Origin of the sequence: Micromonospora zingiberis (genome assembly GCF_004331455.1) — a bacterium.
Classification (GTDB): Bacteria; Actinomycetota; Actinomycetes; order Mycobacteriales; family Micromonosporaceae; genus Micromonospora; species Micromonospora zingiberis.
This window is the reverse complement of the sequence record NZ_SJJR01000001.1, coordinates 631,777-672,548: the sequence shown is the minus strand read 5'-3', so window position 1 is coordinate 672,548 and position 40,772 is coordinate 631,777. Positions and strand designations below refer to the sequence as shown.

37 protein-coding genes and 1 pseudogene (1 of these 38 running past the window's edge) are annotated in these 40,772 nt (G+C 71.7%); 22 read left to right on the top strand and 16 right to left on the bottom strand.

From position 1 onward, the window contains the following. The first annotated feature begins 481 nt into the window (after nucleotides 1-481). The 4 genes from E0H26_RS02985 to mshC all read left to right on the top strand — a co-directional run bounded on the left by E0H26_RS02985 (nucleotide 482) and on the right by mshC (nucleotide 4,091). Nucleotides 482-1,192, top strand: a complete 711-nt coding sequence (locus E0H26_RS02985) for a histidine phosphatase family protein (protein WP_131300425.1) — start codon at nucleotides 482-484, stop codon at nucleotides 1,190-1,192. Between the two features lie 133 nt (nucleotides 1,193-1,325). Beyond that, nucleotides 1,326-1,901 (top strand): DUF3090 domain-containing protein, encoded by a 576-nt coding sequence (locus tag E0H26_RS02980; RefSeq protein WP_131300422.1) that lies wholly within the window; start codon nucleotides 1,326-1,328, stop codon nucleotides 1,899-1,901. After that, nucleotides 1,898-2,716: an SCO1664 family protein gene (locus E0H26_RS02975; RefSeq protein WP_131300421.1), complete on the top strand. Its 819-nt coding sequence runs from the start codon at nucleotides 1,898-1,900 to the stop codon at nucleotides 2,714-2,716. Before E0H26_RS02980 ends, E0H26_RS02975 begins: the two co-directional genes overlap by 4 nt. 64 nt (nucleotides 2,717-2,780) lie before the next feature. Next, the gene (mshC, locus tag E0H26_RS02970) at nucleotides 2,781-4,091 is read left to right on the top strand and encodes a cysteine--1-D-myo-inosityl 2-amino-2-deoxy-alpha-D-glucopyranoside ligase (RefSeq protein ID WP_131300419.1); all 1,311 of its coding nucleotides are present in this window, start codon (nucleotides 2,781-2,783) and stop codon (nucleotides 4,089-4,091) included. A gap of 534 nt (nucleotides 4,092-4,625) precedes the next feature. Here the strand turns inward: mshC and E0H26_RS02965 are convergent. Beyond that, on the bottom strand, nucleotides 4,626-5,417 hold the full coding sequence (locus tag E0H26_RS02965; protein ID WP_131300418.1) for a GntR family transcriptional regulator: 792 nt from the start codon (nucleotides 5,415-5,417) through the stop codon (nucleotides 4,626-4,628). 169 nt (nucleotides 5,418-5,586) lie between these two features. Beyond that, complete coding sequence (locus E0H26_RS02960; protein ID WP_131300416.1) at nucleotides 5,587-6,456, bottom strand: PAC2 family protein; 870 nt, start codon at nucleotides 6,454-6,456, stop codon at nucleotides 5,587-5,589. A gap of 291 nt (nucleotides 6,457-6,747) precedes the next feature. Here E0H26_RS02960 and metH point away from each other — a divergent pair, with 291 nt between their 5' ends. The 3 genes and pseudogenes from metH to E0H26_RS30535 all read left to right on the top strand — a co-directional run. Continuing rightward, entirely contained in the window at nucleotides 6,748-10,263 is a 3,516-nt protein-coding gene (metH, locus tag E0H26_RS02955; protein ID WP_206024816.1) for a methionine synthase, read from the top strand. 326 nt (nucleotides 10,264-10,589) lie between these two features. Continuing rightward, nucleotides 10,590-10,934 (top strand): hypothetical protein, encoded by a 345-nt coding sequence (locus tag E0H26_RS02945; protein WP_131300414.1) that lies wholly within the window; start codon nucleotides 10,590-10,592, stop codon nucleotides 10,932-10,934. Nucleotides 10,935-11,431: 497 nt separating this feature from the next. After that, nucleotides 11,432-11,590 (top strand): annotated as a pseudogene (locus E0H26_RS30535) (cell division protein DivIVA); the annotation flags it as partial. Nucleotides 11,591-11,773: 183 nt separating this feature from the next. Here the strand turns inward: E0H26_RS30535 and E0H26_RS02935 are convergent. After that, nucleotides 11,774-12,553, bottom strand: coding sequence for an NADPH-dependent F420 reductase (locus E0H26_RS02935; RefSeq protein ID WP_276320372.1), 780 nt, complete (start codon nucleotides 12,551-12,553; stop codon nucleotides 11,774-11,776). Here E0H26_RS02935 and E0H26_RS02930 point away from each other — a divergent pair. Further along, nucleotides 12,533-12,931 (top strand): winged helix-turn-helix transcriptional regulator, encoded by a 399-nt coding sequence (locus tag E0H26_RS02930; RefSeq protein ID WP_240741984.1) that lies wholly within the window; start codon nucleotides 12,533-12,535, stop codon nucleotides 12,929-12,931. The two genes, E0H26_RS02935 and E0H26_RS02930, sit on opposite strands and share 21 nt — an antisense overlap. Here E0H26_RS02930 and E0H26_RS02925 read toward each other — a convergent pair. Beyond that, nucleotides 12,923-13,450: a hypothetical protein gene (locus tag E0H26_RS02925; RefSeq protein ID WP_206024814.1), complete on the bottom strand. Its 528-nt coding sequence runs from the start codon at nucleotides 13,448-13,450 to the stop codon at nucleotides 12,923-12,925. The two genes, E0H26_RS02930 and E0H26_RS02925, sit on opposite strands and share 9 nt — an antisense overlap. Before the next feature lie 189 nt (nucleotides 13,451-13,639). On the opposite strand from E0H26_RS02925, the gene E0H26_RS02920 reads away from it, so the two are divergent. From E0H26_RS02920 to E0H26_RS02910, 3 genes are all read left to right on the top strand, one after another. Further along, nucleotides 13,640-14,737, top strand: a complete 1,098-nt coding sequence (locus E0H26_RS02920) for a calcium:cation antiporter (RefSeq protein ID WP_131300410.1) — start codon at nucleotides 13,640-13,642, stop codon at nucleotides 14,735-14,737. Between the two features lie 222 nt (nucleotides 14,738-14,959). Beyond that, on the top strand, nucleotides 14,960-15,697 hold the full coding sequence (locus E0H26_RS02915) for a neutral zinc metallopeptidase (RefSeq protein WP_131300409.1): 738 nt from the start codon (nucleotides 14,960-14,962) through the stop codon (nucleotides 15,695-15,697). Between the two features lie 97 nt (nucleotides 15,698-15,794). Next, nucleotides 15,795-16,442: an HAD family hydrolase gene (locus E0H26_RS02910; RefSeq protein ID WP_131300546.1), complete on the top strand. Its 648-nt coding sequence runs from the start codon at nucleotides 15,795-15,797 to the stop codon at nucleotides 16,440-16,442. Nucleotides 16,443-16,556: 114 nt separating this feature from the next. On the opposite strand, the gene E0H26_RS02905 is transcribed toward E0H26_RS02910, so the two are convergent. The 5 genes from E0H26_RS02905 to E0H26_RS02885 all read right to left on the bottom strand — a co-directional run bounded on the left by E0H26_RS02905 (nucleotide 16,557) and on the right by E0H26_RS02885 (nucleotide 23,048). Next, nucleotides 16,557-19,106, bottom strand: a complete 2,550-nt coding sequence (locus E0H26_RS02905; protein WP_131300407.1) for an ABC transporter permease — start codon at nucleotides 19,104-19,106, stop codon at nucleotides 16,557-16,559. After that, the gene (locus E0H26_RS02900; RefSeq protein ID WP_131300405.1) at nucleotides 19,106-19,873 is read right to left on the bottom strand and encodes an ABC transporter ATP-binding protein; all 768 of its coding nucleotides are present in this window, start codon (nucleotides 19,871-19,873) and stop codon (nucleotides 19,106-19,108) included. Before E0H26_RS02900 ends, E0H26_RS02905 begins: the two co-directional genes overlap by 1 nt. 283 nt (nucleotides 19,874-20,156) lie before the next feature. Then, nucleotides 20,157-20,843, bottom strand: a complete 687-nt coding sequence (locus tag E0H26_RS02895; protein WP_131300544.1) for a response regulator — start codon at nucleotides 20,841-20,843, stop codon at nucleotides 20,157-20,159. 26 nt (nucleotides 20,844-20,869) lie between these two features. Further along, entirely contained in the window at nucleotides 20,870-22,057 is a 1,188-nt protein-coding gene (locus tag E0H26_RS02890) for a sensor histidine kinase (RefSeq protein ID WP_240741983.1), read from the bottom strand. Nucleotides 22,058-22,136: 79 nt separating this feature from the next. Next, nucleotides 22,137-23,048, bottom strand: coding sequence for a RecB family exonuclease (locus tag E0H26_RS02885; RefSeq protein WP_131300401.1), 912 nt, complete (start codon nucleotides 23,046-23,048; stop codon nucleotides 22,137-22,139). 84 nt (nucleotides 23,049-23,132) lie between these two features. Between E0H26_RS02885 and E0H26_RS02880 the strand changes: the two genes are divergently transcribed. From E0H26_RS02880 to E0H26_RS02870, 3 genes are all read left to right on the top strand, one after another. Beyond that, on the top strand, nucleotides 23,133-24,284 hold the full coding sequence (locus E0H26_RS02880) for a site-2 protease family protein (protein WP_131300399.1): 1,152 nt from the start codon (nucleotides 23,133-23,135) through the stop codon (nucleotides 24,282-24,284). After that, nucleotides 24,281-25,291, top strand: coding sequence for a tRNA (adenine-N1)-methyltransferase (locus E0H26_RS02875; protein ID WP_420812767.1), 1,011 nt, complete (start codon nucleotides 24,281-24,283; stop codon nucleotides 25,289-25,291). The genes E0H26_RS02880 and E0H26_RS02875 overlap by 4 nt, the downstream gene beginning before the upstream one ends. A gap of 72 nt (nucleotides 25,292-25,363) precedes the next feature. Continuing rightward, nucleotides 25,364-25,936: a hypothetical protein gene (locus E0H26_RS02870; protein ID WP_131300397.1), complete on the top strand. Its 573-nt coding sequence runs from the start codon at nucleotides 25,364-25,366 to the stop codon at nucleotides 25,934-25,936. A gap of 25 nt (nucleotides 25,937-25,961) precedes the next feature. Here the strand turns inward: E0H26_RS02870 and E0H26_RS02865 are convergent, their stop codons facing one another. Next, nucleotides 25,962-26,255, bottom strand: coding sequence for a ferredoxin (locus E0H26_RS02865; RefSeq protein WP_131300540.1), 294 nt, complete (start codon nucleotides 26,253-26,255; stop codon nucleotides 25,962-25,964). A gap of 178 nt (nucleotides 26,256-26,433) precedes the next feature. Between E0H26_RS02865 and arc the strand changes: the two genes are divergently transcribed. From arc to prcA, 7 genes are all read left to right on the top strand, one after another. Then, the gene (gene arc, locus E0H26_RS02860; protein WP_131300396.1) at nucleotides 26,434-28,215 is read left to right on the top strand and encodes a proteasome ATPase; all 1,782 of its coding nucleotides are present in this window, start codon (nucleotides 26,434-26,436) and stop codon (nucleotides 28,213-28,215) included. 128 nt (nucleotides 28,216-28,343) lie between these two features. Next, nucleotides 28,344-30,317 carry a hypothetical protein gene (locus tag E0H26_RS02855; protein WP_131300394.1) on the top strand — a complete coding sequence of 658 codons (1,974 nt, stop codon included), beginning with the start codon at nucleotides 28,344-28,346 and terminating at the stop codon, nucleotides 30,315-30,317. A 112-nt stretch (nucleotides 30,318-30,429) separates the two neighbouring features. After that, nucleotides 30,430-31,947, top strand: coding sequence for a depupylase/deamidase Dop (gene dop / locus E0H26_RS02850; protein ID WP_131300393.1), 1,518 nt, complete (start codon nucleotides 30,430-30,432; stop codon nucleotides 31,945-31,947). Nucleotides 31,948-32,062: 115 nt separating this feature from the next. Continuing rightward, nucleotides 32,063-32,278 carry a ubiquitin-like protein Pup gene (locus E0H26_RS02845; protein WP_013734319.1) on the top strand — a complete coding sequence of 72 codons (216 nt, stop codon included), beginning with the start codon at nucleotides 32,063-32,065 and terminating at the stop codon, nucleotides 32,276-32,278. Between the two features lie 180 nt (nucleotides 32,279-32,458). Next, complete coding sequence (locus E0H26_RS02840) at nucleotides 32,459-32,668, top strand: endonuclease domain-containing protein (RefSeq protein WP_240741982.1); 210 nt, start codon at nucleotides 32,459-32,461, stop codon at nucleotides 32,666-32,668. Then, complete coding sequence (gene prcB / locus E0H26_RS02835) at nucleotides 32,587-33,426, top strand: proteasome subunit beta (protein ID WP_206024812.1); 840 nt, start codon at nucleotides 32,587-32,589, stop codon at nucleotides 33,424-33,426. Before E0H26_RS02840 ends, prcB begins: the two co-directional genes overlap by 82 nt. 63 nt (nucleotides 33,427-33,489) lie before the next feature. Then, complete coding sequence (gene prcA, locus E0H26_RS02830) at nucleotides 33,490-34,317, top strand: proteasome subunit alpha (protein ID WP_131300389.1); 828 nt, start codon at nucleotides 33,490-33,492, stop codon at nucleotides 34,315-34,317. A 293-nt stretch (nucleotides 34,318-34,610) separates the two neighbouring features. Here prcA and E0H26_RS02825 read toward each other — a convergent pair whose 3' ends face one another. The 6 genes from E0H26_RS02825 to rfbB are packed head-to-tail and all read right to left on the bottom strand — an operon-like array spanning nucleotide 34,611 to nucleotide 39,890. Beyond that, nucleotides 34,611-35,639, bottom strand: coding sequence for a glycosyltransferase family 2 protein (locus E0H26_RS02825; protein ID WP_131300387.1), 1,029 nt, complete (start codon nucleotides 35,637-35,639; stop codon nucleotides 34,611-34,613). Beyond that, entirely contained in the window at nucleotides 35,636-36,940 is a 1,305-nt protein-coding gene (locus E0H26_RS02820) for a polysaccharide biosynthesis protein (protein WP_131300385.1), read from the bottom strand. Before E0H26_RS02820 ends, E0H26_RS02825 begins: the two co-directional genes overlap by 4 nt. Further along, nucleotides 36,937-37,638, bottom strand: a complete 702-nt coding sequence (locus E0H26_RS02815; protein WP_131300383.1) for a glycosyltransferase family 2 protein — start codon at nucleotides 37,636-37,638, stop codon at nucleotides 36,937-36,939. The genes E0H26_RS02820 and E0H26_RS02815 overlap by 4 nt, the downstream gene beginning before the upstream one ends. Beyond that, entirely contained in the window at nucleotides 37,631-38,011 is a 381-nt protein-coding gene (locus E0H26_RS02810; RefSeq protein ID WP_131300381.1) for a DUF2304 domain-containing protein, read from the bottom strand. The genes E0H26_RS02815 and E0H26_RS02810 overlap by 8 nt, the downstream gene beginning before the upstream one ends. Then, nucleotides 38,008-38,892 carry a dTDP-4-dehydrorhamnose reductase gene (gene rfbD, locus E0H26_RS02805; protein WP_131300379.1) on the bottom strand — a complete coding sequence of 295 codons (885 nt, stop codon included), beginning with the start codon at nucleotides 38,890-38,892 and terminating at the stop codon, nucleotides 38,008-38,010. The genes E0H26_RS02810 and rfbD overlap by 4 nt, the downstream gene beginning before the upstream one ends. Next, nucleotides 38,889-39,890, bottom strand: a complete 1,002-nt coding sequence (gene rfbB / locus E0H26_RS02800) for a dTDP-glucose 4,6-dehydratase (RefSeq protein WP_131300377.1) — start codon at nucleotides 39,888-39,890, stop codon at nucleotides 38,889-38,891. The genes rfbD and rfbB overlap by 4 nt, the downstream gene beginning before the upstream one ends. 87 nt (nucleotides 39,891-39,977) lie before the next feature. On the opposite strand from rfbB, the gene rfbA reads away from it, so the two are divergent. Next, a protein-coding gene (gene rfbA / locus E0H26_RS02795; protein WP_131300374.1) for a glucose-1-phosphate thymidylyltransferase RfbA crosses the window boundary here: on the top strand, nucleotides 39,978-40,772 show its 5' portion. The gene runs 105 nt beyond the window's last position; the window shows 795 of its 900 coding nt (coding positions 1-795); its start codon is at nucleotides 39,978-39,980; the stop codon falls past the right edge of the window.

Genomic DNA, 40,772 nt, shown 5'->3' with positions numbered 1-40,772 from the left:
GCGGCGGCGATGGGGTTGACCGGTGCCGGATCGGTGGTGGTGTGGTTCAGCGGGCCGGCGGCGAGGCCACCGGCGACGGTCAGACCGGCGATGGCGAGCACGCTCTTACGCAGCATGGTGTTCATGAGCAGGCTCCAATCGGGGGTCGGGCGTCGCCGACGGGGGATCGGCGCGGCGACACCAGCGCCGTGACGGCGCACAGAGCAAGCAGAGAAGAGGGATGCCGGCGGGTCGCGGACGGGGGTCTTCGCGGCGCCGGGACCAGGTGTAACGACTGACGGGGGCGGGACATTCCCCGCGGGGTACGGGCCCTGCTCGGTCAGCCACCGGTTACAACGCCGTACCCCCGGCCGGCATTCCACCCCGCCCCACGCCACCACGCCGACATACCGGACATCCGGCCCCAGGGCTCGCAACACGCCAGAGGCAGGCCCGGACGGTACGCAGCCACCCGACGGTGTGCCCGGCCACCGGGCCTAGGGTGGGGTACGTGGCGACACTTCTGCTCCTGCGACACGGACGTACCACCGCCAACGCCGACGGCGGACTGGCCGGCCGGCAGCCGGTCGAACTGGACGAGACCGGCCGGGCTCAGGCGACGGCGGTCGGCGAGCGGCTGCGCGCGGTGCCCCTGGCGGCCGTCGTGAGCAGTCCGCTGATCCGCTGCCGGCAGACCCTCGACCTGGCGTTGCCACAGTCGTCGCCGGTGACCGACGAAGGACTCATCGAGTGCGGGTACGGCAACTGGGAGGGGCAGCCGCTCAAGAAGCTGGCCAAGGAGCCGCTCTGGCCGGTGGTGCAGCAGCATCCCAGCGCGGCGGTCTTCCCCGAGGGCGAGGCGATGGCGCAGATGGCGGCCCGTGCCGTCGCCACGGTACGCGCCTGGGACGCCCGGGTGACCGCCGAGCACGGCCCGGAGGCGGTCTGGTTGGCGTGCAGCCACGGCGATGTGATCAAGGCGATCGTGGCGGACGCGCTCGGCGTACACCTTGATCTTTTTCAGCGGATCGTGGTGGACCCGGCGTCGGTGACGGCGATCCGCTACACCCCGCTCCGCCCGTTCCTGGTGCGCCTCAACGACGTCGGTGGCGACCTGACCGGGCTGGTACCGCCACCGAGCAAGCGGCGCCGGCGGGCCCGGTCGGTCGACTCGGACGCCGCGGTCGGCGGCGGTGCGGGAGCGGCCCGGTGAGCCGCCCGGCCCGAGCCGGTGGCAGGGCCGCGAACGGGGCGGGTGAACGGGCGGCGAGCCGGGCCCGGAAGCGTACCGGAATTCGGGTCGGTGGGGTGCGCGGTGCCCGGGGCCGCCGGATAGGGTCGTGGGTATGACCCACCAGGTGCACGCCTTCGAGCCGCCGGAGCGGTTCGTCGCCGGGACCGTCGGGCCGCCGGGGGAGCGCACGTTCTTCCTCCAGGCGCGCGGCGGAGGCCGGCTGGTCAGCGTCGCGCTGGAGAAGGTCCAGGTCTCTCTGCTCGCCGAGAAGTTGGAGGAGTTGCTCACCGAGGCGCAGCGCCGGTTCGGGGTGGAACTGCCCGAGGCGCCGGCCTCGCTCGGTGACAACGACCCGCTGGAGACGCCGGTCGACGAGGAGTTCCGGGTCGGCACGCTGGGCCTTGCCTTCGACGCGGACACCGCGACCGTGGTGATCGAGGCGATTGCGGTCGGCGAAGCCGAGGCCGAGATCGAGTTGGGTGAGTCCGAGGAGGACGAAGCCGACGACGTCGAGCCGGACGAGGATCTCGACCGGCTCCGGGTGCGGTTGACCCCCGAGGCGACCCGCGAGTTCATCGAACGGGCCCGGCGAGTGGTGAACGCGGGCCGCCCGCCCTGCCCGCTGTGCGGCCAGCCGCTCGACCCGGCCGGTCACCTCTGCCCCCGGCACAACGGCTATCACCGGTGACCTCGTCCGGCGTGACCCCCCGACAGGATGGTGGCGCCGCGCTGCGTCTGCTTCGTGACGGTGAGCTGACCGTCGAGGGGCGGTTGGTCGACGCGTCGAACACCACCTTGCGCGGCATTCTCACCCTCGACGGCATGACCGCCCGCTGCGTCTACAAGCCGGTACGCGGTGAGCGTCCGTTGTGGGACTTTCCCGACGGCACGCTGGCCGGTCGCGAGGTCGCCGCCTATCTGGTCTGCGCGGCCACCGGCTGGGATCTGGTGCCGCCGACCGTGCTGCGTGACGGGCCGTTCGGCCCCGGCTCCTGCCAGCTGTGGATCGACGAGCCCGACGACGCCGAGCCGTTGGTCGGGTTCGTGCCGGCCGACGCGCTGCCACCCCGGTGGTTCCCGATCGCGGCGGCCCGCGACGACGACGGCACCGCGTACGCCCTGGCCCACGCCGACGACCCCCGGCTGGCCCGGCTCGCGGTGCTCGATGCGGTGATCAACAATGCGGACCGCAAGGGTGGCCACGTACTGCTCGGCCCGGACGACCGGATCCACGGGGTCGACCACGGGGTCAGTTTCCACGTGGAGGAGAAGCTACGTACGGTGCTCTGGGGCTGGGCCGGCCGGCCGTTGCCCGCCGACGCCGTGGCGGCGCTCGACCGCCTCGCCGGTCAGCTCCGCGGCCCGCTCGGCGCCGAACTCGCCGAACACCTCACCCTCAGTGAGATCACCGAGTTGGCGGCGCGGATCGACCGGCTGCGCCGGCACGCCTGTTTTCCGCAGCCGCCCGCGGACTGGCCGGCAGTGCCGTGGCCGCCGCTGTGAGCTGAGGGGTTGATCACTGCGGGCTGGCGGTGACGGTGACCCAGGGCTGGTTAGGCTGACGGTCATGGACTCTTGGGTGGGGCACGAGGTGCCACGATTGCCGGGCAGGAGCGGGGCGCTGAGGTTGTTCGACTCGGCGCGGCAGGCCGTGCACCCGACCGACCCGCCCGGCCCGGCGACCATGTACGTCTGCGGCATCACCCCGTACGACGCCACCCACCTCGGCCACGCCGCCACCATGATCACCTTTGATCTGGTGCAGCGGATGTGGCGCGACGCGGGCCACCAGGTGCGGTACGTGCAGAACGTCACCGACATCGACGACCCGCTGTTGGAACGCGCTGCCCGCGACGGTGAGGACTGGAAGGTCCTGGCCATGCGGGAGACGGCGCTGTTCCGGGAGGACATGGAGGCGCTGCGGATCATCCCACCCGCCCACTACGTCGGCGCGGTCGAGTCGATCCCGGACATCGCCGAGAAGGTGCTGGTGCTGCTCAAGGACGGTGCCGCGTACCGGTTGGACGACGGCACCGGGGATGTCTACTTCGACATCTCGGCCGCGCCCCGCTTCGGTTACGAGTCCAACCTGTCCCGGGACGAGATGCTGAAGATCTTCCCCGAGCGCGGCGGCGACCCGGACCGGGCCGGCAAACGCGACCCGCTCGACCCGCTGCTGTGGCGCGGCGCCCGGGCCGACGAGCCCTCCTGGCCCGGCGGTGACCTCGGCCCGGGGCGGCCGGGCTGGCACATCGAGTGCGCGGTGATCGCCCTGGGCCTGCTCGGCTCCACCATCGACGTGCAGGGCGGCGGCAACGACCTGCTCTTCCCGCACCACGAGTGCTCCGCCGCGCACGCCGAACGGCTGACCGGGGCGGCGCCGTTCGCCGCCCACTACGTACACGCCGGCATGATCGGCCTGGACGGCGAGAAGATGTCCAAGTCCCGCGGCAACCTCGTCTTCGTCTCCCGGCTGCGCGCCGACCAGGTGGACCCGATGGCGGTCCGCCTGGCACTGCTGTCCGGCCACTACCGCGCCGACCGGTCCTGGACCGAGGACCTGCTGGCCGCCGCGCAGCAGCGCCTGGACCGCTGGCGTCGGGCCGCCGCCGCGCCCGCCGGGCCGTCCGGGGAGACGTTCCTGGCCGGCGTACGCGACCGCCTCACCGACGACCTCGACTCGCCTGGTGCCCTCCGGCTGGCCGACGAGTGGGCCGAGCGGACCCTTGCCGCCAACGCCGGTGATCGCCGGGCCGACCCGGCGCTGCAACGACTCGCACAGCACTCGGCCGACACCGGCACCGGCTCGGCTGACGATCCGGCGGCACCGGCCCTGTTCGCCGACACCCTCGACGCCCTCCTCGGCATCCGCCTCTAGGTTCCGTCTCGCAGATCTTGGTTCGAAACGGCCCCCATAGAGGCCGTTTCGAACCAAGATCCGCGGCTAGGACCGGGAGTCCGACCAGCGTGGTTGGACCGCGGCGGGGACGAGCAACGCAGCCGGGTAGGACGCAGCCTCAACGGCGCAAGCACCGACGCGACCAGGCGGCCAGGTACGACGTGCCCGGTACCCACTTCCACACCTTGCTCGACCCGTCGAACATCGATCGGCCCACCCGCCGTCCCCGACCACAAGATCCGCGAGACAGAACCTAGCCCCACCACCCACCCCTCCCGCCCTGCGGTCCCTCCCACCCCGCCCGGGTCCGCCCCACCCCGCCCCGCCCCGGTCCGCCCGGGTCCGCCGCGCCCCGCCGCGCCCCGCCCCGTCGATCTTGCACTTCTGGTCGCGGTTGTGCGGCATTTGCGGCTTATATGGCGACGAAAAGTGCAAGATCGACGGGGCGGTGCGCGGCGGGCAGTCCGGGCCGGGGTGAGGGCGGGAGGGGCGGGGTGTGCCCGGGGTGGTGGGTTAGCCGAGGATGAGGCCGGGGTCGGGATCGGGGTCGGCTGTGGGGGCGGGGATCAGGTACTCCTCGGTGAGGGTGGTGACCGGCCCGGGCCAGGTCGCCTGGGCGACCTCGATGGGTTTGCGGTGCGTGTCGTACGCCACGTGCAGCAGGTGCAGCACGGGGGTGTCCGGCCGGATCTGGAGGGTTTCCGCCTCCTCCCGGCTGGGCTGGCGCGCGGTGATCGTGTCGGTGGCGGTGGCGTACCGCCGCCCGATGACCTCCTCGGCCTCCTGGTAGAGCGGGCGGCCGAACGCCTCGGCGCGTTCCAGGGAGGTGCCGGCGGTGTCGGCGGGCAGGAACCAGGAGGCGCCCACTTCGACCGGTGAGTCCTCGGTACGGACCAGGTGTCGGCGGCAGAGCAGGTCGGTGCCGTCCGGTACGCCGAACGCGTCGGCCACCTCCGGTGGTGCGGGGGAGCGGCCGACGGAGACGAGTTGTTGCCGGTAGCGGGCAGCCAGATCGGTGTGGTAGCCACGGAAACCGCCGTACCGCCCTCGGGAGAGCCGGTTGAGGCGACGGCGGGTGCCGCGTACGTACGTACCGGAGCCGGGCTTGGTGATCAGGACGCCCTCGACCCGCAGCTGGTCGACGGCGCGTTGCACGGTCTGCTTCGCCACGCCGAACATCTCGGCGATGGCCGGGATCGACGGCAGGCGCTCGCCCGGCCCCCAGTCACCGCGCCGGATCTGTGCCTTGAGCTGCGCGGCGATCTGCCGGTGCGGAAACTCGGCCGCGCCGGGATTGATCTGCATCCCGACCTCCTATCAGCTAGGTTCCTAGGATGCCCTACGCGAGGTGACCCCGCCACCCCATCGATCCCGCGCGTCGAAGGTGTCGCCGTCCGGATCAGAGCGACCGGCAACGATCAGGGCCCCGGGCAGTAAGCCCGGGGCCCTGAAGAAGGCGGATCTGTCGGGGTGGCTACCAGGAACCGGCGGTGGGGCCGGCCGAGCCGCCCCGGCGGCGCAGGTACTTCTCGAACTCCTGGGCGATCTCGTCGCCGGTCAACGGGGTGATGCCCGCGTCACCGACCCGTTCCTCCAGCTCGCGGACGTACTCGCCGAGTTCGGCGTCCTGCTCGGCGGCGCTGCGCACCCGCTGCTCCCACTCGGCGGCCTCCTCGGCCAGGTCGGCCATCGGCACCGGCAGGTCGACCACCTCCTCGACCCGGTGCAGCAGGGCCAGGGTCGCCTTCGGGCAGGGCGGGTTGTTGGCGTAGTGCGGGACGTGCACCCAGAACGAGACCGCGTCGACCTCGGCGCGGGTGCAGGCGTCGTGCAGTACGCCGACGATGCCGGTCGGCCCGTCGTAGCGGGTGGGGGTGAGCTGGTAGCGCTTGGCCGCGTCGGCGTCGGAGGCGCTGCCGCTGATCGGCAGCGGCCGGGTGTACGGCACGTCCGCCAGCAGCGCGCCGAGCAGCACCACCCGCTCGACCTCCAGGCTGTGGCAGATCTCCAGTACCTGCTCGCAGAAGGTGCGCCAGCGCATGCTCGGCTCGATGCCCCGGATCAGCACCACGTCCCGGTCCGTACCCGACGGGCTGGCGACGGTGAACCGGGTGGTCGGCCACTCCACCCGCCGGGTGGCCCCGTCGGACATCGCGATGGTCGGCCGGCTGACCTGGAAGTCGTAGAAGTCCTCCGGGTCCAGCTCGGTGATCGGCTTGGCCTGCCACACCTGTTCCAGGTGCTCGACCGCGGCCGTCGAGGCGTCGGCGGCGTCGTTCCAGCCCTCGAAGGCGGCGATGGCCACGGGGGACCGCAGCACCGGCAGCCCGTCGAATTCGGTCACGCCGTCACCTCACCCTGCTCGTTGCCGGCGGCCCCGGTCGTCCGCCCGCCGTGCACGGTGGTGTCGCTGTAGTCCCTCACACGGTCAGCCTACGTGCCGCGCCCGGACGCGGCCCGCCGGCCGCGCCGGATGAGCCGGCTCCGCGACCCGGCGCACCCGGCCGGCGACCTCGGGTGATCAGTAAGCTAACCGGCATAGGCTACCAAACCGGTCAACGTGATCCCGGCGACACAATGTGGGAAGGGGGGCGCGCGGGGCGGCGAGCCGGCCGCGCCGCACTAACCTGAGTTCGTGCGGACTTCGTTGCTCGATGCGCTGGCAGACCGGATCCTCATCGCCGACGGGGCGATGGGGACGATGCTCCAGGCCGCCGACCTGACCCTGGACGACTTCGACGGCCTTGAGGGTTGCAACGAGATCCTCAACGTCACCCGCCCGGACGTCGTACGCGGGGTGCACGAGGCGTACCTGGCGGCCGGGTCGGACTGCGTGGAGACCAACACCTTCGGCGCGAACCTGGCCAACCTCGCCGAGTACGACATCCAGCACCGGATCCGGGAATTGTCGGCGGCGGGTGCCCGGATCGCCCGCGAGGCGGCCGACGCGTACGGCACGGCGGAACAGCCCCGCTTCGTGCTCGGCTCGATCGGACCCGGCACCAAGCTGCCCACCCTCGGCCACGCCACCTACGCCACGCTGCGCGAGGCGTACCAGGAGAACGCCGCCGGCCTGATCGAGGGCGGCGCGGACGCGCTGATCGTGGAAACCTGCCAGGATCTGCTCCAGGTCAAGGCCGCCGTGGTCGGCTCGCGGCGAGCGATGGCGGAACTGGGCCAGACGATCCCGCTGATCTGTCACGTCACCGTGGAGACCACCGGCACCATGCTGCTCGGCAGTGAGATCGGCGCCGCGCTGACCGCGATCGAGCCGCTCGGTGTCGACCTGATCGGGCTGAACTGTGCCACCGGGCCGGCCGAGATGAGCGAGCACCTGCGCTACCTCGCCCAGCACGCCCGGGTGCCGCTGTCGGTGATGCCGAACGCCGGCCTGCCGCAGCTGACCGCCGACGGTGCGTTCTACCCGTTGACGCCGGACGAGTTGGCCGACGCCATGGAACGCTTCGTCACCGACTACGGCGTCGCCCTGATCGGCGGCTGTTGCGGCACCACCCCGGAGCACATCCGGCTGCTCGCCGAGCGGCTGCGGGGCGCCCGGCCGGGGCCGCGTGAGCCGCGTACCGACCCGGGTGTCTCCTCGATCTACCACCACGTGCCGTTCGCCCAGGACGCCAGCGTGCTGATGGTGGGGGAGCGGACCAACGCCAACGGCTCCAAGGCGTTCCGGGAGGCGATGCTCGCCGCCGACTGGCAGTCCTGCGTGGAGATCGCCCGTGGCCAGGCCCGGGACGGCTCGCACCTGCTGGACCTCTGCGTCGACTACGTGGGCCGGGACGGCACCACCGACATGCGGGAGTTGGCGGGCCGGTTCGCCACCGCCTCCACCCTGCCGATCATGCTGGACTCGACCGAGCCGGCGGTGATCGAGGCGGGCCTGGAGATGCTCGGCGGACGCTGCGTGGTCAACTCGGTGAACTTCGAGGACGGCGACGGCCCGGATTCCCGGTACGCCCGGGTGATGCCGGTGGTCGCCGAGCACGGCGCCGCCGTGGTCGCGCTGCTCATCGACGAGGAGGGCCAGGCCCGTACGACGGAGTGGAAGGTGCGCGTCGCCGGGCGGCTGATCGAGGACCTGACCAGCCGGTGGGGGCTGCGCCGCGCCGACATCCTCATCGACGCGCTGACCTTCCCGATCGCCACCGGTCAGGAGGAGACCCGCCGCGACGGCATCGAGACGATCGAGGCGATCCGGGAGATCGCCCGCCGCTGGCCGGGAGTCAACTTCACCCTGGGCATCTCGAACGTCTCCTTCGGGCTCAACCCGGCGGCCCGGCAGGTGCTCAACTCGGTCTTCCTGCACGAGTGCGTCCAGGCCGGGCTGACCTCGGCGATCGTGCACGCCAGCAAGATCCTGCCGATGTCGAAGATCCCCGACGAGCAGCGCGAGATCGCGCTCGACCTGGTCTACGACCGCCGCCGCGAGGGCTACGACCCGGTGCAGCGCTTCATCGAGGTCTTCGAGGGTGTGGACGCCGCGTCCGCCCGCGCCACCCGGGCCGAGGAGTTGGCCGCGCTGCCGCTCAACGAACGCCTCAAGCGGCGGATCATCGACGGTGAGCGCAACGGCCTGGAAGCCGACCTGGACGCGGCGATGGCCGCCGGCACCGCGCCCCTGCTGATCATCAACGACATCCTGCTGGACGGCATGAAGGTCGTCGGCGAGCTGTTCGGCTCCGGGCAGATGCAGTTGCCGTTCGTGTTGCAGTCCGCCGAGGTGATGAAGACCGCGGTGGCGTACCTCGAACCGCACATGGAGAAGGCCGACGACGGCGGCAAGGGCCGCATCGTGCTCGCCACGGTCAAGGGCGACGTGCACGACATCGGCAAGAACCTGGTCGACATCATCCTGTCCAACAACGGCTACGAGGTGGTGAACATCGGCATCAAGCAGCCGATCTCCGCCATCCTCGACGCCGCCGAGCAACACCGCGCCGACGCCATCGGCATGTCCGGTCTGCTGGTCAAGAGCACGGTCATCATGAAGGAGAACCTGGCCGAGATGGCCTCGCGCGGGGTCGCGGAGCGCTGGCCGGTGCTGCTCGGTGGTGCCGCGCTGACCCGGGCGTACGTCGAGGACGACCTGCGGTCGATGTTCCCCGGCCAGGTGCACTACGCCCGGGACGCCTTCGAGGGACTCTCCCTGATGGACCGGGTGATGACCGCCAAGCGCGGCGGTGCGCCGGTCATCGACGCCGACCGGGAGGCGGCCCTGGCGGCCCGTCGGGCCCGCCGCGAGCGGCAGCGCGCCGTGGTCGCCGAGTCGCTGCCGGAATTGAGCGACGCCTCGGTCCGCTCCGACGTGGCGGCCGACGTGCCGGTGCCGAGCGCCCCGTTCTTCGGTACCCGGGTGGTCAAGGGCGTGCCGCTGGCCGACTACGCGGCGCTGCTGGACGAGCGGGCCACCTTCATGGGCCAGTGGGGGCTGCGGGGTGCGCGCGGCGGCAAGGGACCGTCGTACGAGGAACTGGTCGAGACCGAGGGCCGGCCCCGGCTGCGCTACTGGCTGGACCGCCTGATCGCCGACCAGGTGCTGGAGGCGGCCGTGGTGTACGGCTACTTCCCGGCCTACTCCGAGGGCAACGACCTGGTGGTGCTGGACGAGAACGGGCACGCCGAGCGGGCCCGGTTCACCTTCCCCCGACAGCGCCAGGAACGCCGCCTCTGCCTGGCCGACTTCTTCCGCCCGCGCGGCGACGACCTGGACGTGGTCGCCCTGCAACTGGTCACCGTCGGCCAGCCGGTCAGCGAGTACGCGGCCAAGCTGTTCGCCCGCAACGAGTACCGCGACTACCTGGAGGTGCACGGGCTGTCCGTGCAGCTCACCGAGGCCCTCGCGGAGTACTGGCACAAGCGGGTCCGGGCCGAGTTGACCCTGCCCGACGGCCGTACCGTCGCCGCCGACGACCCGACCGATCTGGCCGGCCTGCTCCGCACCGACTACCGGGGCTGCCGGTACGCGTTCGGCTACCCGGCCTGCCCCGACCTGGAGGACCGGGCGAAGATCGTGGACCTGCTCGGCGCCGAGCGGATCGGCGTGCAACTGTCCGAGGAGTTCCAGCTCATGCCCGAACAGGCCACCGACGCGATCGTCGTCCACCACCCGGAGGCGAGCTACTTCAACGCCAAGTGACGACCGCCGCCCGCCTGTCGGCCTGAAGCCCAGTTCGAGGTAGAACTCCGCTGGCCCGCCGGTCCAGGGCGCCCAGGTGACGTATGCCTCGGCCAGCGACTTGACCCGGCGAGACCAGATCCACCTGATCGGGGCGCACCGACAGATCGAGAGCCGGCCTTGTAGTTCATCGGGGTGATCTTCTCCGGCCGCAGGCCGCGGACGGTAGCGGCGGACGTGGAGCCAGCTACGGGTTCAATCGCGGTCTGTTTGCCAGATCAGGCCGTCTCCAGGTCGCCGGCCGCAGACGTGCTGACCAGTCAGGGCACTTGTGTACGGTCGGGCGCATGACGACGGACGAAGATCGGGAGAGCCTCGCCGAGCGACTCGCGGCGCTGCCCGTACCCGAACTCGTCGACGTGCTGCGCCGGGTTCTGTCGCACCACACGGAGGAGGAGTACGGGATACGAACCGTACTCGTGCTGGCCACCGCGACGACCTACGCGGAAGAGCGCGGTGCGGTCGACGTCGAACTGGTCGCGTGGCCCGACCGCGAGTACTACCGGGGTGGGCTCGGCATCGACCAGGGACTCTGGGAAGAAGGCCGGTGCACCAGCTGCGACACCAGCGTCACGTCGAACGCCAAGCGGGCGTACTGCCCGGTCTGTGGCACAAGGTGCGCCCTGACCTGACGACCCCGACTGGGGCGATCGGCTCCGGCCGACCGGGATGATCGACTCCGTTGCGCTGGAACGGCGGCATCGCGCGTGCAGGGTATGCGCCGTTGCGGCGCAACGGCGGCGCCGGCGCTGGGCCCAGCACTCGGCCGGCGTTCGGGTTTGACCCGGCCTGAGAACCTGGACGTCCAGACCTGGTCCGCGAGCCCGAATGCTCAGACCTGGTCCGCGAGCCGGAACGCTCGGGGCCGCGGCCCGCCGCCCCACCGGGAGGACGTATGCGAGTCAAGCCCGCTCAGACCCTGCTCTTCGGACTCGGCTGCGGTGCCGCCGGCGGCATCCTCCTCGGCGAGGTGGCCATCTGGCCCGCCCTGGTGGCCATCCTGGCCGGGGTCACCATGACCGCGTTCGGTTCGTCGGCACCCACCCTCAGCGCGGAAGGCCACCTGGCCGGCGCTGACCGCGCGCCGGCCCCGCGGCGCGTTCGGACGTTCCAGTTGGCCGACGACGGGCCCACGCTCGCCGGGCTGGGCACCCGCGTCGAGCAGATCCTCGAGCTTGCCGAAGAACAGGCCGACGACCACCGCAACGAGGCGAAGCGGGAGTCGGAAGGCATCCTGGCGGCGGCCCGGGCCGAGGCCGACGCCATCCTGGCGCAGGCCCGCGCGCAGGCCGACCGGACCACCGGTACGGGCGGCCCGCCGCTCTGAACTGGTGTCGGCCCCTACCGCTGCCCTCCGGTCAGCAGCGGGCAAGGTGGCCGGGAGCCGGGAGCCGGGAGCCGGGAGCCGGGAGCCGGGAGCCGGGAGCCGGGAGCCGGGAGGCGGCCGGGAGGCCGGGAGGCCGGGAGGCGGTCAGGGGAGCGGGGCCTCGGCGGGGGACGGGAAGGCGGCACGCGGTTGGGTACCCGCCCACCACATACCGATCGCCAACGCCGCCGTCGCCTCCAGGTACGCCGCCCGCGCCAACCCGCCGCAGGGTGCCGGCGTGCAGCCGATCGAGCCGATCAGGGTCTGCGTCGCGGCGATCGCGGTGGGATGGTCGGCGCAGAACGGCACGGCCAGCGGCACGTTCTCGAACGTGGGTGGACGTAGCGTCCAGATGCTGACGTGGCACAGGTTGAACGCCTTGACCACGTACGCCTCGGGCGCGGCAGCCGCCAGTCGCCGGGCGATCGACCCGGTCTCCCCGACGTCGAGCATCAGCCCGTCGTCGGTCGGTACCAGCGGGTTGGTGCAGTCGACGACGGTGCGCCCGGCGAGATCACCGGCCAGTTCGGCGGCCAACTGCGGGGCCGCCGCTGCCGGTACCGCCAAAAGCACCGCGTCTCCGTGGCGCGCCGCGTCGGCCAGGCTGCCGGTCCCGGCACCGGCGACGAGTTCGGCGATGCGCTGCGCCCGTTGCGGACGCCGCCCGCCGATCATCACACTGTGCCCGGCCGCGACCCAGGCACCACCGAGCGCCGCCGCCATCCCGCCCGTGCCGAGTATCCCGATCTTCATCCGTACGCCCCTCGTTCCGGCAGTGGCGGGACGGTGCGACCCGCCACTGCGGACCCTAGGCAGGCTGATGGAGACCAAACGGTGTTCGACACCTGGGGCAGGATGGCGAGCATGGGCGGGTGCACGGAACATGACGGCTTCACCTCCGACTGCCAGGCCCGCCTGGCGTTCGAGGTGCTCGCCAACCGGTGGGACAGCGTGGTGGTCTACACCCTCGCCGCCCACGGGCCGACCCGTCCGGCCCGGCTGCGGATCCGGATCGGCGGGATCAGCGCCAAGGTGCTCAACGAGGCGTTGCGCCGGTTGGAGTACAACGGCCTGGTGGAGCGCCGGCCGTACCGGCAGGCTCCGCCCCGCGTCGACTACGCGCTGACCGAAGCGGGCGAGGCGCTGGTGGAGCCGATGCGGCTGATGGGCGCCTGGGCCAACCGCTACGCCGACGCGGTCCTCGACGCCCAGCAGCGCTTCGAGGAGCGGTCGCCGGGCCGTGCGCGCCAGCGGTCACGGTGAGCGGCCCGGCGATTCCCGGGTCGGGTTCGTGGCGGTGCGGGCGGTCCACGCCCGGCGTGTCGACTGTCCAGGCTGCCACGAATCGGGCCGGGCCAGTCCCGGGCGGTGCAGCCAGGGTGCCACGGTGGGGGTGGCGAGGAGCAACGCTACGGCGAGGGCCGTGACCACCGCCTGTCCGATCCGGGCGGGGGTGACTCCGGGGGTGCTGTCCAGGACGTAGTTGGCGTAGCCGTTGGCCGCCGCGTCGGTGACCAGGATGGCGCAGCCGAGCAGCAGTCCTTCGAGTCGGCGTAGCGCCAGCAGCAGCGCCGCGAGCGGGTCCAGCACGGTCAACGAGGTGAAGTACAGCAGCAGCCAACCGGGGGTCGAGGAGGCGTCCGGGCCACCCGGTCGGAGGCCGGCGAGGTCACCCAGGTGGACGATGCCGCCGTACGCGAGGACGCAGGTCGCGGCGATGACCACGACGCGGATCCGGCGGGGCACGCCGGCCCACCGTGGCGTACCTGCTGCCGGCTCCATCGCCCCCGTCCCGTGCAGGGCGGCGACCGCCCGCCCGGCCTCGATGGTAGGCGCCCGGCGCTGCCGTGCCCCGGTGCCGCCGTGCCCCGGTGCCGCCGTGGCCGGGCGGCCGGCGGCAGTGGGCGCGCAGACGGGGGACTCTCGGAGGCTTCGCCGCTCATGATCATGACGACTGGCAGGATGTAGATCATGCTCGCGTTGCGCCGCACCATGACCACCTGGACCGTCTCCGTACCGATCGCCGCCCTGTTGGTGCTGGCGTTGACCTGGGACCGGAAGCTCGACGGCGTCATGGTCGTGGTGGTGGGCCTGTTTCTGGCCGGCGCGGTCCTCGCGGCCGTGCACCACGCCGAGGTGGTCGCGCACAAGGTCGGCGAGCCGTACGGATCGCTGGTGCTGGCCGTGGCGGTCACCGTGATCGAGGTGGCGCTGATCGTCACGCTCATGATCAGTGGTGGGGAGAAGACCCAGTCCCTGGCGCGGGACACCGTCTTCGCCGCCGTGATGATCACCTGCAACGGCATCCTCGGTCTGTCGCTGCTGATCGGCGCGCTGCGCCGCCGGCTGGCCGTGTTCAACCCGGAGGGTACCGGCGGCGCGCTGGCCACCGTGGCCACCCTCGCCACGCTCAGCCTGGTGGTGCCGACGTTCACCATCGGCCGGTCCGGTCCGCAGTTCAGCCCCGCCCAGTTGACCTTCGCGGCGGTGGTCTCGTTGGCCCTGTACGCCCTGTTCGTGATGGTGCAGACCGGCCGGCACCGGGACTACTTCCTGCCGGTGGGCAGCGAGGGGGAGACGTTGCCGGAGGAGGTACACGCCGATCCGCCGTCGAACCGGCAGGCCCTGGCCAGCGTCGGGTTGCTGCTGGTCGCCCTGGTGGCGGTGGTCGGCGATGCGAAGTCGGTCTCCCCGGCGATCGAGGCGGGCGTCGCCGCGGTGAACCTGCCTCCGGCGTTCGTCGGCGTGATCATCGCGTTGCTGGTGCTGCTGCCGGAGACGCTCGCCGCGGCCCGCGCCGCCCGGCGCGACCGGGTGCAGATCAGCCTGAACCTGTCGCTCGGCTCCGCGATGGCCAGCATCGGCCTGACCATCCCGGCCATCGCCATCGCGTCGATCTGGCTGGAGGGACCGCTGCTGCTCGGCCTCGGCGGCACCCAGGTCACCCTGCTCGCGTTGACCGTCGTCACCGGTGTGCTGACCGTCGTGCCGGGCCGGGCCACCCTGTTGCAGGGTGGGGTGCACCTGGTGCTGTTCGCCGCCTTCGTCTTCCTCGCCGCCAGCCCCTGACCGCTGTCAGTTCTTGACCACCGCCTCCCCTGACCGCCGGCCGGAGTCCTCCCGCGTTGGCCGCATCGTTTCGCGCCGGCCGGTCCGGCCGGTCCGGTCGGATCGGGCCAGCCCGGCGCGTCCGGTGAACCGGTGGGGTCGGTACGGCGTACCAGACGGCAAGGGCATGACGGCCGTACCGTCGGGGTATTGGATCCGGCATCGCCGAGGCGGGAGGATGCGGTGGCGGTTGGCGGGCGAGGGCGGCGGCAGGGGAGGTTCGCCGGCCTGGCGGTGGCACTGGTGGCGGCGACCGCGTGCATGGTCGATCCGGTCGACCAGCCGGCGGAGCCGACCGGGCAGCGGGAACCGGCGACACCGAGCGCCGAGGTGACCCGCGCCGACGGCACCGACACGGTCGAGGAATTCCAGGAGGACGTGGAGGTCGCCCGGCGCACCGCCGAACGGTACTGGGCGGCACAGTTCGAGGCGTCCGGCAGCTCGTTTCGGGAGATCCGGCGGGTGATCGCGTACCAGCGCGACGGGGAGGTGACCTGCGGCGGGCAGGAGGTGCCCCGCAACAATGCCGTCTACTGCACGGTCAGCGACTACATCGCCTACGACAGCAACTGGTCCTTCCGGGCGTTCCGGCAGGTGGGCGACGCGTTCGTGTACTACCTGATCGGCCACGAGTACGCCCACGGAATCCAGACCCGGTTGGGCATCCAGTACAACTTCACCATCCAGCAGGAGTTGCAGGCCGACTGCATGGCCGGCGCGTACCTGGGCGGCTCGGTGCAGGCCGGCTGGCTCACCCTCGCCGACGGTGACCTGGACGAGTTCCGCGAGGGCCTGCTCGCCGTCGGCGACGACCCCGGCCAGCCGTGGTTCGCCGAGGGCGCGCACGGCACCCCGGAACAGCGGGCCGAGGCGTTCTTCCGGGGCTACGAGAAGTCGCTGTCGGCCTGCGGGCTCAGTTGAGAAAGGTCACTGTGCCGGGCGTACGGCGGTGACGGGCTGACAGGATTCACCGGGTAGCCGAACGAGGAGGATCCCGGTGCGCAGCCATCCCGCCGCCGTGCTGTTCGACATGGACGGCACCCTGGTCGACAGCGAGCGGTTGTGGGATGTCGCGTTGGCCGAACTCGCCGAGGCGTACGGCGGCAGCCTCTCCACCGCGGCCCGGCGGGCGATCGTCGGCACCGGCATGGCCGACTCGATGCGGATCCTGCACGACGACCTGGGCCAGCCGCACCGGGACCCGACGGCCAGCGCGGCGTGGGTCAACGCGCGGATCCTCGAACTGTTCCGTACCGGGCTGCAATGGCGTCCCGGGGCACTGGCGTTGCTCGGCGCGGTGCGGAGCGCGCGGATCCCGACCGCCCTGGTCACCTCCAGCGGCCGGGCGCTGGTCGAGATCGCCCTGGACACCCTGGGGCGGGACAGCTTCGACGTGGTGGTCTGCGGCGACGAGGTGGAGGCGACCAAGCCGCACCCGGAGCCGTACCTGACCGCCGCGCGGCTGCTCGGCGTACCGATCGAGAAGTGTGTGGCGATCGAGGACTCGGCCACCGGGGTGGCCAGTGCCCTCGCCGCCGGAGCGGCCGTGCTGGCCGTGCCGGCGGAGGTGCCGCTCGCGCCCCGCGACGGCGTACACCAACTGGAGAGCCTGCTCACGGCGGACCTGGACCTGCTGGCCGCACTGCTCGCGCGGCCGGGCGCCTGACGCCGCGCTGCTCGCCCGTCCCGCGCTGCCGGTGTCGATCCGTCCCGCGCTGCTGGTGTTAAGAAGGGCCCCCTGTACCGCGCTAGGCGTTAACAGGGGGCCCTTCCTTACACCTCAGTCGTGGGCGATGGCGCCCAGGACGTTGATGCGGGCGGCGCGGATCGCGGGCAGGACCGCGGCGATCACACCGATGATGGCGGCCAGGCCGAGGAAGACCCCCATCTGGCCCCAGGGCAGCACCAGCTTGTTGATGCCCTCGTCGCGCAGGGCCTCGACCACGGCGGCACCCAGGCCGCTGCCGACGGCCACGCCGAGCAGCGCGCCGAACACCGAGATCACCACCGCCTCCACGGTGATCATGCCCATGGTCTGCGACCGCCGCAGGCCGATCGCGCGCAGCAGGCCCAGCTCGCGGGTCCGCTCCAGCACCGACAGCGCCAGGGTGTTGATGATGCCGAGTACGGCGATCACGATGGCCAGCGCCAGCAGGATCTGGATCATCGTGAGCAGGCTGTCGAGCTGCCCGGTCTGCTCCTCGATGAAGGCGTCCCGGTCGGCCACCGACACCTCCGGACTGTCCACCAGCAGCGCCTCCACCCGCGACTGCACGTCGGCCACCCCGGTGCCCGGTTCGAGCTGGATGAACGCCTGGATCGGCTGGGTGACGCTGAAATTGCGGGCGGCGTCGGCCGGCAGGATCACCGGGCCGAAGATCGGCGAGCTTTCGTAGATGCCGGTGACCGTGTAGGTCTGTGCGTCACCGCGGGCCAACTGCACCGGCAGCGTCGCGCCGACGGACAGCCCGCGTGCCTCCGCCGCGTCCGAGCTGATCAACATCTGTCCGGGTGCCAGCCGGTCGATGTCACCGGCGGTGGCCTTGGCGCCGTAGATCTGTCGCATCGCGGCCGGCTCGGTGACCGCACCCACCCAGGTGCGCTCGTCGCCCACCAGCGCCATGTCGCCGTACTGGCCATCGACCAGGCGGACCCCGGGGATCGCCTTCGTCTGGTCCAGCACCGCCGGATCGAAGCTCGGCGGGCGGGGCCCGTTCTGCGCCCCGGCGATCACCAGCTCCGCCTGGACGGTGTCCTGGACCAGGCCGCTGATGCTGCTCTTGGCCGAGTCGAGGATCACCGTGATGCCGGTGACCAGGGCGATGCCGACCATCAGCGCGGCGGCGGTGATGGCGGTGCGGCGCGGGTTGCGGCCGGAGTTGAGCCGGCCCAGCTTGCCCGGCACCCAGCCGGCGAAGACCGCGCCGAGCAGGGCCACCACCGGGCGGCTGATCAGCGGCGTCAGCAGGGCCACCCCGATGAACGCGAAGAGCACGCCACCGAGGATGGTCATCAGGGTTCGGCTGCCGGCGTAGCCGCCCAGGCCGACGAAGAGCAGGGTGGCGCCGATCGCGGTGACCACCGCCCCGGCGATGGTGATCTTCGTGAGCGGCCGGTCCGGCGTGGCCACGTCCTGCATCGCCGCGATCGGTGGGATCCGCGCGGCCCGCAGCGCCGGCAGCAGCGCGGCTAGCACGGTGATCACCAGGCCGACGCCGAACGCGCCGATCACCGCCGACGCGGGCACCGCGATCCCGGCCAGCGCCATCCCTCCGGCGAGGTTGCTGAACAGGTACGCCAGCAGCGCGCCGATGCCGATGCCGGCGGCCAGGCCGAACACCGAGGCGATCAGGCCGATGGCGATGGCCTCCAGCACCACCGAGCCGATGATCTGCTTGCCGCTGGCCCCGACGGCCCGCAGCAACGCCAGTTCCCGGGTCCGCTGCGCCACGATGATCGAGAACGTGTTGAGGATCAGGAACGTACCGACCAGCAGCGCCACCGCGGCGAAGCCGAGCAGGATCCGGTTGAAGAAGGCGAGGCCCTCCTTCAGACCGGCGGCGGCATCGGCGGAGAGCTGCTCACCGGTCTTGACCACGTAGTTGTCGCCCACCGCGGCGGCCACCGCGTCGCGCAGCTGGTCGTCGGTGACACCGTCGGCGGCGCTGACCACGACGCTGTTGTAGACGTCCGGCTCGCCGAGCATCAGTTGCTGGGCGACCGGCGTGGTGAACATGACCTCGTTGGCGCCGCCGAGGGAGTCCCGGTCGCCGCTGTAGCCGAAGATGCCGACGATGGTGAAGTCCTTGCGCGGCTCCAGGGTGAGCACACCCACCTGGTCGCCGAGGGCCACCTTGCCGGCCGTCGCCAGCCCCTTGTTGATCACGATTTCGTTGTCGGCCTGCGGTGCCCGGCCCTCCTGCAGCCGCACCAGGTCGCTCTCACCGGTCCAGTTGCCGCCCAGCTGCGGCGGACCGAACGAGGTGACCGCCTTGCCGTTGCTGCCGATCAGCCGTGCCCCGTCGGCGGAGACCACGCCGGTGGCCTCGGCCACCCCGTTCACCGCCCGTACCGTCTCCACGGTGCTGGCCGGGAACGGCCCGATCAGCTGCTCGCCCTCCATCTCGCCGATTTCGAGCTTCGGCTTGGCGGCGACGTTGACGTCGACCTCGGCGTACGCGTCGGCGAAGAGTGAGTCGAAGGAACGGCCGAGGGTGTCGGTGAGCACGAAGGCGCCGGAGACGAACATGACGCCGAGCACCACCGCCAGGCCGGACAGCACCAGCCGGACCTTGCGGGCCAGCAGGCTCTTGAGGGTCGCCCGGAACATCAGCCGGCCACCTCGGCGGGAGTGTCCAGCTTCTTCATGGTGTCCAGCACCGTGTCGGCGGTCGGCTCGATCAGTTCGGAGACGATCTGTCCGTCGGCGAGGAAGACCACCCGGTCGGCGTACGCGGCGGCGGTCGGGTCGTGGGTGACCATGACGATGGTCTGGCCGTGCTCGCGTACCGAGTTGCGCAGGAAGTTGAGCACCTCGGCGCCGGACCGCGAGTCGAGGTTCCCGGTCGGCTCGTCGGCGAAGATCACTTCGGGGCGGGCCACCAGCGCCCGCGCGCAGGCCACCCGCTGCTGCTGGCCGCCGGAGAGCTGCGCCGGCCGGTGGTCGAGCCGGTCCCGGAGCCCGACCGTGTCGATCACGACGTCGTACCAGGCCGGGTCGGGCTTGCGCCCGGCGATGGAGAGCGGCAGCAGGATGTTCTCCTTGGCCGTCAGCGTCGGCAGCAGGTTGAACTGCTGGAAGATGAAGCCGACCTTGTCCCGGCGCAGCTTGGTCAGACCCGCGTCACCGAGCCCGGTGACGGTGGTGTCGCCGACGTGCACCGTCCCCCGGGTCACCGTGTCCAGCCCGGCCAGGCAGTGCATCAGCGTCGACTTGCCGGACCCCGACGGGCCCATGATCGCGGTGAACCGTCCGCGCTCGAACTCGGCGCTGACCCCCCGCAGCGCGATGACCTGAGCCTCGCCGCTGCCGTAAACCTTCCACACGTCGCTCGCCCGGGCTGCGGCCTGTGCCGGCTGGCCTGTCGTAGCGGTCACGTCTCGTACCTCTCCGTCGCTGTTTGAATCGCGCCGCCCCCGCTGGTCCGGCACGAGTCCATCATCTGCGCTGGTTGCCCCGGATCCGTCCGACTCCGGGCGGAGGCGGAGCGGATTTCCGGCTGCGGGTAGCCCCCACGCGGAATCAGGGTTGTCCCCGACCCGGGCGTGCTGACGGCGGCGTCCCCGTCACCACACGGTGATCCTCGACCCTTCCCTCGCGTCAGAGTCAACCGTTTCCCGGCCCGGACCGTCACGGTAGGTGACGTATGCAACGCTGGCGTTACGCCCCAGGTCGCACCAGACCCGACTCGTACGCCAGCACCACCGCCTGGACCCGGTCCCGCAGCCCGAGCTTGGTCAGCACGTGCCCGACGTGGGTCTTGATGGTGGTCTCGCTGACCGACAAGGCGCGGGCGATCTCGGCGTTGGACAACCCCCGGGCCACCTGCACGAGCACCTCCCGTTCCCGGTCGGTGAGCGTGCTCAGCGTCTTCGGGGGCGATGCCGCCGGATCGGGCAGCACGTCGGCGAAACGGTCCAGCAGCCGCCGCAGGATCCGCGGTGCCACCACCGCGTCGCCGGCGGCCACCGTGTGGATCGCGGTGACCAGGTCCTCGGCCGGCACGTCCTTGGCCAGGAATCCGCTCGCCCCGGCCCGCAGCGCGCCCACCACGTACTCGTCGAGGTCGAAGGTGGTCAGGATGAGCACCCGGACCGGCAGCCGGGCGTCGACGATGGCCCGGGTCGCGGTCACCCCGTCCATCCGGGGCATCCGGATGTCCATCAGCACCACGTCGGGCAGCAGCCGGCGGGACAGCTCCACCGCCTCCGCACCGTCGCCGGCCTCGGCCACGATGTCCAGGTCCGGCTCGGCGCCGAGCACCATCCGGAAGCCGGTACGCAGCAGCGGCTGGTCGTCGGCGAGCAGGATGCGCACCGGCCGGGTCGGCCTCGTCGGATCGGCCATCTCGTCCTCCGGGGTTCGGGTGCCGCTCACCGGGCGTCGGCCAGCGGTTCGACCGGGATCCGCGCGTACACCCGGTAGCCGCCACCGGATCGCGCCCCGGTCCGCAGGACACCACCGTAGAGGGCGACCCGCTCGCGCATCCCGACCAGGCCGTGTCCGAGCCGTTGCCGGTCGGGCGACGGCCCCCGGCCGGTGTCGGTGACCTCCACCTCGACGGCGTCGCCGGTGAAGCTGACCCGCACCTGCGCGGTGGCCGTGCCGGCGTGTTTCAGGGCGTTGGTCAACGCCTCCTGGACGATCCGGTACACGGTCAGCGCCACCCCCTCCTCCAGCTGTCCGGGGCTGCCCGCCACGGCCAGGTGCACCGGCAGCCCGGCCTCCCGCACCTGTTCGACAAGCGCCTCGATGCCGGCGAGCCCCGGCTGCGGGGCCAGTTCGGCCGCCGGTTCCGCCTCGGTACGCAGCACGTCCAGCAGCCGGCGTAGCTCCCGCAGGGTGGCCCGGCTGGTCTCCTCGATGGTGGCGACCGCCTCGTCGGCGGCGTCGGCGTCGCGGCGCAGTACCCGCCGGACCCCGGTGGCCAGCACACCCATCACGCTGACGTGGTGGGCCACCACGTCGTGCAGTTCCCGGGCGATGCGTCGCCGTTCGTCGGCGACCGCCTGCTCGGCCAGGGAACGCTGGTTCGCCTCGGCGACCCGGGCCCGTTCCCGCAGCGCCGCGGTGGTGGACCGGCGCGCGTGCACCGTACGCCCCACCGAGAACGACACGATCCCGACCAGCAGGTTGTTCGCCACCAGGTAGGCCGCGCCGATCTGCGGCAGGATCTCGGAGGGCAGCCGGGCGGCCACCATCGCCGTCGGCGCCCACAGCGCCACCGCGGCCACCAGCGCCGGACGCACCGGCTGGTACGCGGCCATCGTGTAGGTGAGCACGACCAGGGTGAGACTCTGCGCCGTCGGTGCCACGCCGAGCACGATGGGCAGGGCCAGGGTCGCCAGTGCGGCCAGCACGGCGGGCCACGGCGCGACCCGGCGCAGCACCACCGGGGCGGCACAGAGCAGGCTCCAGCCCAGCGCCGCCGGCAGCGACCGGGGCCAGAACTCGCGCGGGGTCAGCACGGTGAACAGCACCTCGCCCAGCACCAGCCCGACGGTCAACAGCGCGTCACCGGCCAGCGGGCGGGTGCGCAGCCACTGCCTCAGCTCGGTCACCACGCCACGACGCTAACCGCCGCTGCCGGCGAAAGATCGTCTTGCGTGGTGAAGTGCCTCTCCTCCCTGGGGAGGAGAGCTACTCGTCGGCACCCGGGGCGGCCGGGCGGGTACGCGCGTCGCGCAGCGGATCCGCCGTGGGCTGCTCGGGAAACGGCGGCGGGGTGCCGCCGTAGCTGGGGCAGTGCGCCTGGTGGCTGCACCAGTCGCAGAGCCGGCTCGGCCGGGGCCGGAAGTCCCGGGCGGCGGTGGCCTGCTCGATCGCCCGCCACAGCGCCACCACCGTGCGTTCGAAGCGCACCAACTCCTCGGCGTCCGGCGCGTAGTCGCACACCTCGGCGTCGCGCAGGTAGAGCAGCCGCAGCACCCGGGGAACCACCCCCCGGGTGCGCCACAGCACCAGCGCGTAGAACTTGAGCTGGAACAGCGCGCGAGCCTCGAACGCCTCGCGTGGGGCGCCGCCGGTCTTGTAGTCCACCACCCGTAGCGCGCCGTCGGGGGCCACGTCGAGCCGGTCGAGGTAGCCGCGGATCAGCAACTCGTCGTCGATCACGGCGGAGATCAGGCTCTCCCGCTCGGCCGGCTCCAGCCGGCGCGGATCCTCCACCGTGAAGTAGCCCTCCAACAGGGCCGCCGCCGACCGGAGGAACTCGTCCGCGTCGACCTGACCGTCGTCGGTGAACAGCCCGGCCAGCTCCGGCTGCTCGGTGACCAGCCGGTCCCACTGGGGGGCGACCAGGTCACCGGCGGCCTCCGGGGTACGCCCGGCCGCCGGCAGGTCGAACAGCCGCTCCAGCACCGCGTGCACCAGCGTGCCGCGGGCCTGCTCGACGGTGGGCCGCTCGGGCAGCCGGTCGATGCTGCGGAACCGGTAGAGCAACGGGCAGGTCTTGAAATCCGCGGCCCGTGACGGTGACAGCGAGGCCCGCACCGTCGCCGGCAACTGGGTCGGAGTCGGAGCCTGCTGGGTGATCACCGGATCCGCCGTCATGCCGTGGAAGACTAGGGCACCGGTGTGACAGTGGGGCCGCCGCCGCTCCGAATAGGTGATCTCCGGCCGCGTAGCATCGGCGCGATGGAGCAGAGCAGGCAGCCACGGCCGGGACGGCGCTCCGGCCTCCGGGTCGGCCGGATCTTCGGGGTGCCGCTGTACCTGAACGCCTCGATCCTGCTGCTCGCGGTGTTGATCATCGTGCTCTACGGCGAGTTGGCTGGCCAGCGGTTGCAGCTGTCGCCAGCCGTCGGCTACCTGGTCGGCGCCGGCTTCGTCGTCTCGCTACTCGGCTCGGTGCTGGCCCACGAACTCGGTCACGCGCTGACCGCCCGACACTTCGGCATCGGTGTGCGGGGAATCACCCTCGAACTGCTCGGCGGGTACACCGAGATGGACCGCGACGCCCCGTCGCCCCGGGTGGACCTGCTGGTGTCGCTGGCCGGGCCGGCGGTCTCCGCGCTGCTCGGCGGGGCGGCGGTCGCCGCGACGGTGGCCCTGCCCGACCGCACCGTGGCCGACCAACTCGCCTTCCAACTGGCGGCGAGCAACGTCATCGTCGCCGTGTTCAACATCCTCCCCGGGCTGCCGCTGGACGGCGGGCGGGCGTTGCGGGCGGTGCTCTGGGCGCTCACCCGGGACCGGCACCGGGCCACCGAGGTGGCTGGCTGGGTCGGCCGGGTCCTCGCCGTGGGCACCATCGCGCTGGTCGGGCTGCTCTACGCGGCCGGCGTGCTGAGCCTGCTGGCGCTGCCGTTGACGGCGCTGGTCGCGCTCACCATCTGGCACGGCGCCGGGCAGTCGATCAGGATGGCCCGGATCGGCCGCCGACTGCCCCTGGTCGACCTGGCCCACCTGGCCCGGCCGGTGCTCGCCGTACCCTCCGCCACTCCGCTGGCCGAGGCCCAGCGCCGGGCCGACGAGCTGACCCCGGATCGGCCGGTCGCGTTGCTGGTGACCGACTCGGCGGGGCGGCCGGTGGCGGTGGTCGACCCGGCCGCGGCGGCGGCCGTGCCGCAGCACCGCCGGCCCTGGCTGGCGGTGGACGCGGTCGCCCGCTCGGTCACCGACCTGCCGACCATGCCGGTCACCACCGACGGGGAGCGGGTGCTGGAGACCGTACAGGCCCACCCGGGCGCGCAGTACCTCGTGACGGCAGGCGAAGATGTCGTCGGAATTCTGCACATCGCGGATCTGGCGCAACTGCTCGAACCTCACCGGAAGATGAACTCGTGACCGTGACCCACTCGAACCCGGCCGCCCCGGGCACCGCCGTGCCCGCCGAGACACCGGAGCTGACCCCCGTGCACCGTGGGCCGTTCCGGCCCGGTGACCGGGTGCAGCTGACCGATCCCAAGGGCCGGATGCACACGGTCACCCTGGAACCGGGCAAGGAGTTCCACACCCACCGGGGCATCCTCGCGCACGACGCCCTGATCGGCCTGCCCGACGGCAGCGTGGTCACCACCTCCGGCGGCGGCACCGCGTTCCTGGCGCTACGGCCCCTGCTGTCGGACTACGTGCTCTCCATGCCGCGCGGCGCCCAGGTGATCTACCCCAAGGACGCGGCGCAGATCGTCGCCATGGGCGACATCTTCCCCGGCGCCAAGGTGCTGGAGGCCGGCGCCGGGTCCGGGGCGCTGAGCTGCTCGCTGCTGCGGGCGGTCGGCACCGGCGGCGAACTGCACTCCTACGAGCTGCGCGACGACTTCGCCCAGATCGCCCGGCGCAACGTGGAGGCGTTCTTCAACGGGCCGCATCCGGCCTGGCACCTGCACGTCGGCGACGTCGCGGGGTGCACCGAGACCGGTTTCGACCGGATCATCCTGGACATGCTGACCCCGTGGGAGAACCTCGACATGGTCGAGCGGGCGCTGCTGCCCGGCGGCGTCTTCATCGGCTACGTCGCCACCACCCCGCAGCTGTCCGAGCTGGTCGAGGCGCTGCGCGAGCGGGGCGGCTGGACCGAGCCGCGGGCCTGGGAGTCGCTGGTGCGGGACTGGCACGCCGAAGGGCTGGCGGTGCGCCCCGACCACCGGATGATCGCGCACACCGCGTTCCTCGTCTCCGCGCGTAAGCTCGCCCCCGGAGTCACCGCCCCGCCGCGGCGACGCAAGCCCAGCAAGGGCACCGAGGCGTACGCGCAACGCCGGCAGGCACTGCGCGAGGCGGAGGCGGCCCGACAGGCGACCACGGCGCCGCAGGCGCAACCGGACACGACGCAGGAGACGGACAGGCCGTGACGGCGGAATGGGGCGGCTGGGAGTGAACGGGCTGATCCTGGATGCGGGTGGGCGGTGGCCGGAGATGACCGCATGAGTCGTCCCGGTTTCGGCGGCGGTGACCTGCCGGCGGTCTTTCCCGACTGGTCGCCCTACACGGACCTCGAATCGGCGGCGCGGGCCTACCTGCGCGACCCCGACGTGGCGCTCGAGGCACTCGGCGGCGTGCTGCGCGGGGCGTCGGTGCTCGGCTTCACCCTGGAACGCTTCGTCAACGAGGTGAACGGGGTGTGGCAGGAGGTCGTCGTCTGCGACGGCAGCCGGCTGGTGCTCTGGCACGGCGAGGACGTGCCGCCGGGCGAGGGGCCGCCCGGGTCGATGACCTCGTCGCTGCGGGTGGTGCCGGCCTCCTCGGTCACCGAGGTGGGCTGCCGCCGCCGGCTGTTCCGGCACGACAACGGCGAGATCCGGGTCGACAGCATCGACGTGTACCTGCTGCTGACCTCGCTCGACGAGAGCCCGCCCAGCGAGGAGACGGCCGGCGGGCCGCGTCACGACGCGTTGCGGTTCGGCAAGACCCTCGACGACGGTGGTGCCGGGCAGATCGCCCGGCTGGAGGAGTTCGCCCGACTGGTCGCCTCGGTGGTCGGTCGCCCGCTGCTGTGACGCGCCCGGCACCGCCTCGGGTCGGTCAGTCCTCGGCCTCCGGGCCGGCCACCTCGACGCCGTCGCTGCCGCGTACCACGTGGATGCACTCGCCGGGGCACTCCCGCGCCGAGTCGATCACCTCTAGGCGCAGGTGTTCCGGTACGGCCACCCGGGCGCCCGGGGCCTGCCTCAGCTCTCCGTCGGAGCCCTTGACGTAGGCCAGGCCGTCGACGTCGAACTCGAAGACCTCGGGTGCGTACTGCACGCACAGCCCGTCGCCCGTGCACAGGTCCTGATCCACCCAGACCTGCAATTCGTCGGTCGCGACCTCGGCCACCGGTGCACCCCCCATGTTCTCCCGTCCCACCCCCCGACGGTACCCGAATGCCCGTACCCGCCCGCCAACCCACCCTTGGCGATCAAGCTTCGGTGACGGGCGCGTTGCGGAGGACCGAATCGGGCTCATAGCGGCTAGTGTTAGGTCAGAACGTTCAAGCCCCCCGGGGAGGTGGGACGTGGCACGCAGCGACGACGCGGACTCGCGCGCCGCACGGTGGGAGAAGGAGGCCCACGATCTCTCCACGCAGGTCGCGTTCCTTCAAGAGGAACTCGCTCTGGTGCGGCGCAAGTTGACCGAAAGCCCCCGACACGTCCGGCAGCTCGAAGAGCGGCTGGCCGCCACCCAGGCGCAGTTGGCGCGGCTGACCGAGAACAACGAACGGCTCGTGAGCACCCTCAAGGAGGCTCGCGCGCAGATCGTGACGCTCAAGGAGGAGATCGACCGGCTCGCCCAGCCGCCGAGCGGCTACGGCGTCTTCCTGGCCCGCCACGAGGACGGCACAGTCGACGTCTTCACCGGCGGGCGCAAGCTGCGCGTGGCCGTCTCGCCCTCGCTCGACGTGGACGAGCTGCGGCGCGGTCAGGAGGTCCTGCTCAACGACGCGCTCAACATCGTCGACGCGTTCGGCTACGAGCGGGTCGGCGAGGTGGTCATGCTCAAGGAGATCCTCGCGGGTCCCGACGGCGCGCCGGGTGACCGGGCGCTGGTGGTCTCGCACTCCGACGAGGAACGGATCGTGCACCTGGCCGAGACCCTGATCGGCAGTGCGATCCGGGCCGGCGACTCGCTCATGATCGAGCCGCGCTCGGCGTACGCGTACGAGCGGATTCCCAAGAGCGAGGTCGAGGAGCTCGTCCTGGAGGAGGTGCCGGACGTCGACTACGGCGACATCGGTGGCCTGCACTCCCAGATCGAGCAGATCCGGGACGCGGTGGAACTGCCGTTCCTGCACGCCGACCTGTTCCGGGAGCACCAGCTGCGCCCGCCGAAGGGCATCCTGCTCTACGGCCCGCCCGGCTGCGGCAAGACGCTGATCGCCAAGGCGGTCGCCAACTCGCTGGCCAAGAAGATCGCCGAGCGGCGGGGCGAGGAGAAGCACACCAGCTTCTTCCTCAACATCAAGGGCCCCGAGCTGCTCAACAAGTACGTCGGCGAGACCGAGCGGCACATCCGGCTGATCTTCCAGCGGGCCCGGGAGAAGGCCGGCGAGGGTACGCCGGTCATCGTCTTCTTCGACGAGATGGACTCGGTCTTCCGGACCCGTGGCTCCGGTGTCTCCTCCGACGTGGAGAACACCATCGTGCCCCAGCTGCTCAGTGAGATCGACGGCGTGGAGGGGCTGGAGAACGTCATCGTCATCGGCGCCTCCAACCGGGAAGACATGATCGACCCGGCGATCCTGCGTCCCGGCCGACTCGACGTGAAGATCAAGATCGAGCGTCCGGACGCCGAGGCGGCCAAGGACATCTTCTCCAAGTACATCCTCGCCGGGCTGCCGCTGCACGCCGACGACCTGGCCGAGCACGGGCAGGACGCCCAGGCCACCGTCGCCGCCATGATCGACGCGGTGGTGCTGCGGATGTACTCCGAGACCGAGGAGAACCGCTTCCTCGAGGTCACCTACGCCAACGGTGACAAGGAGGTCCTGTACTTCAAGGACTTCAACTCCGGCGCGATGATCCAGAACATCGTCGACCGGGGCAAGAAGATGGCCATCAAGGAGTTCCTCACCTCCGGTCGCAAGGGGTTGCGCCTGCAACACCTGCTCGACGCCTGCGTCGACGAGTTCCGCGAGAACGAGGACCTGCCCAACACCACCAACCCCGACGACTGGGCCCGCATCTCCGGCAAGAAGGGCGAGCGGATCGTCTACATCCGTACGCTCGTCTCCGGCGGCAAGGGCGCCGAGGCGGGTCGCTCCATCGAGACGGCCAGCAACACCGGCCAGTACCTCTGACCACGCCCACGAGGCCCGTGACGACACCTGTCACGGGCCTCGTGTGTGCCCGGCTCACCAGGCCGGCAGAAACTGGGCGACACCGTTAGACTCCGGACATCCCTCCCCGCGTCCCCAAGGATTTCCGCGTGCCCGCCGAGCAGAGCGTCGTGGCCCCGCCGGTCGCCCCGACTCCCACCGTCAGCCCCGGCACGCCGCACCGTCGGCGGAGCATCACCGCGCTGGCCGCCCTACCCGCAGCCTGGCTGCTGCCGCTCGCCGCGGTCGCCGTCGACGCCCGTTGGGTGCTGCCCCCGCTGGTGCTGATCGCCACCGCCAGCCTGCTGCGCGGCGGTCGTACCCTGCTCGACCGGCTGTTGCTGGCGACCGTCCTGTTGGTCTGCCTCACCACCGCGGCCGGCCTGCTCTTCGCCGTCTGGCCCTGGGCGATGGACCCGGTCGCGGTCAGCGGCACCGCCCTCACCGCGCTCGTCCTGACCGCACTGGCGACCGGCCGGCGCCCCACCCTGCCCCGCCCCAGCTGGCCGGACCTGCTCGCCGTCCTGGCCACCAGCGGGCTCGTCTGGTACCTCGCCCAACCCCTGCTGCGCGCCGGCGACCTGGTCGGCCGGCTCACCATTCTCAGCCGTGGCGAGGACTACCTGCGGCATCTCAGCCTGGTCGACGTGGTCGGTCGGCACGGCGGCTACGTCTTCGTCGACCCCGCCGCCGTACGCGACGACCTGTTCTCCCAACTCGTCTACTACCCGCAGGGCTGGCACCTGCTCGTCGCCCTGCTCGACGGCCACCGCAGCCCGCCCGGCACCGGACCGGGCGGCGCCGCCGCCGTGGAGCCGTTCCTCTGGTGGAACGTCGCCACCTTCGGCCTGTTCGTCCTTGCCCTGCTCTGGGCCGCCCAACGCCTGCCCGGCCCGCTGCATCCGCTGAGCCGCCTGGTGCTCACCGTCGTGGTCGGCGCCCTGGTCCTCGGCACCCAGATGCCCCGGATGCTGCTGTCCGGCTACCCCACCGAGACGCTCGGACTGACCCTCACCGTGGTCCTCGCCGCTCTCGTCGCCCGGCCGGTCAGCGCGCCCCGCGAGCATCTCCTGCTGCTCGGTGCCCTCCTCGTCGGCATCGGCTTCACCTACTACCTGTTCCTGCCCGCCGCCGTCATCCTCGTCCTCGGGGCGCTGCTGCTGCGGCACCGCGAGGTACGCCGACTCCGTGGCACCACGCTGGTCGTCGGCCTGGCCACCGCGGTTCTCGCCCCCGTGCCGATCCTGCTCGGCGTGTTCCGCGCCAACCAGACCGAGTCGCTGACCGCCACCGTCGGGCCGGACCTGACCGAGACCTGGCTCGCCCTCGGCGGCCTCGGCGCGTTCGTGGTGCCCGCCCTGCTGGTGCACGCCGTCCGCAGCGGGCGAGCCGACCCGGCCTGGCGACGCTGGCTGTTCGTGCTGCTGGTCAGCCTGGTGCTCACCCTGGCCATCGGCCAGGCCAGCATCAGTCTCGGCGGCCAGGCCGGCTACTACTTCAACAAGGCCGGTCACCTCACCACCGTGCTGCTCATCATCGGCACCGCCGCCGTGGCGCGGCTGCTGCCGGTGCCGAGTCGTGGCCGCCCGGTACGCGCCACCGTGGCCGGACTCACCGCCGTCACGGTCGCCGCCGCCACCGTGCTGTTCGTCGGGGTCACCGGCTGGCACCGCAGCCTGCTCGTGGTCACGCCGCAGACCTGGGCGCAGCGCTGGGTCCACCAGCAGGTCGACCAGCCCACCCGCTCGGCGGCGGTGTGCGAGCAGGCCCACCGGCGCTATCCGGCCGTCGACGGTGTCACCACGCTCGTGCTCGACCGCCGCCCGTACCAGTCCTATCTGGCCAACATCTGCGTCTCCACCTTGCAGGGCACCACGGCGCAGACCGAGGATGGCATCTACGACATGGTCTTCGCCGAACCGGACCGGACCTGGCAGATACTGCACCGGGTGCCCGGTGAGATCCGCCTGGTGGCGGCCACCGACGGGGCCCGGGTCCGGGTCAACAGGTTGCTGCGTACCGCCCCTGAGCTGGCCGACCGGGTCACCATCGAGACGATGATCGTCGATGATCCACCGAGCTGATCCGGGCGACCCGCGGCGCACCGACCACGACGGCGCGCCCCCGTGAGCCCCACCGCGGACTACGCTCGGACGTGACGGGGGATCGGTCGGGCAAAGCGAAGCGGGTAGGTCGATGAGCGTAAGACGGATCATGGGCACCGAGGTCGAGTACGGCATCTCCGTGCCCGGTCAGGCCGGGGCCAACCCGATGGTCACCTCGTCCCAGGTGGTGAACGCCTATGGCGCCCGCCCGGAACTCAACCGGGGCGGTCGGGCACGCTGGGACTACGAGGAGGAGTCGCCACTGCGCGACGCCCGGGGCTTCACCTACTCCGGTGCCGTGTACGACCCGGCCGAGGCGCTCGCCGACGAGGATCTCGGGCTGGCCAACGTGATCCTCACCAACGGGGCCCGGCTCTACGTGGACCACGCCCACCCCGAATACTCCACACCGGAGGTGACCAACCCGCGTGACCTGGTCCGCTGGGACAAGGCGGGCGAGCGGGTGATGGCGGAGGCGGCGCGCCGGGCCGCCACCATTCCGGGCACGGCGCCGATCCACCTCTACAAGAACAACACCGACAACAAGGGCGCCAGCTACGGAGCCCACGAGAACTACCTGATGCGGCGGCAGACGCCGTTCGCCGACATCGTGGCGTACCTGACGCCGTTCTTCGTGACCCGCCAGATCGTCTGCGGCGCCGGTCGGGTCGGCATCGGCCAGGACGGTGGCCAGAACGGTTTCCAGATCTCCCAGCGGGCCGACTTCTTCGAGGTCGAGGTCGGGTTGGAGACCACCCTCAAGCGACCGATCATCAACACCCGGGACGAGCCGCACGCCGACGCGGACAAGTACCGTCGCCTGCACGTCATCATCGGCGACGCCAACCTCTCGGAGATCTCCACGTACCTCAAGGTCGGCACCACCGCGCTGATCCTGACGATGATCGAGGAGAAGGCGCTCGGCCCGGACCTGGGCATCGCCGACCCGGTGGCTGAACTGCGCGCGGTCAGCCACGACCCGTCCCTGACCCACCGGATGCGGCTGCGCGACGGGCGCCGGCTGACCGCGTTGGACGTGCAGTGGGCGTACCTCGAACGGGTGCGGGCGTTCGTCGAGGACCGGTACGGCAGTGACGTCGACGAGCAGACCGTCGACGTGCTGGACCGGTGGGAGGCCGTGCTGGACCGGCTCGGGCGCGACGTGATGCTCTGCGCCGACGAGTTGGACTGGGTCGCCAAGCTGCGCCTGCTGGAGGGATACCGGGACCGGGAGAAGCTCGGCTGGGGCTCGCACAAGCTCCAACTGGTCGACCTCCAGTACTCCGACGTACGCCCGGAGAAGGGGCTCTATCACCGGCTGGTCACTCGGGGCGCGATGAAGACGCTGCTGAGCGACGAGGAGAGCCGGTCGGCGATGACCGAGCCGCCGGAGGACACCCGCGCCTACTTCCGGGGTCGCTGCCTGGCGCAGTACGCCTCGGAGGTGGTCGCCGCGAGTTGGGATTCGGTCATCTTCGACGTGGGCCGGGAGTCGCTGGTGCGGGTGCCGATGATGGAGCCGGAGCGTGGCACCCGGCGGCACGTCGGGGCGCTGTTCGACCGGTGTGCAAGCGCCAAGGACCTGCTGGAGAGCCTGACTGGCGGCTGAGCGGTCGATCATCGGGTGGATGTCGTCGCGTGCTGGTTTCCGTACCGGCGCGGGTGGGCGTTTCGTCGCTCCCGCGAGGTAAGTTCATCGCAGGGAGATCGTGGAGGAGGCAGCAGTGGCCACTCGTGACAGCGGCGGTCAGTCGCAGTCGGGCAAGTCCCGTCAGGGAGAAGAGGTCGAGGACGTCACCGTCGAGGCGAACCCGGAGGTCGCCGAGCGGCACGCCGAGATCACCGAGGACGTCGACGACCTGCTGGACGAGATCGACTCCGTTCTCGAAGAGAACGCCGAAGAATTCGTGAGAGGATACGTTCAAAAAGGAGGTCAGTGAACGTATAGGGCAATCCGAACATGTCGGAATTTCGGGATGATCGGGATGGTCAACGGCGTTGCCGTGACTGTGGGGAGTGGAAGTTCAACGCCCGTTCGAAGGCTAGTTACGCCAAGCGGGTGACTTCTGGCCGAGCAGGGTGGCGTCTGCGCGGTCTGCGGTGACCCCGATCCGGAACATGTGGACCACGATCATCGCACCGGATGGGTACGCGGGATACTCTGCTTCAACTGCAACGGTGGTCTTGGCCAGTTCCGTGACAGTCCAACGAGGCTGGCCCGGGCCATCACGTACCTGAGAGGAACCACGTGGCAGCGGGTTTTGATCCATCCGGGCGTCTACCAGATGTGTTCACCAACGCGGGGACGTCCTCCTTCACGTCGTTTCTGAGCCAGGTGGCCCCCGAGATGCTGCCCGGCCGTCGGCCGCTGCCCCCGGGGATGGCCGCCGACCTGGCCCCGCACGCCACCACGATCGTGGCGATCTCCGCGGCTGGCGGCGTCGTGATGGCCGGCGACCGGCGGGCCACCATGGGCAACCTGATCGCCCAGCGGGACATCGAGAAGGTGCATCCGGCCGACGCGTACTCCCTGGTGGGCATCGCCGGCACCGCCGGCATCGGCATCGAGCTGATGCGACTGTTCCAGGTGGAGTTGGAGCACTACGAAAAGCTCGAGGGCGCCATGCTCTCGCTCGACGGCAAAGCCAACCGGCTCGCCTCGATGATCCGGGGCAACCTGGGCGCCGCGATGCAGGGCCTCGCGGTGATCCCGCTGTTCGCCGGGTTCGACCTGGCCGCGAAGGACCCGGCCCGGGCCGGGCGGATCTTCAGCTTCGACGTGACCGGCGGCCCGTACGAGGAGACCGGCTACGACGCTATCGGTTCGGGCTCGCTGTTCGCCCGGTCGGCGTTGAAGAAGCGGTTCCGCGCCGGCCTGTCCACCGACGACGCGGTGCGGTTGGCGGTGGAGGCGCTCTACGACGCCGCCGACGACGACACCGCGACCGGCGGGCCGGACCTGACCCGGCGGATCTACCCGGTGGTGATGACCGCGACGGCGGAGGGGACGCACCGGCTGACCGACGCGGAGACGTCGGCGGTCGCCGAGAGCGTCGTCGCCGGCCGGATGGAGAACCCGGGCGGCTGAGCCGCTTCCGCGCCCTCACCTGATCCCAGTTGCCAGCACAGCGCCAGAAGGAGAGCCGCCGCCGTGGCCATGCAGTTCTACGCCTCGCCCGAACAGATCATGCGCGACCGTTCCGAGCTGGCCCGCAAGGGCATCGCCCGGGGACGCAGCGCGGTGGTCCTGAGCTACGCCGGTGGGGTGCTCTTCGTTGCGGAGAATCTCTCCAGCGCGCTGCACAAGGTCAGTGAGATCTACGACCGGATCGGGTTCGCTGCGGTCGGCCGGTACAACGAGTTCGAGAACCTGCGCCGGGCCGGGGTGCGGATGGCCGACCTGAACGGGCTCAGCTACGACCGGCGTGACGTGACCGGCCTGGCACTGGCCAACGCGTTCGCGCAGACCCTCGGCGCCATCTTCACCGAGCAGTCGAAGCCGTTCGAGGTGGAGATCTGTGTGGCCGAGGTGGGTGCCACCCCCGATGACGATTCCCTCTACCGGAACACCTACGACGGTTCGGTGACCGACGAGCCGGGCCGGATGGCGATGGGCGGGCAGGCCGACGCGATCGCCGGGGTGTTGAAGTCGAATCATCGGCCGGACATGTCGCTCGGCGAGGCGGTGAAGGTCGCGGTGCAGGCGCTGGGCAGCGTCGGTGGTGAGGGCGGTGCGGCCCGGTCGATCGCCGCCAACCAGTTGGAAGTGGCGGTCCTGGACCGTAACCGGGTGGGGCGTACCTTCCGGCGGATCACCGGGGCGGCGCTGATCGCGCTGCTCGACGGCGGCGCGGAGGGCGAGGCCGCCGATGGTGACCGGGCGAAGACCCCGACCACGCCGACCGAGGAGGCGCACAAGCCGACCACCTCGGCCGGCTCGGCTGACCTGGAGGACAAGCCGGGCAACCCCGAGGCCTGACGCCTCACGCCCCAGCCCCGGGCTCGACCGGGGTCTCCACGCCGCTGCCCGGGCAGCGCACCACACTGCCCGCCGGGCCCTTTGCTCTGCTTCACTCCACGCACAGAAATCGCGCCGGACCTGATGCGTCCGTTGAAGCAGAGCAAAGGGCGCGAGGGGGAACCCGGGCGGTCGGCAGGGGTGGTGTGGCGAGCCGGTCGGCTGCCCCGGGCAGGAGCCCGATCAACGGGGCAGGGGCCTCGATGGCCAGGGGTGCGCCGAAGATGTCGCCGAGGAAGCGTCAGCGGGGCAGGTCAGCGGCGGGGCAGCAGCGGGCGGACGAGGGCCCACCAGGCGGCGGCGACGGCGTTGAACACGCCCATGCCGGGCGGTGCGTCCACGTTCGAGGGTGCCACCCGGGCGGTCATCAGGTCGGCGAGCACGGCGTCGCCGACGGTGCGTTCGGCCTGTAGCCGGCGGCGGCGGGCGCGTACCCAGTCGCGGTGTCGCCACAACCAGGCCCAGCCGCGGGCCTTCTGCCGGCCCCAACCGCCGGCCAGGGCGGCGGCGAGCATGGCGGCCTCGGTGAGCAGCAGCATCGGTGCCAGCAGTGCCAGCGTCCGCCCCTGGTACGCGGTGAGCAGGGTGACCAGCCGGTTGCGTTCGACCAGGTAGAGCTTGAGGTCGTTGCGGGAGAACTCGTAGTGGTGGCGGACCACCGCGTCGGGGACGTACTCCAGTCGCAGGCCACGTTGCCACAACCGGAGGCTGAGTTCGGTGTCCTCGTGGTAGGCGAAGTACTCGGTGGCGAAGCCGTCCAACTCCTCCCAGCGACGGCGACTGATCACGAAGCAGCAGCCGCTCAGGGACGGTACGACGGTGCGGTGGGCGTGGGCGCTGGCCGGTTCGCCGTTGCCGCCGGCCCAGGACAGGCCGGTGAAGTGCAACGGGTTGCCGGAGGTGTTGATCAGCTCGGGGTCCTCGGCGAGTCGGATCGAGGCCATCGCCGCGCCGACGCCGGGCTCGGCGGCCACCGCAGTGATCTTGGCGAGCGCGTCGGGGGCGACCACCGCGTCGGAGTTGACGAAGACCAACCAGTCGCCGCTGGCCTCGGCGGCGCCGAGGTTGCAACCGCCGGCGAACCCGGTGTTGCGCTCCGGGCGGATCACCCGTACGCCGGGCAGCCCCTTGACCACGTCGATGCCGTCACTGGTGCAACCGTTGTCGACCACCACCAGTTCCAGGTCGACGTCGGTGCTGGCCAGCACCGCCTGCGCGGCGTCGACCAACCAGGGCTCGGCGCCGTACGCGAGCATCACCACGGTCACGGCGGGTGGGCTCATCGGGTTCCTCCGGAGGCGGTCGCGGGCATGGTCACCACGACGGGTGGGGTGGGTGTGGGCTCGCGGCGGCGCCGCAACAGGGCGATCATGACGGCGGTGACCACCACGGAGCCGACGGTGTAGCCGAGCTCGACCCGCAGTGCGACGGGCAGCGGGGCGAGGGTCGCGGCGGCCAGTGCGGCGACGCCGAGGCTCCAGGCCAGGGCCTGCGCGTGGTGCCGGTCGCGGGCCAGCAGCGCCTGGCCGAGCACCATCGCCCACAGGTACGCCAGGGTGGCCAGGGCGAGCCAGGCGAAGTCGCCGTGGCCGAGGATCTCCGGTGCGTCGAAGAGGACCCGCACGAGCCACGGCCCGAGCAGTACGGCCAGCACGCCGCCGCCGACTCCCAACGCCGTGACGACCGCCAGGGCGCGGCGCAGCAGGCCGCCGAAGGCCGCCTCGTCGTCGGTGGCGGCGGCGGTGGACAGGCCGGGCAGCAGGGCGGCCTGCATCGAGCCGAAGACGAACAGCGGGATGCGGACCAGGACCAGCGCCGACAGCAGCGCTCCGGCGGTGGCCACGTCGGCCGGCGCCAACAGCCGCACGTTGATCACGCCGACGTTGACCACGACCTGCGACAGCAGGCTGGCGGCGGTGAGTAGCGCCAGGCCACGCAGCAGGGGTGGCCAGGGCACCACCGCGCCACCGCCGACGGCCCGGGTCACCGGCACCGCGGTCAGTGCGACGGCGAGCAGCGGCGCGCCGACCAGCACCAGTGCGTACGCCACGGGGGAGTCGACACCGGCCACGGCGAGCGCGGCGACCAGCCCGATGCGCAGCCCGCCGTCGACGCCGAGCTGGCTGCCGTACCAGCCGAACTGGCGCAGCCCGGAGAGCACACCACGGGTGGTGTGGGCCAGCGCCAGTGCGGCCAGGGCGCCGGCCAGCGCGGCCACCATGGCACGGTCACCGGCGAAGAGACGGTCGGCGAGAGCGTCCCGGGCGACGGCGATGACCAGGAGGAGCAGGCTGAGCACAGCGGCGGCGACGGCCGCGCCCCGCGCCAGCACCGGGCCGGGCGGCAGGCCACGGGTCCGGCGGGCGGCGACCAGCCGGGCGACTTCCTGCTCGACCGGCAGGAAGACGCCGATGCCGACGGTGAAGACGATCGACCACAACACCGACAGCGACGAGTAGTCGGCGGCGGTGAGGGTGTGCCCGGCGACGGCGAGGTGGACGTACGAGGCCAGGCCCACCAGGGCGAGCCCGGCCCCGACGGGGAGCGTGCCGGGTGGGACGAGGCGGAGCAGTCGGCGGATCACCGGCGGATGAGCGCCAGGGTGAGGACGGCCAGCGCCCGACCGAGGTAGATCATCGCCTTGGCGGGAGAGTGGCTCGGGGTGCCGGCCATCCGCCGTCGCATCGCCACCGGTACCTGCTGGATGCGGTAACCCCGACGGGCGGCGTGCACCAGCGTCTCGACCGTGTCGCCGAGATACTCCGCCGGGTACCACCGGGCGAACATCTCGATCATCCGGCGGTTGGCGGCCCGGAAACCCGAGGTGGTGTCGGTCAACGTGGCGCCGGCCAGGCCGGACAGCACCATCGACAGCATGCCCATCGCCCAGCGGCGCGGCCCGCGTACGGCGTAGTCGCCCTCACCGGCGAAGCGTGCCCCGATGACCAGGTCGTAGTCGTCGAGCAGGTCGACCAGCTTCGGCACGTACCGGGGGTCGTGCTGCCCGTCGGCGTCGATCTGCACCGCGACGTCGTAGTCGTGGTCGTACGCGTACCGGTAGCCCAGCCGCATCGCCCCGCCGACGCCGAGGTTGTACGGCAGCCGGGCGACGCGGGCACCGGCAGCGGCGGCGACGGCGGCCGTCCGGTCGGCCGAGCCGTCGTCGACGACCAGCACGTCCACGCCGGGCAGTTCGCCCCGGATCTCGCGGACCACGTCGGCGATCGAGCCGGCCTCGTTGAGCGCCGGGATGATGACCAGTAGTCGTTTGCCGTTAACCATCGCGGTGCACCAGTTCCTGCCGGTCGGCCCGTTCCGCCCGGTCGGCCTCGACCTCGGCGCGCAGCAGGGCGAACTCCTCGGCCAGCGTCCGGGTTTCCTCCTCCAACGCGCTGACCTCCCAGCTCAGGTGGATGCAGACCAGCAGGAGGAAGACGATGCCGAGGAAGAGCACCAGGCTGACTCCGGAGGCCACGCCGAGCAGGTCGGCCACGCCGTCGAGCAGCCGGGGGAACAGCGAGAGCGGGATCACGACGAACAGCAGCCCGAGCCAGAGCATGCCGTACTTCTCCCGCAGCTGCCGCCGGCGCAGCAGCTCGACGATCGTGGCCAGCAGGACGAGTCCGGTCAGGCCGGTGACCAGGGTGAGCTTCATGCGACCTTCCACGGGGAGGGTGGAGCGGCGGGGGCGAACGCCTCGACCAGCGTGGTGTGCCAGTCCGGCAGGGGCGGCAGGCCGGCCTCGACCCATCGGCCGTGCCCTAGCACACTGTACGCCGGTCGCGGGGCCGGACGCGGAAACCGGCTGCTGGTGGTGGGGCGGATCCGGTCGGGGTCGAGCCCACGCAGGGCGAACACCGCCCGGGCCAGGCCGTACCAGGTGGTCTCGCCGGAGCAGGTGCCGTGGTAGACGCCGGGTGCGGCCCGGCCGGCCCGGGCCGCCTCGGCGAGCGCGACCAACTGCCCCGCCAGCGCGTACGACCAGGTGGGTTGGCCGCGCTGGTCGTCGACGACGTCGAGGAAGTCGCGCTGTTCGGCCAGGGCGAGCATGGTGCTGACGAAGTTGCGGCCGTGCGCGCCGTACAGCCAGGCGGTACGCACCACGTGTCCGGTGTCGGGCAGCAGCCGGCGGACGGCCTGTTCCCCGGCGAGCTTGCTGCGGCCGTACGCGTTGAGCGGTGCGGTCGGCGCGTCCTCCGGGTAGGGGGTGTCGGCGTCGCCGGCGAAGACGTAGTCGGTGGAGACGTGCAGCAGGTGGGCGCCGTGGCGGGCGCAGGCGGCGGCGAGGTGGGCGACGGCGGCACCGTTGACCGTGGTCGCCGCCGCCTCGTCCCGTTCGGCGCCGTCGACGTCGGTCCAGGCGGCGGCGTTGACCACCACGTCGTGCCCGGCGACCGCGTCGGACACGGCGGCGGGGTCGGTGATGTCGAGTTCGGCCCGGGTGACGGCGGTCACCGTGTGCCCCGGATGCCCGGCGAGCACGTCGACCACGTCCCGCCCGAGCATGCCGCCGGCGCCGGTCACCAGGAGTCTCATTCGGCCGGGGCCTTCCGCAGCGGCTCCCACCAGGAGCGGTTGTCCCGGTACCAGGCCACGGTGGCGGCGAGTCCGTCGTCGAGGGTGATGGTGGGGGCGTACCCGAGTTCGTTGTGGATCTTCGTGATGTCCAGGGAGTAGCGACGGTCGTGGCCCTTGCGGTCGGGCACCGGCGTGACCCGGTCCCAGTCGGCGCCGCAGGCCCGCAGGAGCCGGCCGGTCAGCTCCTTGTTGGTCAGTTCGGTGCCGCCGCCGATGTGGTACACCTCGCCGGCCCGGCCGCCCTGCTGGACCATGGCCACCCCCCGGCAGTGGTCGTGCACGTGCAGCCAGTCGCGCACGTTGCCGCCGTCGCCGTACAGCGGCACCGTCCGGCCGTCGAGCAGGTTGGTCACGAACAGCGGGATGACCTTCTCGGGGAACTGGTACGGGCCGTAGTTGTTGGAACAGCGGGTGACCACCACGTCCAGGCCGTGGGTGCGGTGGTAGGCCAGGGCGAGCAGGTCGGAACCGGCCTTCGACGCCGAGTACGGCGAGTTCGGCGCCAACGGCCAGTCCTCGGTCCACGAGCCGTCGGCGATCGAGCCGTACACCTCGTCGGTGGAGACGTGCACGAACCGCCGTACGCCATGCCGCAACGCGGCGTCGAGCAGCGTCTGCGTACCCAGCACATTGGTGCTGACGAACGGCCCGGCGCCGGCGATCGAACGGTCGACGTGCGACTCGGCGGCGAAATGCACGATCACGTCTTGCCCCGCGACGACCTCGTCGACCACCTCGGCGTGACGGATGTCACCTTGGACGAAGCGCAGTCGAGGGTCGTCGGCCACCACCGCCAGGTTGGCCAGATTGCCCGAGTACGTCAGCGCGTCCAGCACGGTCACCCGGGACGGCTCCCACCCGGGCACCCCCTCGGCGCTACCGCCGGGCACCCCCAGCAGCATGCGGACGTACTCCGAACCGATGAACCCGGCGCCGCCGGTGACCAGGATCCTCACGGGTCCGGAAGTCTACGCGAAACACCCACACCCGCAGCCCCACGCGCTCGCGTGGCCGCCGCGCTGACCTACCGGTAGGCTCCCCGGGTGCGTGGAATTCTGCTTGCCGGTGGGACCGGATCCCGGCTGTGGCCGATCACCCGGGCGGTGTCGAAGCAGCTGATGCCGGTGTTCGACAAGCCGATGATCTACTACCCGCTGTCCACTCTGGTGATGGCCGGGGTACGCGAGATCATGGTGATCACGACGCCTCAGGAGCAACACCAGTTCCAGCGCCTGCTCGGCGACGGCAGCCAGTTCGGGCTGCGGCTGGAGTACGTCGCCCAGCCCCGGCCGGAGGGCATCGCCCAGGCGTTCGTGCTCGGCGCCGACTTCATCGGCGACGAGGCGGTGGCGCTGATCCTGGGCGACAACATCTTCCACGGCGTCGGCCTGGGCCGGCAGCTCGCCAGCGCCGGCGACCCGGTCGGCGGGCGGATCTTCGCCTATCCGGTGGCGAACCCGCAGGCGTACGGGGTGGTGCACTTCGACCCGGACGGCCGAGTGCTGTCGATCGAGGAGAAACCGGACAAACCCCGATCCCGGTACGCGGTGCCCGGCCTGTACTTCTACGACAACCGGGTGGTGGAGATCGCCCGGAGTCTCACCCCGAGCGCCCGGGGCGAGCTGGAGATAACCGCCGTGAACGAGGCGTACCGCCGGTGGGGCGAACTGTCGGTGACCGTGCTGGACCGGGGCACCGCCTGGCTGGACACCGGCACCTTCACCTCGTTGATGCAGGCCGCCGAGTTCGTCCGGGTGATCGAGGAACGCCAGGGCATGAAGATCGGCTGCGTCGAGGAGGTCGCCTGGCGGGCCGGGCTGATCGACGACGACCAGCTG

What these genes read in the sequence shown, in the direction of transcription:
- E0H26_RS02945 (WP_131300414.1), top strand. Translation starts at nt 10,590, where the DNA reads ATGACGACGGACGAAGATCGGGAGAGCCTCGCCGAGCGACTCGCGGCG.
- mshC (WP_131300419.1), top strand. Translation starts at nt 2,781, where the DNA reads ATGGACTCTTGGGTGGGGCACGAGGTGCCACGATTGCCGGGCAGGAGC.
- dop (WP_131300393.1), top strand. Translation starts at nt 30,430, where the DNA reads ATGAGCGTAAGACGGATCATGGGCACCGAGGTCGAGTACGGCATCTCC.
- E0H26_RS02965 (WP_131300418.1), bottom strand. Translation starts at nt 5,417, where the DNA reads ATGCAGATCAATCCCGGCGCGGCCGAGTTTCCGCACCGGCAGATCGCC.
- E0H26_RS02825 (WP_131300387.1), bottom strand. Translation starts at nt 35,639, where the DNA reads ATGAGCCCACCCGCCGTGACCGTGGTGATGCTCGCGTACGGCGCCGAG.
- E0H26_RS02815 (WP_131300383.1), bottom strand. Translation starts at nt 37,638, where the DNA reads ATGGTTAACGGCAAACGACTACTGGTCATCATCCCGGCGCTCAACGAG.
- E0H26_RS02930 (WP_240741984.1), top strand. Translation starts at nt 12,533, where the DNA reads ATGGGCGGGTGCACGGAACATGACGGCTTCACCTCCGACTGCCAGGCC.
- E0H26_RS02980 (WP_131300422.1), top strand. Translation starts at nt 1,326, where the DNA reads ATGACCCACCAGGTGCACGCCTTCGAGCCGCCGGAGCGGTTCGTCGCC.
- E0H26_RS02870 (WP_131300397.1), top strand. Translation starts at nt 25,364, where the DNA reads ATGAGTCGTCCCGGTTTCGGCGGCGGTGACCTGCCGGCGGTCTTTCCC.
- rfbD (WP_131300379.1), bottom strand. Translation starts at nt 38,892, where the DNA reads ATGAGACTCCTGGTGACCGGCGCCGGCGGCATGCTCGGGCGGGACGTG.
- E0H26_RS02880 (WP_131300399.1), top strand. Translation starts at nt 23,133, where the DNA reads ATGGAGCAGAGCAGGCAGCCACGGCCGGGACGGCGCTCCGGCCTCCGG.
- E0H26_RS02905 (WP_131300407.1), bottom strand. Translation starts at nt 19,106, where the DNA reads ATGTTCCGGGCGACCCTCAAGAGCCTGCTGGCCCGCAAGGTCCGGCTG.
- E0H26_RS02925 (WP_206024814.1), bottom strand. Translation starts at nt 13,450, where the DNA reads ATGGAGCCGGCAGCAGGTACGCCACGGTGGGCCGGCGTGCCCCGCCGG.
- E0H26_RS02935 (WP_276320372.1), bottom strand. Translation starts at nt 12,553, where the DNA reads ATGTTCCGTGCACCCGCCCATGCTCGCCATCCTGCCCCAGGTGTCGAA.
- E0H26_RS02895 (WP_131300544.1), bottom strand. Translation starts at nt 20,843, where the DNA reads ATGGCCGATCCGACGAGGCCGACCCGGCCGGTGCGCATCCTGCTCGCC.
- E0H26_RS02920 (WP_131300410.1), top strand. Translation starts at nt 13,640, where the DNA reads ATGCTCGCGTTGCGCCGCACCATGACCACCTGGACCGTCTCCGTACCG.
- E0H26_RS02885 (WP_131300401.1), bottom strand. Translation starts at nt 23,048, where the DNA reads ATGACGGCGGATCCGGTGATCACCCAGCAGGCTCCGACTCCGACCCAG.
- E0H26_RS02810 (WP_131300381.1), bottom strand. Translation starts at nt 38,011, where the DNA reads ATGAAGCTCACCCTGGTCACCGGCCTGACCGGACTCGTCCTGCTGGCC.